This is a genomic window from Mycobacterium timonense, from assembly GCF_025821985.1.
GTDB classification, from domain to species: domain Bacteria; phylum Actinomycetota; class Actinomycetes; order Mycobacteriales; family Mycobacteriaceae; genus Mycobacterium; species Mycobacterium avium.
Genome location: NZ_JACKSY010000065.1, coordinates 108,765 through 163,190, shown reverse-complemented (window position 1 = coordinate 163,190; position 54,426 = coordinate 108,765). Strand labels below are relative to the sequence as shown.

Below are 54,426 nucleotides of genomic sequence, written 5' to 3'. Positions count from 1 at the left end.
CGATGCCGGCCACCAGGTCGGCGCCGGACGCGTGCCGGGCCAGCGCGCCGGTGACGGCGGTCATCGCCGTCGCGTCGGCGAACAGCGGGGTGAGGTCCTTGAACTGGATGCCGGGCTTGGGGAAATCGGGCACCTGCCGGGTCAGCGACGCGACGAGCTCCGCGACCGGCGTCGCTTCGCCGGCGTCCGTCATGCCGACCTCACTGCACCAGGGCCCATCGGTCCATGTTCCACCCCGCGCCCCACCGGGTGGGGTTCTTGCTCACCGCGTACATCTTCTTGGAGATCAGCAGGGTGCGCTGCTGCCGGTACAGCGGCAGCGTGGGCAGGTCGCCCCACAGCACCGGGGCGGTCTCGGCCAGCAGCCGGACCCGCTCGGCGGGGTCGGCCGACACCGCCAGCGCCCCGATCGCGTTGTCCACCTGCGGATTGGAGTAGCCGGACAGGTTGTTGCCGTTGCCGGTGTGCAGGGCGTAGGCGTCCATCGCCGACGACCCGCTCGACCCGCTGCCGGTCGCCCCGCCGGTGCTGGCCAGCAGCGCGTCGATCTTGCCGTCCCGCAGCGCCTGCGGGCCCGCGCTGTCCAGGGTGACCCCGGAGACGGTGATGCCGGCCGGGGCGCAGGCCTTGGTGATGACGCCGACGTTGACCGCGAGCCGGGCGTTGGGCCCCTGGTAGCCGATGCGCACCGCGAGCGGCGCGCCGCCCAGCGCCTCGCGGGCGGCGACCGGGTCGGCCTTGCCGAACGGGGCGGCCTCGGCGGCGCCGTCGCCCGCGGAGACGGCGTCGTCGACGGCCGGGTCCAGGCGGGAGTTGGCGATCGGCGTCCCGGCGTCCTTGGCCAGCACGTCGCGGGGGGTGCACAGCGCGAACGCGCGGCGGGCCTTGGGCGCCGACAGCGGCCCCTGCGGGGCGAAGATCAGCTGCTCGATGCCGTCGGAGGGGGCGTCGGAGCGGTCGTAGTTGTCCGGCGTGGCCAGCGTACCCGAGGAGCCGGCGGCCACGTCGACCACGTCGACGCTGCGGTTGTTGACCCGGTCCTGGATGTCGGGGCCCTGCGGCCACACGGTGATCCGCTTGGTGATGGCCTTGGGGCCCCACCACCGGTCGTTGGCGACCAGCACCACCGCGCCGCCGTCCAGGACGGCCTGCAGCTTGTAGGGCCCCGACGACGGGAAGTGCTTGACGATCTCCTCACCCTTCAGCCCGGGTTTGAGGTCCCAGATGGTGTTCCACAGCCTGGCGATCTGCGCCACCAGCGGCGCGTTGTGGCTGAGCAGGGCCGCGGTGACGTCGACGTTGAGCTGGTCGGCGATGACGTGCGACGGCATCAGCGTGGTCGCGGTGAACAGCTGGTTGTAGTCGACGATGCCGCGGTCGGGGACGAAGGACACCCGGGCCTTCTTCTGCCCGGGCATGCATTCGACGTTGGCGATGTCGAGGTAGCCGGCCTGGGTGGCGGCGTTGAACTCCGGGTACCGGCCGGACTGGGCGGCCCAGGCCAGCACGATGTCGTCGCAGGTCACCGGCTTGCCGTCGGAGTAGACGGCGTTGTCGGCGATCTGGTAGTCGAGCACCAGCGGGGTGCCGCCGACCACCGAGACGGTGCCGAAGTCGCGGTCGGGGACGGTTTGCCCGTCGGGGCCGTGATAGCTGAACCCGACGAGGGTGCGGGCGAACGCCTGCGCTCCGGCCGAGGCGGCGCCGACGACGGTGTTGGGGTTGTAGCTGCTCAGCGGCCCGTCGACGACGTAGTCGATCTCGGCCGCGGCGCTGCCCGCGCAGCCGGCCAGGGTGACGCCCGCGACGACCAGCACGGCCACACCGATGCCCACCCACCCCGTCAGGCCGCGACGGCCGATGCGGATGGCCACGTGTCTACCGCCGGCCGATGTTCCGCTTGCCGGTCGGACGCCGGGCGCCGGTGGGCCGCACCGGGCGGGCGCCCGGCGCCGGCTTGCTCGGCGCGGGCCGGGACGACCGCGACTCCCGCTCGGCCTCGGTGGCCTCGTCCCCGGACCCGGCGGGAGTCTCGGCGGCGTCGTCGGCGGTGCTCTCGGCGCTCGCCCGCGCGCCGCCGGCGCGCCGCTTGAGCACCCGGCGGGTGTGGGTGCGCACCAGCTCGGTGCGCTCGCGCAGCGTGACCAGCAGCGGGGTGGCGACGAAGATCGACGAGTAGGTGCCCACCAGGATGCCGACCAGCTGCACCAGCGCCAGGTCCTTCAGCGTGCCGACGCCCAGCAGCCAGACCGCCACCACCATCAGCGCCAGCACCGGCAGCACGCCGATCAGGCTGGTGTTGATGGAGCGCATGAACGTCTGGTTGATCGCCAGGTTGGCCTGCTCGGCGAAGGTGCGCCGGTTGGTGTGCTGGAAGTCGCGGGTGTTCTCCTCGACCTTGTCGAACACGATGACGGTGTCGTAGAGCGAGAAGCCCAGGATCGTCAGCAGGCCGATGACGGTGGCCGGGGTGACCTCGAAGCCCACCAGCGAGTACACGCCGGCCGTCACGGTCAGGTCGAAGAACATCGCCGCGATGGCGGCCAGCGTCATGTACCGCTCGTAGCGGACGGTGATGTAGAGCCCGACCAGCGCCAGGAACACCACCAGCGCGATCAGCGCCTTGTCGGTGATCTGGTCGCCCCAGGTCTCCGAGACCGCCGAGTCGCTGATGGCCTGCTTGCTGGGCTTGCCGTCGGCGCCCTTGGGTCCGAACGCGTCGAACAGCGCGTTGCGCAGCTTGGTGGTCTGGTCGTTGGTCAGCGTCTCGGAGCGGATCTGCACGGTGGCCGCGGCGCCGTTGCCGACCACGACCACCGACTCCGGGTCGGTGCCGAGGGTCTTGCGGAACACCTCCTGCACCTGCGCGGTGTGCACCGTGCCGTGCGTCCCGGCGGCGGGCATCGACACCGTGGTGCCGCCGTTGAAGTCGATGCCGAAGGTGAAGCCGCGCAGCGCGATGGACAGGATCGCGACCGCGACGATCGCGCCGCTGATGCCGAACCACAGCCGGCGCCGCCCGACCACCTCGAACGCGCCGGTGCCGGTGTAGAGGCGGGACAGGAAGCTGTGCCGCGGCAGCCCGGCCGCGGCGGCGTCGCTGTCGGTCAATTCCGAAGCGCCCGAAGAGGTTTCGGTGATCTCGGTCGCGCCCTTGGCGGCTTTGGAGGCCTTGGAGGAAGTCATCGCTATCCCTGTCCCGTGCTCACGTGCGCCGCCGCCCGGCGTTCGCGGGCGACCTGCTGAACAGCGCCCAGGCCGTTGTAGGCCGGCTTGGCCAGCGTCGGCGACTTGGACGCCAGGTATACCAGCGGCCAGGTCACCAGGAACACCACCACCAGGTCCAGGATCGTGGTGAGGCCCAGCGTGAACGCGAAGCCCTTCACCTGGCCGATGGCCAGGAAGTACAGCACGGCCGCGGCCAGGAAGGTGACCGCGTTGCCCGAGACGATCGTCTTACGCGCCCGCGTCCAACCGCGGGGCACCGCCGAGCGGAAGGTGCGGCCTTCGCGGATCTCGTCCTTGATGCGCTCGAAGAAGACCACGAAGGAGTCGGCGGTGGTGCCGATGCCGATGATCAGACCGGCGATGCCGGCCAGGTCCAGCGTGTAGTTGATGTACCTGCCCAGCAGGATCAGGATCGCGAAAACCATTGCGCCCGAAGCGGCCAACGACAGCGCGGTGAGCAGGCCCAGCACCCGGTAGTACAGCAGCGAATACAGCAACACCAGCAGCAGGCCGATGGCACCGGCGATCAGCCCGGCGCGCAGCGAGGTCAATCCCAGTGTGGCCGAGACGGTTTGGGCCTCCGATGACTGGAAGGACAGTGGCAACGACCCGTACTTGAGGACGTTGGCCAGCTGCTTGGCGGTGGCCGCGGTGAAGGGCGGGTCGCCGCCGCTGATCTGGGTGCGCCCGCCCGGGATCGCTTCCTGGATCATCGGGGCGCTGACGACCTGGGAGTCCAGGGTGAACGCGGTCTGGGTGCCGATGTGGGCGGCGGTGAAGTCCGCCCAGGTGTTGGCGGCGGCGGGTTTGAACTGCAGGTCGACGACGAAGCCGATGCCGCGCTGGTTCTGGCTCGCGCTGGCGTCCTTGATCTGGTCGCCGCTGATGATCGACGGGCCGAGCAGGTAGGCCACCTTGTGGTCGGTCGAGCAGGTGATCAACGGCTGGGCGGGGTCGTCGTTGCCGGCCAGGATGTCGTCCTTGTCGCAGCGAGTGGCCTGGAATTGCAGGGCCAGGAACTGGATGCCCTGACGGGTGCTCTGCCGCCACTTCTTCTCCTCGGCGATGCGCTCGGCGAGGTCCTTGCGCGGATCCGGCGGGGCGGGTTGCTCGCCGGGCGGCGCCTCCCCTGGAGCCGGGGCCGGAGCGGGCGCCGGGGCCGGGCCGGGCGCCGGGGCCGGAGCGGGCGCCGGGCTGGGCGACGGCGGCGGGTCCTGCGGGTAGGGCCGCGGCTGAGCGGGTGCGGCGCCCGGCTGGGCGGGCGCGGGCTGGGCGGGCGCGGGTACGGGCTGGCCGGGGGCCGGCTGCCCCGGCGCGGGCGCGGGCTGGCCCGGTGCGGGCTGGCCGGGCGCAGGTTGCCCGGGCTGGCGCGGCGCGGGCTTGGGCTCGCCGCTTTGCGCCGGCATCGAGTTGAGCACCGGGCGGATGTAGAGGCGGGCGGTCTGGCCCAGGTTGCGGGCCTCGTTGCCGTCGTTGCCGGGGACCGTGATGATCAGGTTGTCGCCGTCGACCACCACCTCCGAACCCGACACGCCCAGCCCGTTGACCCGGGCGCTGATGATCTGCTGCGCCTGGGCCAGCGCCTCACGGCTGGGCGCCGACCCGTCGGGCGTGCGCGCGGTCAGCGTGACGCGGGTGCCGCCCTGCAGATCGATGCCGAGCTTGGGCGCGGCCCGCTTGTCCCCGGTGAGGAACACCAGCAGGTAGACGCCCACGAGCAGCAGCAAGAAGACCGAGAGGTAGCGGGCGGGGTGCACCGGCACGGACGACGATGCCACGTTCCTTCAATCTCCTCGAGAATCGGTTCCTTGCCCCGGACAGAGCCTAGAAAAGACTACGTGGCCGCGGCCCGACGGTTGCGCGAGCGGTCCGCCGGCGCGGCATTCGGCGCGGGATGGCCGTCAGGAATCCTTGCTGACCGAGCCCTCGCCGGCGGAATCGTCGCCGTCGACCAGGTCGTCCTCGTCGTCGGGCAGGATCCGGTCGCGGATCGCCAGCTTCATCCAGGTGGTCACCACACCCGGCGCGATCTCCAGGTCGACGGTGTCGTCGGTGAGCCCGACGACGGTGGCCTGCAGCCCGGACGTGGTGTGCACCCGGTCCCCCGGCCGCAACGACTCGTGCAGCTCGATGGTGGCCTGCATGGCGCGCCGCTGCCGGCGTGACGCGAAGTACATGAACCCGCCCATGATGAGCAGGAACGGCAGGAACAGGATCAGACTCTCCATGGACACGCCTGTCTTTCGTCGGGATTCTCGGGGCAATCGGGGGTCGAGTGTGCCCGTTCAGTCTGGCAGGCCGCGGGTCGCGCGCGGCCGCGGTGCCCGCCGGCGCCAAGCTCGATAGGCTTTGGACGCGACGTGACACGCGCGCCGCGGGGAGGAGCAACTGGTGGCCAGGCTCGTGCAGACTCGCCGGCTGGTCACCGAGATCCCCGGCCCGGCGTCGCTGGAACTGAGCAAACGCCGCGCGGCCGCGGTGTCGCACGCGGTGAACGTGTCGGTGCCGGTGTTCGTCGCCCGCGCCGGCGGCGGCATCGTCGAGGACGTCGACGGCAACCGGCTCATCGACCTCGGCTCCGGGATCGCCGTGACCACCATCGGCAACTCGGCGCCCCGGGTGGTCGACGCGGTGCGCGCCCAGGTGGCCGAGTTCACCCACACCTGCTTCATGGTGACGCCGTACGAGTCCTACGTCGCCGTCGCCGAAACGCTGAACCGGATCACCCCCGGGGCCGGTGAAAAGCGCTCGGTGCTGTTCAACTCCGGCGCCGAGGCCGTCGAGAACGCCGTCAAGGTCGCCCGCGCCTACACCCGTAAGCCGGCCGTGGTGGCCTTCGACCACGCCTACCACGGCCGCACCAACCTGGCGATGGCGCTGACCGCGAAGTCGATGCCCTACAAGGGCGGCTTCGGCCCGTTCGCGCCGGAGATCTACCGGGCGCCGCTGTCCTACCCCTACCGGGACGGGCTGCTCGACAAGGAACTGGCCACCGACGGGGAGAAGGCCGCCGCGCGGGCCATCAACATCATCGACGGCCAGATCGGCGCCGACAGCCTGGCCGCGGTGATCATCGAACCGATCCAGGGCGAGGGCGGGTTCATCGTTCCCGCCGAGGGATTCCTGCCCACCCTGCTGGACTGGTGCCGCCGCAACGACGTGCTGTTCATCGCCGACGAGGTGCAGACCGGGTTCGCGCGGTCCGGCGCCATGTTCGCCTGCGAGCACGAGGGCATCGAGCCCGACCTGATCTGCACCGCCAAGGCCATCGCCGACGGGCTGCCGCTGTCGGCGGTCACCGGCCGCGCCCAGATCATGGACGCCCCGCACGTCGGGGGCCTGGGCGGCACCTTCGGCGGCAACCCGCTGGCGTGCGCGGCGGCGCTGGCCACCATCGAGACGATCGAGAGCGACGGCCTGATCGAACGGGCCCGGCAGCTGGAACGCCTGATCACCGAACCGCTGCTGCGCCTGCAGGCCCGCGACGACCGGATCGGCGACGTCCGCGGTCGGGGCGCCATGATCGCCATCGAACTGGTGAAGTCCGGCACCGCCGAGCCGGACAAGGACCTGACCCAGCGGCTGTCCGTCGCCGCGCACGCGGCCGGCGTCATCGTGCTCACCTGCGGCATGTTCGGCAACATCATCCGGCTGCTGCCGCCGCTGACCATCAGCGACGAGCTGCTCGCCGAGGGCATCGACATTCTCGGCGGGTTGTTGGCCGACCTGTAAACCCCGTCGGGTCTCCGGCTCGGGTGCGCAATCTCACAGACACCACGGCGGCCGGGTCATGGTGGAATACCGTTACTTTAGCTAACGTTCTATACATCAGCGCCATGTCAATGCCGACAGCGCTCATTTGACTCGTTATTTTTCATTCGCAAGGGATCTGTTATGTCGACTGCCACCCATGACGAACGACTCGACCGTCGCGTCCACGAACTCATCGCCACCGACCCGCAATTCGCCGCCGCCCAACCCGACCCGGCGATCACCGCCGCCCTCGAACAGCCCGGGCTGCGGCTGCCGCAGATCATCCGGACCGTGCTCGACGGCTACGCCGACCGGCCGGCGCTGGGACAGCGCGTGGTGGAGTTCGTCACGGACGCCAAGACCGGGCGCACGTCGGCGCAGCTGCTCCCCCGGTTCGAGACCATCACGTACGGCGAAGTGGCGCAGCGTGTTTCGGCGCTGGGCCGCGCCCTGTCCGACGACGCGGTGCACCCCGGCGACCGGGTGTGCGTGCTGGGCTTCAACAGCGTCGACTACGCCACCATCGACATGGCGCTGGGCGCCATCGGCGCCGTCTCGGTGCCGCTGCAGACCAGCGCGGCAATCAGCTCGCTGCAGCCGATCGTGGCCGAGACCGAGCCCACCCTGATCGCGTCCAGCGTGAACCAGCTGTCCGACGCGGTGCAGCTGATCACCGGCGCCGAGCAGGCGCCCACCCGGCTTGTGGTGTTCGACTACCACCCGCAGGTCGACGACCAGCGCGAGGCCGTCCAGGACGCCGCGGCGCGGCTGTCCGGCACCGGCGTGGCCGTCCAGACGCTGGCCGAGCTGCTGGAGCGCGGCAAGGACCTGCCCGCCGTCGCGGAGCCGCCCGCCGACGAGGACTCGCTGGCCCTGCTGATCTACACCTCCGGGTCAACCGGCGCCCCCAAGGGCGCGATGTACCCGCAGAGCAACGTCGGCAAGATGTGGCGCCGCGGCAGCAAGAACTGGTTCGGCGAGAGCGCCGCGTCGATCACCCTGAACTTCATGCCGATGAGCCACGTGATGGGCCGAAGCATCCTCTACGGCACGCTGGGCAACGGCGGCACCGCCTACTTCGCCGCCCGCAGCGACCTGTCCACCCTGCTCGAGGACCTCGAGCTGGTGCGGCCCACCGAGCTCAACTTCGTCCCGCGGATCTGGGAGACGCTGTACGGCGAATTCCAGCGTCAGGTCGAGCGGCGGCTCTCCGAGGCCGGGGACGCCGGCGAACGTCGCGGCGTCGAGGCCGAGGTGCTGGCCGAGCAGCGCCAGTACCTGCTCGGCGGGCGGTTCACCTTCGCGATGACGGGCTCGGCGCCCATCTCGCCGGAGCTGCGCAACTGGGTCGAGTCGCTGCTCGAAATGCACCTGATGGACGGCTACGGCTCCACCGAGGCCGGAATGGTGTTGTTCGACGGGGAGATTCAGCGCCCGCCGGTGATCGACTACAAGCTGGTCGACGTGCCGGACCTGGGCTACTTCAGCACCGACCGGCCGCATCCGCGCGGCGAGCTGCTGCTGCGCACCGAGAACATGTTCCCGGGCTACTACAAGCGGGCCGAAACCACCGCGGGCGTCTTCGACGAGGACGGCTACTACCGCACCGGCGACGTGTTCGCCGAGATCGCCCCCGACCGGCTGGTCTACGTCGACCGCCGCAACAACGTGCTCAAGCTGGCGCAGGGCGAATTCGTCACGCTGGCCAAGCTGGAGGCGGTGTTCGGCAACAGCCCGCTGATCCGCCAGATCTACGTCTACGGCAACAGCGCCCAGCCCTACCTGCTGGCGGTCGTGGTGCCCACCGAGGAGGCGCTGGCCTCGGATGACCCCGAGACGCTCAAGCCCAAGATCGCCGACTCGCTGCAGCAGGTCGCCAAGGAGGCCGGCCTGCAGTCCTACGAGGTGCCGCGCGACTTCATCATCGAGACCACCCCGTTCAACCTGGAAAACGGTCTGCTGACCGGGATCCGGAAGCTGGCGTGGCCGAAACTGAAGCAGCACTACGGGGAACGGCTGGAGCAGATGTACGCCGACCTGGCCGCCGGACAGGCCAACGAGCTGGCCGAGCTGCGCCGCAACGGTGCCCAGGCGCCGGTGCTGCAGACCGTGAGCCGCGCCGCGGGCGCCATGCTGGGTTCGGCCGCCTCCGACCTGTCCCCCGACGCCCACTTCACCGATCTGGGCGGAGACTCGTTGTCGGCGTTGACATTCGGCAACCTGCTGCGCGAGATCTTCGACGTCGACGTGCCGGTGGGCGTCATCGTCAGCCCGGCCAACGACCTGGCGGCCATCGCGAGCTACATCGAGGCCGAGCGGCAGGGCAGCAAGCGCCCGACGTTCGCCTCGGTGCACGGCCGGGACGCGACCGTGGTGCGCGCCGCCGACCTGACGCTGGACAAGTTCCTCGACGCCGAGACGCTGGCCGCCGCGCCGAACCTGCCCAAGCCGGCCACCGAGGTGCGCACCGTGCTGCTGACCGGCGCCACCGGCTTCCTGGGCCGCTACCTGGCCCTGGAATGGCTGGAGCGGATGGACATGGTGGACGGCAAGGTCATCGCCCTGGTCCGGGCCCGCTCCGACGAGGAGGCACGCGCCCGGCTGGACAAGACCTTCGACAGCGGCGACCCGAAGCTGCTCGCGCACTACCAGCAGCTGGCCGCCGATCACCTGGAGGTCATCGCCGGCGACAAGGGCGAGGCCAATCTGGGCCTGGGCCAAGACGTTTGGCAACGACTGGCCGACACGGTCGACGTGATCGTCGACCCCGCCGCGCTGGTCAACCACGTGTTGCCGTACAGCGAGCTGTTCGGGCCCAACGCGCTGGGCACCGCGGAGCTGATCCGGCTGGCGCTGACGTCCAAGCAAAAGCCGTACACCTACGTGTCCACCATCGGCGTGGGCGACCAGGTCGAGCCGGGCAAGTTCGTCGAGAACGCCGACATCCGGCAGATGAGCGCCACCCGGGCGATCAACGACGGCTACGCCAACGGCTACGGCAACAGCAAGTGGGCCGGCGAGGTGCTGCTGCGCGAGGCGCACGACCTGTGCGGGCTGCCCGTCGCGGTGTTCCGCTGCGACATGATCCTGGCCGACACCACGTATGCCGGGCAGCTCAACCTGCCGGACATGTTCACCCGGCTGATGCTGAGCCTGGTGGCCACCGGGATCGCGCCCGGCTCGTTCTACGAGCTCGATGCCGACGGCAACCGGCAGCGGGCGCACTACGACGGCCTGCCGGTCGAGTTCATCGCCGCGGCGATCTCGACGCTGGGTTCGCAGATCACCGACAGCGACACCGGCTTCCAGACCTACCACGTGATGAACCCCTACGACGACGGCATCGGTCTGGACGAGTACGTCGATTGGCTGGTGGACGCCGGCTATTCGATCGAGCGGATCGCCGACTACTCCGAATGGCTGCGGCGGTTCGAGACCTCGCTGCGGGCCCTGCCGGACCGGCAGCGCCAGTACTCGCTGCTGCCGCTGCTGCACAACTACCGCACGCCGGAGAAGCCGATCAACGGGTCGATAGCTCCCACCGACGTGTTCCGGGCAGCGGTGCAGGAGGCGAAAATCGGCCCCGACAAAGACATTCCGCACGTGTCGCCGCCGGTCATCGTCAAGTACATCACCGACCTGCAGCTGCTCGGGCTGCTCTGACGGTCAAGAACGCAATCGCCCAGTCCCGTTGCGGGACTGGGCGATTGGCGTTGATCGACGGATAACTACTGCTGCGGGTGCGGCCAGCGCAGGTACGCGGCGTTGCCGCCGGCGCGGTTCTTGCGCCATCCCCGCTTCGGCTCGGGGTCGGCCGAGGTCCGCGGTTTGGTCAGCGCCCCCGAGGAGACGTCGGCCGGGTCGTAGGCCGGATCCCGGTACGGCTCAACGGCCGGCGCCGCCGGGGCGTCGGACGCCAGTGGCTGCACGTCACGGGCCAGGCGCGCGCTGGCGCGGGCCAGCACGACGCCGCCCACGAAGATGATCAGCGCGCCCAGGCCCGAGAAATAGGTGACCTCGAGCAGCGCGCGCTTGCGCTCGGTCGCGGCGATCGGGTCACCGGCCGAGCCGATGCCCAGCAGCGGGGCGAGCTGACCGCCCACCACGAACCAAGCGCCGGCCAGCACGGCCAGCCAGCCGCCCAGCATCGCCGCGACCCGGTTGCCGGCGACGATCAGCAACAGCCCACCCAGCGCGGTGGCCGCGCCCGGCGCCACCTCCAGCCAGCCGCGGGCCGAGCTCCAGGCCCAGTCTCTGTCCGGCGTGTAGGCGAAATTGAAGTGTGGACCCACAAACGGTATTAACGCCCCCCAAGCTCCCAGGATCACCAGGAGCAGTCCGCTGACCGCGCCGCGCGAGCGCGGCATGCTCAGCCCGCGGGTGTGGCCGTCCTCTGCGTATTTCATGACATCCCCTCGTTGAATACCGGCGTATTTCCGGCTGGACATGGGTACCCGGCGGTTTCCACTAGTAACCCACGCGGCGGGGTCAAAGCCACCGCCCCCGGTGGCCATTGAGGCTGGTGAGGCTGCTGTTACTGGTGAAGTCCGGCGACCCGCGGCCCTCGTCGGGGCCGCCCGCAGCCGCCCGGGGACGGTACGGCCCGCGCCCCGCTCCGCGCAGACCCACCGGCGGCACCGCCGCCGCGGCCCTCGACCCGACACCGGCGCACACACCAATGGCCTTGTGCCCCAAGAGGATTGCGTCGGTTCCCGAGGCGCCGACGGCGGCAGGGGAACGGGTTGGTGGAAGCCGGGCGCCGCGGTGGTCTCGGTCCCCGCCGGCGGTGGCGCCGACGGCGGCCCGGGCGCGCGGCGAGGTCCAGGCCAACGATTCCATCACAAAGATGTGGAGGGGCAGTAACACCGCCGGGTGGTCGAGCCGGTTAGTCGAACAGACCGGGTTGACCCAGCCCGGCGGCCCCGGCCGGGGGGACCATGCCCAAGTGTGTCCAGGCCTGGGCGGTGGCCACCCGGCCGCGCGGCGTGCGGGCCACCATGCCGGCGCGGACCAGGAACGGTTCGCACACCTCCTCGACCGTGGCGGCCTCCTCGCCCACCGCCACCGCCAGCGTCGACACCCCGACCGGGCCGCCGCCGAAGCTGCGGGTCAGCGCGGTGAGCACGGCGCGGTCCAGCCGGTCCAGGCCGAGTTCGTCGACGTCGTAGACGGCCAGCGCGGCCTTGGCGACGTCACGGGTGATCACCCCGTCGGCGCGCACCTCGGCGAAGTCGCGGACCCGGCGCAGCAGCCGGTTGGCGATCCGCGGTGTGCCGCGCGAGCGCCGGGCGATCTCCTCGGCCGCCTCGGCGCCCAGCTCGATGCCCAGGATGCCGGCCGAGCGGGCCAGCACCTGCTGCAGCTCGGCCGGCTCGTAGAAGTCCATGTGCGCGGTGAAGCCGAACCGGTCCCGCAGCGGGCCGGTCAGCGCGCCGGACCGGGTGGTGGCGCCGACCAGGGTGAACGGCGCCACCTCCAGCGGGATCGACGTCGCCCCCGGGCCCTTGCCGACCACCACGTCGACCCGGAAGTCCTCCATCGCCAGGTAGAGCATCTCCTCGGCCGGCCGGGCGATGCGGTGGATCTCGTCGATGAACAGCACGTCGTGCTCGACCAGGTTGGACAGCATGGCCGCCAGGTCGCCCGCGCGTTCCAGCGCCGGGCCGGACGTCACCCGCAGCGACGAGCCCAGCTCGGCGGCGATGATCATGGCCAGCGACGTCTTGCCCAGCCCCGGCGGGCCGGACAGAAGGATGTGATCGGGGGTGCCGCCGCGGTTCTTGGCGCCCTCGATGACCAGCTGCAGCTGTTCGCGCACCCGCGGCTGGCCGATGAATTCGCGCAGCGAGCGGGGTCGCAGGCTGACGTCGATGTCGCCTTCGCCGGGTACCAGGGCGCCCGAGACGTCGCGGTCCGACCAGTCGGCGTCATGGGCGGTCATCTGCGCCGCTCCTCCTCATCGCTTCGCTCTGCATCGTCGTCGGCGGTGGCGGTCATCGGGACTTCCCCAGCAACGACAGGGCGGCGCGCAGCGCGCCGGAGGTGCCGGCCTCGGGCTCGGCGGCCAGCACCTTGTCGGTGGCCTCCTCGGCCTGCTTGGCGGCGAAGCCGAGGCCGACCAGCGCCTCGACCACCGGGCCGCGCACCGCGTGGCCGTTGCGGGCCGCGCCCGCCGGGGCGCCCGCGGCCCCGGCCGCGCCGATCTTGTCGCGCAGCTCCAGCACCATCCGCTCGGCGCCGCGCTTGCCGATCCCGGGCACCCGGGTCAGCGCGGCGACGTCGCCGTCGTGCAGGGCCTGGCGCAGCGCGCCGGCGTCGTGCACGGCCAGCGTCGCCATCGCCAGCCGCGGGCCGACGCCCGACACCGACAGCAGGGTCAGGAACAAATCGCGGGTCTCGGCGTCGGTGAAGCCGTACAACGTCATCGAATCCTCGCGGACGATCATCGCGGTGATCAGCCGGGCCTGCGTCCCGGTGCGCAGCGTGGACAGCGTCGAGGGCGTCGCGTTGACCCGGTAGCCGACACCGGCGGCCTCGATCACGGCATGGTCGAGCGCCACCTCGAGCACCTCGCCGCGCACCGAGGCGATCATCGCGCGGCCCTCAGCGTCGCGTCCACCTTGTCCTTGTATTTCTGCCGCTGCTGGGCCGCCAGCGCCTCGGCCCGCGCCATCCGGGCGATCATCGGCGCCCGCCAGCAGTGGCAGATGGCCAGCGCCAGCGCGTCGGCGGCGTCTGCGGGTGTCGGTTTGGCTTGCAGCGCAAGGATTCTGGTGACCATGGCGGTGACTTGGGCCTTGTTGGCGGCGCCGTTGCCGGTCACCGCGGCCTTGACCTCGCTGGGGGTGTGGAAGTGCACGCCGATGCCGCGTTTGGCCGCCGCCAGCGCCACCACGCCGCCGGCCTGGGCGGTGCCCATCACGGTCGTCACATTCAGCTGGGAGAACACCCGCTCGATGGCCACCACGTCCGGCTGATGGGTGGCCAGCCAATGCTCGACCGCGTCGCTGATGCTCAGCAGCCGCTCGGCCAGCGGCGCGTCCGACGGGGTGCGCACCACGTCGACGTCCAGCGCGACGACGGTGCGACCGCGCCCGCTTTCCACCACCGACAGCCCGCACCGGGTCAGGCCGGGGTCGACGCCCATCACCCGCATTACCCGCTCCCACCTAGTAGAACAGCTGTTCGATAGCCTAGCGGCCGGCGCCGACCGGCCCGGGTAGGACACGCGGCGCGGGCGCCGATTCCCGGTCGAGACGTTACGGCGCCGCGGCCACCGAAAAGCTGTTAGCTTTAGCCCACGTTCGCTCGAGCAAGGTGGCAACGGAGGGGTTGGCGTGGGATCTCTGCTGGTCATGCTCGCCATCGTGCTGTTCATCGCGTCGATCGTGGTGCTCGTGGTGGCTTTGCGACGGCCCAAGCAACCCGCGCGCCCGGCCGGGCGGCCCGATCCGCTCGCCGCGGACGCGCTGCCGCAGTTCGGTCCGCGCCAACTCGGGCCTGGCGCCGTCGTCAGCTACGGCGGCACCGACTACATCGTGCGCGGCTCGGTCACCTACCGCGAGGGCCCGTTCGTGTGGTGGGAGCACCTGTTGGAAGGCGGCGACCAGCCGCTGTGGTTCAGCGTCGAAGAAGACGACGGGCGGCTGCAATTGGCCCTGTGGGTGACCCGCAAGGACCTGTCGCTGCGGCCCGGCGACAACTACGTGGTCGACGGCGTGACGTTCCACGAGTCCGAGCGCGGCCGCGCCTCCTACACCACCGAGGGCACCACCGGGCTGCCGGCCGGCGGCGAGATGGAATTCGTCGACTGCACCAACGCCGACGAGACGGCGCTGCTGTCGTTCGAGCGCTGGGCCCCGGACATGCCGTGGGAGGTGTCGACGGGCAAGCCGGTGTCGCCCGGCGAGATCACCGTGTATGCCGCGCCGCCACCGAGTTCGGCCTGACGCGCAGAAGGTCAACCCGGTGCCCCTTCATCAGCTCGCCGTGACCCCCGCGGACGTGTCCGGGGAGAAGCTGGGCCTGGCGCTCAACGCGCCGGTGCCGGCGCCGCTGGTCAGCCACCGGCTGGACCATCCCGGCGGCGGCGCGCTGTTGCTCGGGGTGCTGGGCGCGTCGCACGTCGTCGCGGTCGAGCATGCGTTCTCCGAGGAAATCTCTTGCACCGCACGCAGTTTCGGCGCCGACCTGCCCGCGCGCGCCGAGGCGCCCGGCTACCGCCTGCGCTCCCGCACCGACGCCCGTGACGCGGCGAGCTTTCGCCGGCTCGCCGACGACCTTCGCGACCGGTGCGCGCGCCGGCCCGGCTGGCTGGGCGGCAGCTTCCCCGGCGACGGCGCCGCGCTGACCGTGCTGGCCGCCCGGCCCGACGGCGCCGGCTGGCGCTGGCGGACCTGGCACCTGTATCCCGACCGCCCCGCCGGCCGCGGCGGGACCGTCGTTCGCACCGCCAGCCGGTGGCATCCGTGAGCCGCAACCGCCTGTTCGTCATCGCCGGCGCCCTGGCCGTCGCCGCGGTGGTGTGCCTGGTGACCGGAATCATCTTGCTGCAGAAGAACATTGCGTCCTATGTGGCCGGCCACTACCACGAGTACGCCCGCGACGTGAACGGCACCCGCTACCAGTGCACCGGCTCGCCCGAGCAGGTGGCCGACACGCTGTCCGAGTACGCCGAGCCCGCGGCGCGGGCCGACGACAACAAGACCGAATACCTGCGCTACAGCAACGACATCGTGATCGTCGGCCCGGACGGCAACTACCCGTGCAGCATTCGCGTCGAGCCGCTGAGCGCCGGATACAGCCACGGCGCCTTCGTCTTCCTCGGCCCGGGCTTCTTCCCCGGGTCGCCGTCCGGCGGCGCCGGAGGCACCCCCGGCGGGCCGGGCGGCACCAAGTGACGGCCCGGCCGTAGCAGCGGATCCACAACGCAAAGGAGACAACCATGTACCTCGCCGTCGAGATCGGCACCGTCGACCTCAATCCCGTCCTCAAGGGCGCGGTCGCGACCATCCTGTACTTCGCAGTCGGCATGGCCGTGCTGCTGGTCGGGTTCTACGCGGTCGACCTGCTGACCCCGGGCAAGCTGCGCCAACTGGTGTTCATCGACCGCCGGCCCAACGCCGTCGTCGTGGCGGGCGCGATGTACATCGCGCTGACCGCGGTGATCATCACCGCCATCGCCAACAGCTACAGCCAGCTGGGCCAGGGCCTGGTCGGGGTGGCGGTGTACGGGCTGATGGGCGTCATCCTGCTCGGGGTGGCGCTGCTGGCGATGCACCTGCTGATCCCGGGCAGCTTCCACGAGCACGTCGAGGAGCCGCAGCTGCACCCGGGATCGTTCGCGGTGGCGCTGATCCTGCTCGCGGTGGGAGGAGTGACCGCCGCGGCGGTGTCATGAGCACCGTCGAGGTCAGCGCGCCCGAGGCCGCGCCGCCGTCGCCGGGGCGGTGGCGGGCGCTGCTGCTGGCCGCCGTCGCGGCGTGCGCGGCCTGCGGCATCATCTACGAACTCGCGCTGCTGACGCTGTCGGCCAGCCTGGACGGCGGCGGCATCGTCGCCACCTCGCTGATCGTGGCCGGCTACATCGCCGCGCTGGGGGTGGGCGCGCTGCTGGCCAAACCGCTGCTGGCGCACGCCGCGCTCGGCTTCATCACGGTCGAGGCGCTGCTGGGCGTGGTGGGCGGGCTGTCGGCGGCCGCGCTGTACGTGGTGTTCGCGTTCCTGGACGGCTCGGTCGGGTCGACCTGGGTGCTGGCGGTCAGCACGGCGCTGATCGGTGGCCTGGTCGGCGCCGAGGTGCCGCTGCTGATGACGCTGCTGCAGCGCGGACGGACGGCCGGGCCCGCCGACGCCGGCCGCACGCTGGCCAACCTCAACGCCGCCGACTACCTCGGCGCGTTGCTCGGCGGGCTGGTGTGGCCGTTCCTGCTGCTGCCGCAGCTGGGCATGATCCGGGGCGCGGCCGCCACCGGCATGATCAACCTGGCGGCGGCCGCCGTGGTGGCGATTTTCCTGCTGCGGCAAGTGGTTTCGGCGCAGCAACTGGCGCTGGCGCTGTGCGCGCTGGCCGCCACGCTGGCGCTGCTGGCCACCCTGCTGCTGCGCTCGGCGGACGTCGAAACCACCAGCAGGCAAAGGCTTTACGCCGACCCGATCATCGCCTACCGGCACACGCCCTACCAGGAGATCGTGGTGACCCGCCGCGGTGACGACACCCGGCTGTACCTGGACGGCGGGCTGCAGTTCTCCACCCGCGACGAGTACCGCTACACCGAGAGCCTGGTCTACCCCGCACTCGGCAACGGCGCCCGGTCGGTGCTGGTGCTCGGCGGCGGCGACGGCCTGGCCGCGCGCGAATTACTGCGCCAGCCCGGCATTTCCAGGATCGTGCAGGTCGAACTCGACCCCGCCGTCATCGAGATCGCCCGCACCACGCTGCGCGCCGCCAACGGCGGTTCGCTGGACAACCCGCGGGTGCGGGTGCTGACCGGGGACGCGATGGCCTGGCTGCGCGGGCCGAACCCGGATCGGTTCGACGCGGTCATCGTCGACCTGCCCGACCCCGACACCCCGGTGCTGGGGCGGCTGTACTCCACCGAGTTCTACGCGCTGGCCGCCCACGCGCTGGCGCCCGGCGGGCTGCTGGTGGTGCAGGCGGGCAGCCCGTTCTCCACCCCGACGGCGTACTGGCGCACGGTGTCGACCATCCGGGCGGCCGGCTACGCCGTCACGCCCTATCACGTGCATGTGCCCACGTTCGGCGACTGGGGCTTCGTGCTGGCCCAGCGCGGCGACACCCCGCCCGCGCCCAAGGTGCCGCCCGACGCGCCGCCGCTGCGCTTCCTCGATCAGCGGGTGCTGCAGGCCGCGGTGGTGTTCTCCGGCGACGTCGGGCCGCGCCCGCTGGAACCCTCGACGCTGGACAATCCGCGCATCGTCGGCGACATGCGGCACGGCTACGACTGATCGGCCTGCGTCACTCCTCGATCTGGGCCAGGATCTCGTCGGGAATGTCGGCGTTGGTCCACACGTCCTGGACGTCGTCGCTGTCCTCGAGCGCGTCGACCAGCCGCATCACCTTCTGCGCGCCGTCGGCGTCCAGCGGCACCGTCACCGAAGGCTGGAATCCCGCCTCGGCGGAGTCGTAGTCGATGCCCGCGTCCTGCAGCGCCGTCCGCACCGCGACGAGATCGGTTGGCTCGCAGATGATTTCGAAGCTATCGCCGAGGTCCTCGACCTCTTCGGCGCCGGCATCCAGCACGGCCGCCAGGATGTCGTCCTCGGTCAGGCCGTTCTTCTCACAGGTGACGACGCCCTTGCGGGAGAACAGGTAGGACACCGAGCCGGGGTCGGCCATGGTGCCGCCGTTGCGGGTCATCGCCACCCGCACCTCGCTGGCGGCGCGGTTGCGGTTGTCGGTCAGGCACTCGATCAGCACCGCCACGCCGTTGGGCGCATACCCCTCGTAGGTGATGGTCTGCCAGTCGGCGCCGCCGGCCTCCTCGCCGGCGCCGCGCTTGCGGGCCCGCTCGATGTTCTCGTTGGGCACCGAGCTCTTCTTCGCCTTCTGGATCGCGTCGTAGAGCGTCGGGTTGCCCGCCGGATCACCGCCACCGACGCGGGCCGCGACCTCGATGTTCTTGATCAGCCGGGCGAACATCTTGCCGCGGCGGGCGTCGATGACGGCCTTCTTGTGCTTGGTGGTGGCCCACTTGGAATGGCCGCTCATCGGTGTGTCGTACCTCTTCTATCTCGTCGAAAGTCGCCAGACGAGTCTACGTGGGCGCCGAAAGCGCCGAGCGTCACGCCAGCGTGACCGTCGTCGCCGAGCGTCACGCCAGCGTGACGGCCGGCGCTCAGACCACCCCGGTGACCAGGTCGACGAACAGCCGGTGGATGCGCCGGTCGCCGGTCATCTCGGGGTGAAACGCCGTGGCCAGCCTGGCGCCCTGGCGCACCGCGACGACGTGACCGGCGGCGCGGGCCAGCACCTCGACGCCGTCGCCGGCGCGCTCCACCCAGGGCGCGCGGATGAACACCGCCCGCACCGGCCCGTCCAGTCCCGCGAACGCGATGTCACCCTCGAACGAGTCGACCTGGCGTCCAAAAGCATTGCGGCGCACCGTCATATCGATCGCCCGCAGCGGCAGCGCCTCCCGCCCGCCGGCGCCGGCGTCCAGGATCTCGCTGGCCAGCAGGATCATCCCGGCGCAGGCGCCGTAGGCGGGCAGCCCGTCGGCCAGCAGCCCCCGCAGCGGCTCCAGCAGGTCGAGGTCTTTGAGCAGGTGGCTCATGGTGGTCGATTCCCCGCCGGGGATGACCAGCCCGTCGACCGCCTCGAGCTCGCCGCGCCGGCGCACCGGCATCGACTCGGCCCCGGCCTCGCGCAGCGCGGCCAGATGCTCGCGGGTGTCGCCCTGCAGCGCCAGCACCCCGATCCGCGGGGCGCTCACTGCCGATATCCCCGCTGGAAGCGGGTCAGCCCCTCCTGCATGACCGCGGCCACCATCTCGCCGGACTGGGTGAAGATCTTGCCCTGGCACAGCGAGCGGCCGCCGTTGGCCGACGGCGAGGACTGGTCGTAGAGCAGCCACTCGTCGGCGCGGAACGCCCGCATGAACCACATGGCGTGGTCCAGCGACGCCACCTGCAGGTGCTCGCGCACATCGAGGTGGGTCACCTGCGCCGAGCCCAGCAGCGTCAGGTCGCTCATGTAGGCCAGCGCGCAAATGTGCAGCACCGGGTCGTCGGGCAACGGGTCGCGGTGGCGGAACCACACCTGCTGCTGGGACGCCTTGCCCGGGGTCAGCTGCAGCTTCTCCCGCGGCACGATGCAGACGTCCCACTCCTCGAACTGCTTGAACCCGGCGTCGTCGAACACCTTGATCGAGTCCAGGCCGGGCAGGCCGTCCGGGGGCGGCGCGGCCGGCATGGCGTCCTGGTGGTGGATGCCCTCCTGGTCGGTCTGGAACGACGCGCCCATGGAGAAGATGATCTCGCCATGCTGAATGGCGTTGACCCGCCGGGTGGCAAACGAGCCGCCGTCGCGGGTGCGCTCCACGATGAACACCGTGCGCTCCTTGGCGTCCCCGGGCCGCAGGAAGTACCCGTGCAGCGAGTGCACCTGGTAGCGCGGGTCGACCGTGCGCACCGCCGACACCAGCGACTGGCCGGCCACATGGCCGCCGAAGGTGCGCTGGAAATATCCGGAATCCGGGCTGAAGACGCCCCCGCGGTAGATGTTGACCTCGAGTTGCTCGAGATCAAGGATCTGCTCGATCGACACGGATTGTTCTTACCAGCCGCGTTCCGCCAGCCGTTCGGGCTGCGCGATCTGCTCGACGTTGATGCCGACCATCGCCTCGCCCAGCCCGCGTGACACCTTGGCCAGCACGTCGGGGTCGTCGTAGAAGGTGGTGGCCTTGACGATCGCGGCGGCGCGCTGGGCGGGGTCGCCGGACTTGAAGATGCCGGAGCCGACGAACACGCCCTCGGCGCCGAGCTGCATCATCATCGCCGCGTCGGCCGGGGTGGCGATGCCGCCGGCGGTGAACAGGGTGACCGGCAGCTTGCCGGCCCGGGCCACCTCGACGACGAGTTCGTAGGGGGCCTGCAATTCCTTTGCGGCGACGTACAACTCGTCTTCCGACAGCGACATCAGGCGGCGGATCTCGCCGCCGATGGCCCGCATGTGGGTGGTGGCGTTGGAGACGTCGCCGGTGCCGGCCTCACCCTTGGAGCGGATCATCGCCGCGCCCTCGTTGATGCGTCGTAACGCCTCGCCCAGGTTGGTCGCCCCGCACACGAACGGCACGGTGAACTTCCACTTGTCGATGTGGTGGGTGTAGTCGGCGGGGGTGAGCACCTCGGACTCGTCGATGTAGTCCACGCCCAGGCTCTGCAGGATCTGCGCCTCGACGAAATGCCCGATGCGGGCCTTGGCCATCACCGGGATGGTGACCGCGGAGATGATGCCCTCGATCATGTCCGGGTCGCTCATCCGCGACACCCCGCCCTGGGCGCGGATGTCGGCGGGCACCCGCTCGAGGGCCATCACGGCGACGGCGCCGGCGCCCTCGGCGATCTTGGCCTGCTCGGGGGTGACGACGTCCATGATGACGCCGCCCTTGAGCATTTCGGCCATGCCGCGCTTGACCCGCGCGGTCCCGGTTCGCCCGCTGCCGTCCGGTGAATGGGCGGTGTTCACTGCTCGATCTCCTTCAACGTTGTCGACCCAGTCTAGTGAGGCGACCCGGCCCCGCGTTGACCGGCGGAGTCAGCGGATCGACAGCAGCGGGCCGGGGGTGCGGCCGCTGGCCAGCGCGGCCGCGTCGGTGAGCAGCCCGGACAGCTGCAGCGGGTACACCGTCTCCCCCGCCGCGACGAGCTGGGCGATGTCGGCAGCGTCACACCAGCGGTGGCCGTGGATGTAGCTGTGTTCCAGTTCGGTTCGGCCCGTCCGGGACGGCTCGAAGCGCTGCGTGCGGTAGACGAAGTAGAACTCCTCGCTGTCAATCAGCGAGCCGTTGAACTCGAAGACCTCGTCGCGCCGCCACACCGGTCCGACCAGCTCGGACGGCGCGACCCGCAGGCCGGTCTCCTCGGCCAGCTCCCGCGCGGCGGCCTCGGCCAGCCGTTCGCCCGGCTGCACCTCGCCGCCCACGGTGAACCACCACTTGGGTGCCGGCTGGCCGGCCAGGGCCGGGTCCGACCCGCGCAGCAGCAGCACGGCGCCGCGGTCGTCGAGCAGCACCACCCGGGCCGAGGTGCGGTGGTTGAGCACGCCGTGATCGCCGTGCGCCAGCGCGTGCGGCCGCTCCACGATCTCGAAATAGCTGGGCAGCGCGGCGGTTCCACCGAGATGCAGCAGCCGCACCAGGCGCCGTTCGGCCAGGGCCAGGGTGTCGCGGACCGCGTCGTTGTGGAAGCGGCGGGCCAGCAGCACCCGGGCCTCGGCGTCGGCCAGCTCGGCGATCAGCCCGGCCGGCAGCGACGCCGGGTCGACGGCGGCCAGCGCGGCCGACAGCTCGTTCTCGCGCGCCTCGCGGGCGGCCCGGGGCGCGGCCTCGGCGGCGTCGGCCAGCGCCGCCAGCCGGCGCCCCTCGGAGGCACCGCCGTAGGCGTCGATCGCCACGGCGCGCGCCACCACCGCGCGCCGGGCCAGCGCGCCATCGAGCGCCTGCCAGGACAGGTCGTAGCGGACGTGCAGCCGGTCCAGTCGGTTGGCGGTCCGGTACGCCCAGACGCCGACCACCGCCAGCACCGCGACCAGGATCGCGATGCCGACCATCACCCACGTCATCAACTGGCCACCTCAACCTTGGCGCCCGTCGCGGCGACCGTCTCGTACACCCGCATGATCTGGCTGGCCACCACCGACCAGTCGTAGCTCTGGACGGCCGCCTGCCCGGCGGCCACGTAGCCGTCCCGCAGCACATCATCCTCCAGCACCGCGATCAGCGCATCGGCGAGCGCGTCGCCGTCGCCGACGGGCACCAGAGCGCCCACCTCGCCGTCGCGCAGCACCCGCCGGAAGGCGTCCAGGTCGCTGGCCACCACCGGGGTGCCGGCGGCCATCGCCTCGACCAGCACGATGCCGAAGCTCTCCCCGCCCAGGTTGGGTGCGCAGTACACGTCGGCGCTGCGCATGGCCGACGCCTTGCCGGCGTCGTCGACCTGGCCGAGGAAGCGGATGTGCTTCACCAATTCGCCTGCCTGCGTGCGCAATTGGTCCTCGTCGCCGCGACCGACCACCAGCAGCTGCACGTCGGCGAACCGCTCGACCAGCCGCGGCAGCGCGTCGAGCAGCACCGCCATGCCCTTGCGCGGCTCGTCGTAGCGCCCCAAAAACAGCACCGTCTTGCCGGCCCGCGGGAAACCGTCCAGCCGCGGCGCCGAGGCGAACGAGGCGACGTCGACGCCGTTGGGGATCTCCACCGCGTCGGTGCCCAGCGCCTCCATCTGCCAGCGCCGGGCCAGGTCGGAGACCGCGATCCGGCCGACGATCTTCTCGTGCATCGGGCGCAGGATCCCCTGGAACACGGTCAGGGTCAGCGATTTGGTGGTCGAGGTGTGAAACGTCGCCACGATCGGCCCCTCGGCGATGTTCAGCGCCAGCATCGACAGGCTCGGCGCGTTGGGCTCGTGCAGGTGCAGCACGTCGAAATCGCCGTCCACGAGCCACTTTTTCACCTTGCGGTGGGTGGCCGGGCCGAACCGCAGCCGGGCCACCGAGCCGTTGTAGGGAATCGGGACGGCCTTGCCCGCCGAGACGACGTAGCCGGGCAGCACGGCGTGCGGCGAGGCCGGCGCCAGCACGCTGACGTCGTGCCCGCGGCACCGCATCACCTCGGCCAGCTGCAGGACGTGCGACTGCACCCCGCCCGGAACGTCGAACGAGTAGGGGCAGACCATCCCGATCCGCATCAGCTGTCCCTCAACCGGGCCCGCGTGGAGTCGGGGAGGTCGGCCAGCCACTGCGGCTGCATCATGTGCCAGTCCTCGGGGTGGGCGGCGATGTTCTTCTCGAAGTGATCGGCCAGCACCTGGGTGATGGCGCCGACGTCGCCGCTGCTGCAGTCCAGCGCCGGGTAGATCAAAAACCGCCAGCCCTCGCCCTCGAAATGCACGTGCACCGGCAGCAGCGCCGCGCCGGTCGCGATGGCCAGCTTCGCCGGCCCGGCCGGCATCCGGGTGGCCTCGCCGAAGAAGTCGACCTGCACACCGGTGCGGGTCAGGTCGCGGTCGGCCATCAGGCACACCACCCGGTTGGCCCGCAGCCGGTCGCACAGCACCTCGAAGGGCGGCCGCTCGCCCCCGGACAGCGGCAGCACCTCGAACCCGAGCCGTTCGCGGTAGGCGATGAACCGCCGATACAGCGACTCGGGTTTGAGACGTTCGGCGACGGTGGTGAAGGTGCCGTGCGATTGGGCCAGCCAGACGCCGGCCATGTCCCAGTTTCCGCTGTGCGGCAACGCGATCACCGCGCCGCGTCCCGCGCGCAGCGCGGCGTCCAGGTTGTCCTCGCCGCGCACCGAGTCCTGTAGCCGGCGGCCCAGCTCGGTCAGGTCCATGCTGGGCAGCCGGAAGGCCTCGCGCCAGTAGCGGGCGTAGGAGGCCAGCGAGGCCCGCATCAGCGCGTCGGGGACGTCGGCGGGCGGCACCCGCAGCACCCGGGCCAGGTTCTTGCGCAGCTGGTCGGGGCCGCCGCCGCGGGCCGCGTAGCGCGCGGCGGCGTCAAAGGCGTTGCGGGCGGCGAACTCCGGCATCGCCCGCACCGCCATCCAGCCCGTCGCGTACGCCCAGTCGGCGCCGACGCCGCCCACCAGCCGGCCGGCCAGCCGGCCCGGCGCGGTGATCGCCCTCATCCCCGGCGGGGTGGGCATCACGGCGCGTCCGATCCTCGGTCGGTGGCGCCCGGCGAGGTCCGCACGGTGTGCAGCCGCTGCGCGCAGGTGACCAGGCTGGCCGCCGCCAGCGCCCACATCGCCACCGGCAGCGCCCACGGCAGCGGGTAGCCGGGAAGGTCGGACAGCCCGGCGCCGACCAGCACGATGATCAGCCGCTCGGGCCGCTCGATGATGCCGCCGTCGCCGCGCAGCCCGCTGGCCTCGGCCCGGGCCTTGATGTAGGAGATCACCTGGGAGGTGACCAGGCAGATCAGCGTGGCCGCCGCCAACGGTTCGTCGTGCAGGCCGAAGGCCACCCACCACAGCAGCCCGCCGAACACCGCGCCGTCGCTGAGCCGGTCACAGGTGGCGTCCAGCACCGCGCCGAACCGGGTGCCCCCGCCGCGCTCCCGCGCCATCGCCCCGTCGAGCATGTCGAACAGCACGAAGAACCAGACCACCAGCGTGCCGACGAACAGCTCGCCGATCGGGAACAGGATCAGCGCCCCGGCCACCGCCACGATGGTGCCCGCGACGGTGACGACGTCGGGGGTCAGGCCCAGCCGCAGGCAGGCCCGGGCGGTGGGAGTCGTCAGCCGCGCGAACGCCGCGCGGGATAAAAACGGCACCTTACTCATGGCGGTGTGGGCTCACGACTGCTTGGCCCACTCGGTGGCCAGCAGCTGGCGGGTTTCGCGCAGCAACTGCGGGATCACCTTCGACCCGCCGATGATGGTGATGAAGTTCGCGTCCCCACCCCAGCGCGGCACGACGTGCACGTGCAGATGCTCGGCCAGCGACCCGCCGGCCGAGGTGCCCAGGTTCAGGCCGACGTTGAACCCGTGCGGGCGTGACACGTTTTTGATGACGCGAATCGCCTTCTGTATGAACGACATCAGCTCCGCGCTCTCCGCGTCGGTCAGGTCCTCGAGCTCGGAGACCCGCCGGTAGGGCACCACCATCAGATGCCCCGGGTTGTAGGGGTAGAGGTTGAGCACGGCGTAGACCAGTTCGCCGCGCGCGACCACCAGGCCGTCCTCGTCGGTCAGCTGCGGAATGTCGGTGAACGGCTGCTCGCTCTTGCCCGACGAGTTGGGGCCGCGCTTCATCGGCGCCTCGGCCAGATAGGTCATCCGGTACGGCGTCCACAACCGCTGCAGGTGGTCCTGCTCGCCGACACCGCGGTCCAGGATGGTGCGCTCGGCGTCCTGCTCGGCCTGTTCGGGATCACTCACCACTGGACACTTTCACGAGTTCGGCGCTGGGGACGGAATTCTCGCGGTCGGCGATCCACTTGACGATCGCGTCGACCGCGCTGTCGCGGGGCACGCCGTTGATCTGGGTGCGGTCGCCGAACCGGAAGCTGACCGCCCCCGCGGCCACGTCCCGGTCGCCGGCCAGCAGCATGAACGGCACCTTCTGCGCGGTGTGGTGCACGATCTTCTTGGCCATCCGGTCGTCGCTGGCGTCCACCTCCACCCGCACCCCGTGCGACTTCAGCTGTGCGGCAACGCTTTCCAGGTAGGGCACGTGCTCGTCGGCGACCGGGATGCCCACCGCCTGCACCGGCGCCAGCCAGGCCGGGAACGCGCCCGCGTAGTGCTCGGTCAGGATGCCGAAGAACCGCTCGATCGACCCGAACAGCGCGCGGTGGATCATCACCGGCCGCTGCCGGGTGCCGTCGGACGCGGTGTATTCCAGCTCGAATCGCTCCGGGAAGTTGAAGTCCACCTGGATCGTCGACATCTGCCAGCTGCGGCCCAGCGCGTCGCGGGCCTGCACCGAGATCTTCGGGCCGTAGAACGCCGCCCCGCCCGGATCGGGCACCAGCTCCAGGCCGGACTCGGCGGCCACGTCGGCCAGCGAAGTGGTGGCCTGCTCCCACATTTCGTCGGAGCCGACGAACTTGTCCGGGTCCTTGGTGGACAGCTCCAGGTAGAAGTCGGTCAACCCGTAGTCGCCCAGCAGCTCGAGCACGAACCGCAGCAGCGAAGCCAGCTCGCCGTGCAGCTGCTCGCGGGTGCAGAAGATGTGTGAGTCGTCCATGGTGAACCCGCGCGCCCGGGTCAGCCCGTGCACCACGCCGGACTTCTCGTAGCGGTACACGGTGCCGAATTCGAAGAGCCGCAACGGCAATTCGCGGTAGGACCGCCCGCGGGACCGGTAGATCAGCGTGTGCATCGGGCAGTTCATCGGCTTGAGGTAGTAGTCCTGCCCGGGCTTGCGCACCGTCCCATCGTCGTCGTATTCGGCGTCGAGGTGCATGGGCGGGAACATCCCGTCGGCGTACCAGTCCAGGTGCCCGGAGGTGTGGAACAGCTGCGCCTTGGTGATGTGCGGGGTGTTGACGAACTCGTAGCCGGCCTCGATGTGCTTGCGCCGCGAATACTCCTCCAGCTCCCGGCGCACCACCCCGCCCCTGGGGTGGAAAACCGCCAAGCCCGAACCGATTTCGTCGGGGAAGCTGAACAGGTCCAGCTCGCTGCCCAGCTTGCGGTGGTCGCGCCGCTGGGCTTCCTCGATCAGCCGCAGGTGGTCGTCCAGCGCCTCCTGCGACTCCCACGCGGTGCCGTAGATGCGTTGCAGGCTGGCGTTGTTCTGATCGCCCCGCCAGTAGGCCGCCGAGCTGCGGGTCAGCTTGAAGGCCGGGATGTGGCGGGTGGTCGGGATGTGCGGCCCGCGGCACAAATCACCCCAAACCCGTTCCCGGGTACGGGGATTGAGGTTGTCGTAGGCGGTGAGCTCGTCGCCGCCGACCTCCATGATGTCGGGGTCACCGGACTTGTCGTCGACCAGTTCCAGCTTGTAGGGCTCGCCGGCCAGCTCGGCGCGCGCCTGCTCCTTGGACTCGTACACCCGCCGGGAGAACAGCTGGCCCTCCTTGACGATCTGGCGCATCCGCTTTTCCAGCTTGTCCAGATCCTCCGGCGTGAACGGCTCGGGCACGTCGAAGTCGTAGTAGAAGCCGTCGGTGATGGGCGGGCCGATGCCCAGCTTGGCCTGCGGGAACAACTCCTGCACGGCCTGGGCCAGCACGTGTGCCGCCGAGTGCCGGATGACGCTGCGGCCCTCGTCGGTGTTGGCCGCGACGGGGACGACCTCGGCGTCGGTGTCGGGCACCCAGCTCAGGTCGCGCAGCGTGCCCGAGGCGTCGCGCACCACCACGACGGCGTCGGGCGCTCCCCGGCCCGGCAGCCCCGCGTCGCGCACCGCGGCGGCGGCGGTGGTCCCGGCCGGCACCCGGATCGGGGCTGGCCAGGAATCGGTTGCGGGGACGGTCATTGTGGCGGTCTCCAAGGCTCGCAGGGTCGACGACCATGCTATCGGGGCGGCCGAAGGGCGAGCAGGGCCGTCGAGTAGCCACCGTCCGGTCCGGCACAATGAGGTCGATGGGCGCGCAGACGGCTTTGACCTTGCTGCTCGCCGCCATCGCGGTCATCGTGCTGGTCGACTGGATCAGCGAGCGCACCCGCCTGCCCAGCGCGACGCTGCTGGTCCTGGTCGGCATCGGGCAGGCGCTGCTGCCGGGGCCGACCATCGGCCTCGAGCCCGACGTGGTGATGACCTGCATCCTGCCGCCCCTGCTCTACCACGCGGCGCTGGAATCGTCACTGGTCGGCATCCGCCGCAATCTGCGCACGGTGGTCAGCCTGTCGGTCGTCCTCGTGCTGCTGACCGCTGCGTCGGTCGGTGTCGCGTTCAGCCTGCTCGTGGGCGGCGCGACGCTCGCGGTGGGCATGGTGCTGGGCGCGGCGGTGGCGCCGACCGATCCGGTGGCCGCGCTCGCCGTCGCCCGCAAGGAGGGCCTGCCGCTCAACATCGTCACGCTGATCGAGGGCGAGGGGCTGCTCAACGACGCGACCGCGCTGACCACGCTCGCGGTCGCCGTCACCGTGGCGCGCGGGGCCGCGTTCTCGGCGCCGTCGGCGATCCGGGAGTTCGTGCTGGCGGCAGTCGGCGGCCTGGTGGTGGGCCAGGTGTTCGCCTACGCCCGGCGCCTGCTGCGCCGGTGGCGGCACGACGTGCTGACCGCCAACGCCATCTCGCTGGCCACGCCGTTTCTCACCTATCTGGTCGCCGAGAAGCTGTCCGCCTCCGGCGTGCTGGCCGTCGTGGTGTGCGGGCTGATCGTCGGCCACGACTCGCCGCGGGTGGAATCCGGGGCGAGCCGCCTGCAGACCCGCGCCGTCTGGCGGCTGGTCAACTTCCTGCTCGAGGGCGTGGTGTTCCTGCTGATCGGCCATCAGGTGCCGGTGATCCTGGACGAGCTGGGCGGCTACGCGTTGTCGACGATCCTGGTGGCGGTCGGGGTGACCGTCGCGGTGGTTCTGCTGGTCCGGCCGCTGTGGCTGCTGCTCACCCAGTCGCTGCCCCGGTCGCTGCACACCCGGCTGGGCAACGTTGACGATTCGGCGACCGATGACGCCGAGCCGCGGCCCGAGCGCACCCGCGAGCGGCTCAGCGGCCGCGAGATCGTCGTGCTGAGCTGGGCCGGCACCCGCGGCGTGGTCAGCCTCGCCGCGATCTTCGCGGTGCCGGTGCTGACCGAGGGCAACGCGCCGTTTCCCGACCGCGACCTGCTGCTGTTCTGCACCCTGGTGGTGGTGCTGGTGACGCTGATCGGACAGGGTGTCACCTTCGGTCCGCTGGTGCGCGCCCTGGGCCTGCGCGCCAAGACCACCGACGAGCTGCGGCTGCGCAACCGGGCCCGGGCGGCCGCGCTGCGGGCCGCCCTGGACCGGCTCGACTCGCTGGACCCCGAGGACGGCGCCGACGTCGATCCCCGGGTGATCGACGGTGTGCGCCAACAGTTGTCGGCGCAGCTGGAGCGCTACGAACACCGGCTCACCCTGTTGTCGGACGTCGACGAGTTGCCCGCCGCCCCCGCCTACGAGGCCGCCGTGGGGCTGCGCCGGGTGGCCATCGACGCCCAGCGCGACGAACTCGTGCGCTGGCGCGACGCGGGCATGCTGCCCGACCAGAGCCTGCGCGCGATCGAACGCGAACTTGACCACGAGGAGAGCATGCTGCCGATGGGGTTGCCGCGATCCCCCCGACGCAGTCAAAAGCGTTGAGCCCCAGTTGATTTCAGGACGCGCTAGGGGCCAGCCAGGCCAGCGCGGCGACGGTCAGCGCCTCGGTGCCGGTGTCGAGGGTGGGCTGGATGACGGGGGCGAACCTCCCGGAGTGGTTGACGGGGATGTCCTCGGCCAGCCGGCCCGCCGCCTCGGCGCGCCGATACGCGCCGGGGTCGGCTCCCCCGAAACCCCAATAGCTGTACGGCGCGTCGAGCCCGGTGGCGATGTTGCTGAAGTCTTCGCTTCCGGTCTGCGCGGGAATCTCCGTCGCCCGGTCGCCGAAATGCTCGGCGAACACCGCCCGCACCCGCGCGGTGACCGCGGGGTCGTTGTCGGTGGCCGGGAAGTGGTTCATCATCTCGAACTCGGGGTCCCGCGGAGACCCGGACGCCTGGCATTCGGCGGTGACGATGCGCCGGACCGCGTCGAGCATCCGGTCGCGGGTCCGGCCGCTGAAGGTGCGCAGGTTCAGCTCCAGCACCGCGTGGTCGCCGATCACGTTGCTCTTGGCGCCCGACTCGATCCTGCCGATCGTCAGCACCGCGGTCTCGGTGGGCGCCACCTCGCGCGAGACGACGGTCTGCAACCGGATCACGATCATGGCGGCGAGCACGACGGGATCGACGGTCGTCTGCGGCATCGACCCGTGGCCGCCCCGGCCGTACACCGTGACCCGCATGCTGTCGGCGGTGGCCATGAAGGGCCCCGATCGGGTGACGATCTGGCCGGCCGGAAACGGCAGCACGTGCTGGGCCAGGGCGACGTCGACGTGACCGACCAGCCTCGCCAGCCCGTCGTCGACCATGCGGCGCGCGCCGTCGCCGAGCTCCTCGGCGGGCTGGAAGACCGCGACCAGGCTGCCGCGCCAGTGTTCGCGCGCCCCGGCGAGCAGCGACGCGGCGCCCAGCAGGCAGGTGACGTGGATGTCGTGCCCGCAGGCGTGCATGACGGGCCGTTCGTCGCCGCGCGGGTCGGTGGCGGTGACGGCGCTGGCGTACGGCAGGCCGGTGTCTTCGCGCACCGGCAGCGCGTCCATGTCGGCGCGCAGCAGGACGGCCGGGCCGGTGCCGTTGCGCAGCACCCCGACCACGCCGGTGCCTCCGACGCCCTCGTGCACGTCGTAACCGAAGCCGCGCAGCCGCTCGGCCACCACCGCCGCGGTGCGGTGTTCCTGGTGTGACAGTTCCGGATGCCGGTGCAGGTCGCGGTACAGGTCCTCCTGCCAGCCACGGATCCCGGGCAAACCCGCGAGCACCGGGCCGCGGGGCGACACGAACAGCGCGTCGGCCTCGGTCAGCAACCGCTCGCCGTGGGTCAGCCGGCCGGACACGAAGATCTTGCGCCCGTCCACCCGGTCGACGCCGGCGTCGAACTGCAGCTCGGTCTCGATCGGGACGATGCTGCGGTAGTCGATCTTGAGGTAGGCGGTGCGCTGGCGCCGGCTGCCGGTGAGCACCGAGGCGGTCAGGCCCAGCACGGTGTCGAACAGCATCCCCAGCGACCCGCCGTGCACGGCGCCGTTGCGGCCCAAGTGAAAGCGGGCGAAGCGGGCCCGGCCGTGCATGCGGCCGTCCGCACCCTTCTGGGCCGACATCGGGATGGTCAGGATGTTGCCGCGCATCGGCAGATCCATCCGCCGGCCCGACGGCGACGCCCACTCGTCGGCGTCGAACGGCGCCAGCAGCGCCGACACCTTCTCCAGCTGGTCGGCGGCCTGGGTGATCACCTCGTCGGGGGCGTCGACGGCGCGAGCGTGATCCTGCAGCGCGCGCACGGCGTCGATGAACCGGCCGTAGTCGGGCCCGCCCTTGGTGGTCGGTTCGGGCGGATTGAACCCACCGCCGGGGTGTCGTTGATGTTCGGCCACCACCACACCGTATTGCCCGGCGGGCGCGGTTTCGCGCGCCGGCTACACCGTCTGCTGGGTCCCGGCCGTCGACAGCGCCTCGAATTCCTCGTCGGACAGCGTGATCCGGGCGGCGGCCACGTTCTCCTCCAGGTGCGCCACCTTGGAGGTCCCCGGAATGGGCAGCATCACCGGCGAGCGTTTCAGCAACCAGGCCAACGCCAGCTGCGACGGCGTCGCGTCGTGCTCGGCGGCGATGCGCTGCAGCGGGCCGTCGGGCGCGGCCAGCGGCCCGGCCGCCAACGGGAACCACGGGATGAAGGCGATGCCCTGCCGGGTCGCGGCGTCCAGCAGCGGCTCGGCGCGCCGGGCCGTCACGTTGTACATGTTCTGCACCGACACGATCTCGGTGATCTGCTGGGCCGCGGCGAGCTGATCGGGCGTGATCTCCGACAGCCCGATGTGGCGGATCTTGCCCTCGTTTTTCAGGGTGAGCAGCTCGCCCACCTGATCCTGCAGCGGGAAGTTGGGGTCGATGCGGTGCAGCTGGAACAGGTCGATGGTGTCGGTGCCCAGCCGGCGCAGGCTCATCTCGCATTCCTGGCGCAGATAACTGGGGTTGCCCAACGGGATCCAGATGTCGGGGCCGGTGCGCAGCAGCCCCGCCTTGGTCGCGATCACCAGGCCGTCGTACGGGTGCAGCGCCTCGCGGATGATCTCCTCGGACACGTACGGGCCGTAGGAGTCGGCGGTGTCGATGAAGTTCACCCCGAGTTCGACGGCCCGCCGCAACACCCGGACGCACTCGTCGCGGTCCGCGGGCGGGCCCCACACCCCCGCGCCGGTCAACCGCATCGCCCCAAAGCCGAGGCGGTTGACGGTCAGGTCGCCGCCGAGGGTCAACGTTCCGGATGCCTGGGCAATAGTCTGTGGCGCGCTCACCCCTCCGACCGTACCCGCCGAACCTCGCCGCGCGCCCCGGCGTGGCAAGCTGGCCGGGTGGACCTACGAGCGCTCGAGGAACTGCCGCTGACCTACTCCGAGGTGGGGGCGACGGCCTCCGGCGACCTGCCCGCCGGATATCACCATCAACACGTCGAGCGCCAAATCGGTACGGGCGCAGCGCGTTTCGAGCAGGCCGCCGGGGCGGTGCTGCGCTGGGGCATGCAGCGCGGCTCGGGGCTGCGGGTGCAGGCCAGCTCCGAGGTGGCCGTCGTCGACGCCGTGGTGGTGGTGCGGCTGGGGTTTGTGCCCGCCCCCTGCCGCGTCGTCTACGTCGTCGACGAACCCGACATCCGCGGCTTCGGCTACGGCACGCTGCCGGGCCATCCGGAGTCCGGCGAGGAACGCTTCGTGGTCCGCCACAACCCGGCCACGTCCGCGGTGTACGCGGAGGTGACGGCGTTCTCCCGGCCCGCGACCTGGTGGGCCAGGGCCGGCGGGCCGGTGCTGCGGGTCGGTCAGCGCGTCATCGCCCGGCGCTACCTGCGCGCGGTGTAGCCACCGCGGTTTCGTCGCCGAGCGTCACACCAGCGTGGCGACCGCCGCCGAGCGTCACGCCAGCGTAACGACGGAGGGTGACAACAGGGCTACGAGGGTCACGAGCCCCAGCGGGACAGCAATTGCTCTGCGCCACTGCACATTTCGTCGATGACCTCCGCGACCGTCGCGTCATTGCGGATCATCCCCACCCCCTGGCCGGCATCCACCGGCGCGACCCGGCAGTCCCCGGCGGCGATCGCGGCGGCCAACTCCTCGCAGGCCCCGGCGTCCAGCGTTTCCTCCCGGCCGGTCCACCGCTCGACGAAGTCGTTGGCCAGCACCCGGGACGGGAACCGGGCCGGCCAGGGCAACCCCTTGGCGACGTCGAAGGCCCGGGTGACGGCGGTGTCGGTCTCGGCGGCCTCGACCAGGGCCCGCCGGTTGCCGTCGGCGGTCAGCGCCTCCGGGCAGGCCGACAGCCGGGTGCCCACCCACGCCCCGCTGGCGCCGGCGGCCAGCACCGCGGCCAGGCTGCGCGCCGAGGCGACGCCGCCGCCGGCCAGCACCGGCACCGAGACGGCGTCCAGCACGGCGTCGAGCAGCGGCAGCAGCCCCAGCTTGACCTCGCCGTGCCCGCCGCCCTCCGAGCCGCGCGCCACCAGGATGTCGACGCCGGCGTCGACCGCCTGCCGCGCGCCGAGGCTGTCGTAAACCTGTGTGACGGTGGGGATTCCGGCGTCGTGCGCCTTGGCGACCCAGGACCAGTCGGTGCCGAAACTGACCGACAGCAGGGCGGGCCGGGCGGCCAGGGCGTCCTCGAGCAGTCCCGCCTCGTTGCGCATCACCCAGTCGACCAGCCCGATCCCGAACCGGCCGTCGACGTATTGCAACTGCTCGGCCAGCAGCCGCCGGGTGGCCACGCTGCCCATCCCGACCATGCCCAGGCCACCGGCGGCGGTGACCGCCGCGGCCAGCCGGCCGCCGGCGACCCCGCCCATCGGGGCGTTGACGATGGGTACCCGCAGGCCGAAACCCGCGGACCAGGGTGTGGACAACATGGCCGGCTAGTGCGCCGACGGGATGGTTTTCAGCACGGTCAGCAGGACCACCGAGTCCTCCACCGCGTGCAGGGCGTGCCGTTCGGCCGGGATGGCGACATACTCGCCGGCCCTGCCCTCCCAAGCGTCGCCGCCGGTGGTCAGCCGCACATGACCCTGCAGCACCTGCAGCGTGGCCTCGCCCGGGCTGTCGTGTTCGGACAGGTCGTGGTCGGCCAGCAGCGCGAGCACGGTTTGCCGCAGCTCGTGGGTGTGCCCGCCGTGGATGGTGTGCGCGGCACGCCCGCTGTGCGATTGTTTTGCCTCGGCGAGCTTTTCGGCCGCAAGGTCGGTCAACGAGACGGAATCCATAATCGGGTCCTTCGAAGTCGCAAGGCCTTCGCCTTGAGGGTTGGCCGTCAACCGCTCAGTAGCAGTATCCCCGCCGCGATCAGCGCGACCACCTTGACCGCCTCCAGCGCGACGTAGCCGTAGTGGGCCCGGGAGCGAGGTCCGTCGTCCCCGGCCAGCACCCGGTCGGACCGGCGGGTCAGGGCGGGCCGGACCGCCACCAGCTGGACGGCCAGGGCGGCGACGGCCACGCCGATGGCCACCGCGACGCCCGCCCGGGTGGGGCCGGCCACCACGATCGCGCCGATGACGAGGGCGAAGACCACCTCGACGGTGTTGAGCGCGCGAAAGACCAAGCGCCCGATGCCCAGCCCGATCTGCAGGGTCACGTTGGGCGCCCGGAACTTCAGCGGCGCCTCCAGGAACGATATGGCCAGCACCATGCCGAGCCAGACGAAGGTGAGCGCGACGGCGATCGCGGTTCCGGTGCTCATCTGTCCGCCCCTTGCAGCGTCAGGTGAGCCAGACACAGGTCCGGCTCGACGAACGGGTCGAGCCGGTCCACCGAGACCGGCGCGCCCCAGCTTTCCATGGCCCCCTGCATCAGGCCCAGATGCACCGGGCACACCACATTCGAGGAGTTCTCGGCCAATTCCAGGAACGGGCAGTGCCGCAGGCCGACCTGCTGCTCTCCGTCGATCACCCGGCGCTCGGGTGCGAAGCCGAGCTCGTCGAGCACGTCGACCAGCTGGGCGATGGCCTGCTCGGCGCCGGCCGCGTCCCGCGGCAGCCGACGCCGTTCGGCGTCCAGCTGCTGCCCCCAGGCCCGGCCGGCGGCCAGCGCCTTGGGCGCGGGATCGGTTTCGGCGGCGAAGGCCTTCGCCAGGATCTCGGCCAGCAGCCGGTAGTGCCGCGTCCCGCCGCGGTCCATCTGCCGCACCGCCCGGAACATCAGCGGTGGGCGGCCGGGCCCCTTGCGGTCCAGCTCGACGTGCTCGACCTGGCCGTCGGCGACGAGGCTGTCCAGATGGAAGCGCACCGTGTTGGGGTGCACGCCCAGCACGTCGGCGATCCCGGCGATGCTCATCGGCTCGGGCGAGGCGCGCAGCAACCGCAGCACCGCGCGCCGGCGGCCGGCCGATTCCCCGGCCGAGGGGGCCAGCAACTTCCGTGACTTGGTCAACGGGTCCCCCACGCTCCTCGTCGGTCAGGAGCCGTCCGAATGGGCGGCACTGGGCTGGCTTGCCACCAGCGGGGTGTCGACGCCGAGCGGGCCCAGCTTGGCCGCCCCGCCCGGGGATCCCAGGGGCGCGTCGCGGCCCGGCAGCGTTTCGGCGAAGAACGCTTCATTGTCGGCCAGGTGCGGTTTGAGGTCCTCGGGCAGGTCATCTTCGTAGTAAATCGCCTCCACCGGACACACCGGCTCGCACGCGCCGCAGTCGACGCACTCGTCGGGATGAATGTAGAGCGCCCGGCCGCCCTCGTAAATGCAATCCACCGGACACTCGTCGACGCAAGCGCGGTCCATCACATCGATGCATGGCTTCCCGATCACGTAGGTCATGCGCTAGAGTTTACACAATCAATCTTGTAAAAACTAGCCTCAGCGTCGGAGAATCCATGGCCGCCAACGAACTTCGCACAGGTTCCGAACCTCCGCTCCCCGGGTCGCACCGCGCCGACGAGGCGGTGGCCGGGCATTGGCTGCTGGCGCGGCTCGGCAAACGGGTACTGCGGCCCGGCGGTGTCGAGCTGACCCGCACCCTGCTGTCCCACGCGCAACTGACCGGCGCCGACGTCGTCGAGCTGGCGCCGGGCCTGGGCCGCACCGCCACCGAGATCGTGGCCCGGGCGCCGCGCTCCTACGTGGGCGCCGAGGCCGACCCCGATGCGGCCAACGTGGTGCGCGGCGTGCTCTGCGATCTCGGTGCGCACAACGCCACCGTGCGGGTCGCCGACGCGGCCGACACCGGATTGCCCGACGCCAGCGGCGATGTCGTCATCGGCGAGGCGATGCTGACCATGCAGGGCGATGCGGCCAAGCGGGCGATCGTCGCCGAGGCGGCGCGCGTGCTGCGCCCGGGCGGCCGCTACGCCATCCACGAACTCGCGCTGACGCCGGACACCGTCTCCGAGGAGGTCAGCACCGACATCCGCCGGGCGCTGGCCCGGGCCATCAAGGTGAACGCCCGTCCGTTGACCGTTGCGGAATGGTCGGCGCTGCTGGCCGAGCACGGATTGGTGGTCGATCACGTCGCGACCGCGCCGATGGCGCTGCTGCAGCCGCGCCGGCTGGTCTCCGACGAGGGGTTGTTCGGGGCGCTGCGGTTCGCCCGCAACGTGCTGGTGCACCGCGACGCCCGCAAGCGGGTGCTGACCATGCGCCGCACGTTCCGCAAACATCGCAGGCAACTGGCCGCCGTCGCGATCGTCGCCCACAAGCCGACGGCATCGCAGACCGGCTGACCGCGGCCGACTTTGGGCCCTTTCCGCAATCGCGGCGTGACGGATTAGTGACGCCCCCTGACGTAACTTGGCTGCGGCGGTCGCGGAGAACAAAGGAGCATGCCGGTTATGGGGGCCAGTCCAATGACGGAGTCCGACCTCGATGCGTTGGCGTCGGATTTCCTGCAGTCGCACTACCTCGGCTCGACGTACGCGGATTGGTCGCCCGATCGCCGGCTCGACATGTTCTTGCGGCGGCGGGGCCTGGCGCGGGTGGCCAACGACGGCGACCTGTCGCACAACGTGTTGCAACGCATCATGGCCCGAGCGGGCCGTGCCTCGTTGGCGCGGCACTGATCGGCCCGCTCGTCGCGACGGGAGAACCAGGTGGGCGATCACGATGACCGAAGAGCGGAAAAAATCGGGATATTTCACGGCCAAAACAACGACCGGCGCAATGGTACACACGTACTATTGTGCTCGAGAGTTGGACGTGCCGCCGGAGTCGAATGAGTCGTTGAGGCTAGCGGGGAGGGGACGATGAATTCACCGAAATGGATGGTTCATTGGCCGCAGCGCAGGCCGACGGCCACCATCTACCAGCTGACCGACCGACTGCACCGCGGGCATGTCGCCCGGGTGCCCGCCCACCAGATCACGGCGACGGTGTCGGCGTGGCTGGCCGATCTGGGCGCCGACAGCCCGCTGGTCGACGAACTCGAACGCGCGGTGCGCGGCGGCGACTGGGCGGCCGCGCACGCCCTGGGCGAGTGCCTGTCCATCGAGATCGCGGTGGCCGACTGAGACGCTGGATCGCTCACCGCTCGGGACGCACCCGCGCGGCGCGGCGCAGCGTCTCGTCGATCACCCGGTCGACGGCGCCGAAGTAGGTCGGTGACGGTGCGCCGCCGGCCAGCTCGGCGATCGCCCGCTGTTCACCCAAAACGTCTGCGGCTGCGAGGTTTTCGGCCATCCGCGCGGCGTGCACGCTCAGCCCGGCCAGCAGTTCCGTGCACTGGGATGCGGCCACGGCGGTGCGCCGGCCCAGGGTGCGCAGCGTGTCCCACTCGGCATGCCAGGCGCCGTCCGGGCGTTCGTCGCCGGCCAGCGCGGCGGCGGTGTGCAGCGTCGCGGCCAGCGGCGGGCCCGCGATGGCCGCCCGGCGAATCAGGATGGACAACACCGGGTTTCGCTTGTGCGGCATCGACGACGAGCCGCCGCGGGTGGCGGCCGCCGGCTCACCGAGTTCGCCGATCTCCGGACGGGCCAGGGTGACGACGTCCGCGGCGATACGGCCCCAGCTGTCGGTGCAGCCGACGAGAGCGTCGGCGGCCGCGGTGATCGGTGCGCGGGCGGTGTGCCAGGGGGGCCGCGGCGCCAGGCCCAGCGCGGCCGCCGTGCCGCGAGCGAGCTCGACGGAGACCGCCGCCGGGTCGGCGGTACCGGTGCGCAGCGCCGCGAGTTCGGTGCTGGCGGCCAATGTTCCTGCCGCGCCGCCGATTTGGACCGGGGTGACCAGGGCTATCACATTGTCGAAGGCGTCGATGACCCCGTTCAGCCAGCCGGCGGCCTTGGCGCCGAAGGTGGTGGGGGCGGCGTGCTGGGTGAGGGTGCGGGCCACCATGGGGGTGGCCCGGTGCCGGTCGGTCAGCGCGGACAGCACCCGGATCTGCTCTCGCAGTTGGGCGATCAGGTCGTCGGCGAGCGCGCGCACGCCCAGCATCAGGGCGGTGTCCAGCACGTCCTGGCTGGTGAGCCCGCGGTGAATCCACGGCGCGACGGCCGGGTCGGCGCGCTCCCGCAGCAGGCGCACCAGCCCGATGACGGGGTTGCCGCCGTCCTCGGCGCCGACCGCTAGCGTCTCGGAGTCGTTGCCCGCCACCAGGTTCCGCAGGCCGGCCGCCGCGCAGTCGGCCGGTGCCAGTCCGGCGCCCGTCAGCGCGGCCAGCCACGCCGATTCCACCGCCACCATCGCATCCAGCAGCGCGGCGTCGGTCATGTGCTCACCGGCGCGGTGGTCCCCCGGCCACAACAGGTTGGTCATCGCTCGTCCGTCCGGTAGGCCAGGAACACCGTCTCGCCAGGTCCCTGCAGGCGGATATCGAATCGGTAAGCGCGGCCGCCGTTTTCGGCGACGCACAGCAGCGTGGTGCGGCGCTCGGGGGCGACACGGGCCAGCAGCGGGTCGGTGTCCGGTCCGGCGCCGGGCAGGTAGGCGCGGGTGAACAGCCGGTTCAGCAGCCCGCGGGCGAACACGGTGAGCGCGAAGAACGGCGTGCGGCCGTCGATCACCGATCCCGGCGCGAGCGTGGTGAACCCGTATCCCCCGTCCTCGCCGGTCGCGCACCGGCCCCATCCGGTGAACACCGCGGGATCGCGGCGCAGCGAACCGGCTTGGCGCACAATGCGTCCCGCGCCGTCGGGCTGCCACAGCTCCACCAGCGCGTCGGGAACGGCCGCGCCGACGCCGTCGTACACCGTGCCGTGCAGCCGGACGGCCCGCGGATCGCCGACGTCGACCAACCGGGCGTCGCCGGGATACGGCAATCCCAGGTCCAGGAAGGGGCCGACGGTTTGCCCTGGCGTGCAGGCTGTTTCAGTCATTCCCGGCCCCGGTCGGGGTTCGCCCGCCGCCGGCCAGCACGATGTCCCACCGGTATCCGGTGGCGTATTCCGGCTGGGTGAGGTCGTGGTCGTAGTGGGCGATCAGCCGCCGGCGCGCCGCGGGGTCCAGGATGGACTGAAAGATCGGATCCAGTTCGAACATCGGGTCGCCGGGAAAATACATCTGGGTGATCAGCCGCTGGGTGAAGGCGGTTCCGAAGACCGAGAAATGGATGTGGGCGGGCCGCCAGGCGTTGTGGTGGTTGCGCCACGGGTAGGGGCCGGGCTTGATGGTCAGGAAGCGATACCAGCCGTCCGGCCCGGTCAAACAGCGCCCGGCGCCGGTGAAGTTGGGGTCCAGCGGGGCGGGGTGGCGGTCGCGCTGGTGGCGGTAGCGGCCGGCGGCGTTGGCCTGCCAGATCTCGACCAGCTGACCGGCCACCGGCCGGCCGGCCTCGTCGACGACCCGCCCGGCGACGACGACCCGCTCCCCGATCGGCTCGCCGCGATGGCCGGCGGTCAGGTCGGCGTCCAGCGGGTCGACGTCGTCGCGGCCGAAGCACGGCGCCCACAGCTCGGCCGCCTCGGGATCGACCGCGACGAGCGGTTGCTTGGGGTGGCGCAGGATGGTGGCCCGGTACGGCGGATAGTCCAGCAGCGGCTGGCCGGCGCCCCCGTCGTCGGCGCGGTATTGCGCTGCGATGGCGGCGATCTCCGCGGTGATGTCGCCCTGAGAAGCGACACACTCGGGGTCCATGAGCCGTGAGGCTACTCCCGATCGGTCGCCGAACCCGGCAGGCGGGCGGTGTGGTCGACCGTCGGCCTCAGAGCGAACGCACCAGCGCCGCGCGTCCCTTGGTGCGCATCTTGTACAGCGCCGAGCCGCGGTACTGCTCCATCTTGGCGGCCATCTTGTTGCCCAGCTCCTCGAGCTCCGCGTCGGTGATGTGCACCTGCGGCGGGGCCGGGATCATGTCGCGTTCCTCCTCGTCCGCGTGCGCCTCGAGCACCGTCTTGAAGGAGTTCCATTCGTCCTCGTAGTTCGGCGCGCTCTGCGGGGTGCGCAGCAGCACCGAAAGCTGGTCGACGACCTGGCGATGCTCGGCATGGGCGACGGCGATCAGCTTGCTGGCCTCCTTGAGGGCCGGGTAGTACAGGTCGTCCTCGATGCGGAAGTGGATGTCGAGCTCGATCAGCAGGTCGTCGAAAAGGGCATGGCGCTCTTCGGAATTCACCGGCGCCTCGCTGATCTTGCGGCCGAGGCCCTTGATCACGATGTGGTGTTCCTTCAAGACGTCGTAGGCGTTCAACTGGCTCCTCCTTTTGCGATTCCGACCGCGCCGCCGGGAGCGGGCTGCTGCTCGCCGCGGACCTCGACCACTCCGTCGACCACTCGGGCCTGGTAGCACGGCAGCGGCGCCGCCGCCGGCCCGCGCACCACCTCGCCGGACTCGGCGGCGAACCACGAGCCGTGCCAGGGGCAGACCAACCGGCCCCGGTCCAGCCAGCCGTCGGCCATCGGGGCGGCCAGGTGCGGACAGAACTCCCCGTACGCGGCGACCTCGCCCGGCTTGGTCTGGCAGACGACCAGGCCGACGCCGTCGACCTCGACGCGCACCGGTTTGCCGTTGAGCGAACTGGCCGGCAGCACCGGCGTCCAGGCCGAGGTGCGCAGCCGCGGGCCGGACTGGTCGATGCCGATGCCGGACTCGAAGACCAGCGCCCCGCCCAGATAGCTGCCGGCCACCGTGATGCCGTAGCCCAGCGCAGTGAGCAGGATGCCGCGTCCGTGCCGGCCCCGGCGCCGGTCGAACCACGACTGCACGTACAGCGCGGTGGCGGCCACGTTGAGCAGGCCGTGCACGGCGCCGACCCGGCGGTCCTCCTCGTGGGTGTGCTGCCAGTCGGTGACGCCGGTGACGGCCGAACCCAGGCTGGCCAGGATGCCCACCCCGAGCGCGCGGCTGGCGAACCGGGAGGCGTCGACGACCTCGGAGGCGGGTTGCCCGGGCAGCACGCTCAGCGCGTCCAGCGCCACCGTGGTGCCGAGCGCGCCGCTGGTCAGTGACGCCAGCGGCGGGTGCACCGGGTGACCGAGCCAGACCCCGTTGAGCGCGTTGGTGACGGTGTTGCGGGCGCTGCCCAGCCCGTTGTAGGCGAAGCTGAGCAGGTGTTCGAACCGGTAGCTCGGCCGGTCCATCCACTCCTGGCGGCCGATCGCCGCCACCACCTTCGATCCGACCTTCTGCAATCGACCCGCTCGTGGTCGACCCACCATGACACCAGTCCTTTCTCACGCCGGCAGGCAGACGGCGATCATCACGCCGAACCGAACGGATACCCCTTAACGCGCCGCGCTCACATGCGCGGGATGGCTGACGTGAACAACCGTAACTGCGGCGTTGCGGCTTTCGATGCGTGCAACCTGTGAATTAGCACCAAGCATTCTGGCGGAAAGCTGGTGGCGCGCGGGCCCGGAGATTGACCAGCGCTACCGACTGCGGGATTCTACTGAGCGGAAAGTATTTCTGTAGAACAGAGGCAGCGATGGCTGGGCCGGACGGCGGGTTGCTCGGGGTGCTCGAGAACGTGCGCCGCGGGATGATCCCCGCGCACATCTACAACGACCCCGAACTGTTCGCGCTGGAGAAGCGGCGGCTGTTCGCCCGGGCGTGGACGTTCGTGGGGCACGAGTCCGAGATTCCGCACGACGGCGACTACATGGTGCGCCGGGTGCTCGACGATTCGTTCATCATCACCCGCGGATCCGACGGCCGGGTGCGGGCCCTGTTCAACATGTGCCTGCACCGCGGGATGCAGGTGTGCCGCGCGGAGCTGGGCAACGCCTCCAATTTCCGCTGCCCGTATCACGGCTGGACCTACCGCAACGACGGCCGGCTCACCGGATTGCCGTTCCACCGGGAGGCCTACGGCGGCGACGACGGGTTCGTCAAGGACCAAACCCTTTTGCCCGCACCGAATTTCGCCGGCTACAACGGGCTGCTGTTCATCAGCCTGGATCCGGCCGCACCACCGCTGCAGGATTTTCTCGGCGACTTCCGGTTCTACCTGGACTACTACACCCGCCAAAGCGCGGGCGGCGTGGAGCTGCGCGGGCCGCAGCGCTGGCGGATCCGGGCGAACTGGAAGATCGGGGCGGAGAATTTCGCCGGCGACATGTACCACACCCCGCACACCCACGCCTCGATCGTCGATATCGGGCTGTTCCGCGAGCCGAAGGCCCAGAAGCGCAAGGACGGCGCTACCTATTGGGCGCACCGCGGCGGCGGCACCACCTACAAGCTTCCGCCGGGCGGCTTCGAGGAGCGGATGCGCTACGTCGGCTACCCCGACGAGATGATCGGGCGGATCAAACAGGTGTGGACGCCGCGGCAGCAGCGGGTGGTCGGCGAGGACGGGTTCATGGTTTCGGCGGCGACCTGCTTTCCCAATCTGAGTTTCGTGCACAACTGGCCCAAGGTGCGCGACGGGCGCGACGACGAGACGCTGCCGTTCATCTCGATCCGGTTGTGGCAGCCGATCAGCGAGAACGAGACCGAGGTGTGTTCGTGGTTCGCGGTGGACTCCGCGGCTCCCGCGCACTACAAACAGGATTCGTACAAGGCGTATCTGATGTGCTTCGGGTCCACCGGCATGTTCGAGCAGGACGATGTGGAGAACTGGGTGTCGCTGACCACCACCGCGGGCGGGTCGATGGCGCGGCGGCTGCTGCTGAACAGCCGGATGGGCCTGTACGACGACGGCCGCCCGGTCGTCGAGGCGCTGGCGCCCAGCGCTTTCCACGGCCCCGGACGCGCGCAGGTCGGCTACAACGAGCACAACCAGCGGGCGCTGCTGGCCATGTGGGCCGACTATCTGCAGGAAGGCGACGCATGCGAAAACCGTTGACCTGCCTGCCCTTTGACGATGCCCGGCACCTGCAGGCGCACCAGTTCCTGGTGGACGAGGCCTACCTGCTCGACGCCCAGCACTACCAGGCGTGGCTGGACACGCTGACCGACGACGTCCGCTACGTCATGCCGGTGCGGGTGACCACCGCGCGCGGCGCGGGGTTCGACACCAGCCCGGGGATGGCGCATTTCGACGAGGACAAGTACTCGCTGAGCCAGCGGGTCGCGCGGTTCGCCACCGAGCACGCCTGGACCGAGGATCCGCCGTCGCGGCTGCGGCATTTCGTCACCAACGTGCGCACCTTCGTCGAGGACGACCGGCACCTGCTGGTCGAGTCCGCCGAGCTGCTGTTCCGCAGCCGCGGCGACGTCAACGAGAGCGCCCTGGTGTCCTGCGGCCGCGAGGACGTGCTGCGCTGGTCTGAGGATCGCTGGAAGTTGGCCCGCCGCAGCATCTTCGTCGACGAGTCGGTGCTGCGGATGCAGAACCTGGCGGTGTTTTTGTGAATCCCGTCGGCGAACCCATCACCCTCGGCAACGAATTCACCGAGGTGCGGGTGCAGCGGGTCGAGACCCGCAACGGGTCGCGGCTGCTGATCAGCGCCCCCAAGACCGGGCGCTCGATCACCCTGGACCCGCTGGAGGTCGAGGCGCTGACCTGGCAGAACCCCCGCACGCTGGCCGCCATGGTGGGCAACGGCCAGGCGCCGCTGCTGCCCGACGAACCGGAGGACGGCGATGACCGGCTGGCTTGACGGCAAGCGCGCCCTCGTCGTCGGCGCGGGGTCGGGAATCGGGCGCGCCGTCGTCGACGCCTTCGCCGCCGAGGGCGCGAAAGTCGCTGCGCTGGAACGCGATAGCGACAAGTGCGACCGGCTGCGCCGGCAGCTGCCCGAGGTGGCCGTCGCCGAGGGCGACGCCACCACCCGCGAGGCCAACGAACGGGCCGTGGCGCTCGCGGTGGACACCTTCGGCGGGCTGGACACCCTGGTCAACTGCGTCGGGGTGTTCGACTTCTACCGCGGGGTGGCCGACATCGACGCGGGCGCGCTCGCCGACGCGTTCGACGAGATGTTTCGCACCAACGTGCTGAGCCACCTGCAGTCGGTCAAGGCGGCGCTGCCCGCGCTGCGGGCCGCCGGTGCCTCCTCGATCGTGCTGACCGAGTCCGCGTCGTCGTTCTATCCGGGCCGCGGCGGGGTGCTCTACGTGTCGTCCAAATTCGCGGTGCGCGGGCTGGTTTCGGCGTTGGCGCACGAACTGGCGCCGGGAATCCGGGTCAACGGCGTGGCCCCGGGCGGCACGCTGGGCACCGACCTGCGCGGCCTGGCCAGCCTGGGGCTGCAGGGCACCCGCCTGGACGACGCCCCGGACCGGGCGGCCGAGGTGGCCGCCCGCACTCCCCTGCGGGTCGCGCTGTCCGGCGCCGACCATGCCTGGAGTTTCGTGTTCCTGGCCTCCGACCGGTCCCGCGGCATCACCGGCGAAACCGTAAGGCCCGACGGCGGATTCGGGCTGGGGACGCCGCGGTGAGCGGCCGGCTGGACGAGCAGCGCGCCCTGGTGGCGCAGGGCTGCCGGGTGGCGGCGGCCCGCGGCCTGGTCGACGGCATCCTCGGGCATGTGAGCCTGCGGATCGACGACGAGCGCCTGCTGGTGCGCTGCCGCAGCGACACGGACGACGGGGTGGCGTTCACCCGGCCCGGCGACATCCGGCTGGTCCGGTTCGACGGAACCGCCGGCGCCCCAGGCGAACTCGACGGCTACCGGGTGCCGAACGAACTGCCGATCCACGTCGAGACCATGCTGGCCGACCCGCGGCACACCGCCGTCGCACACCTGCACCCACCGGCCGTGGTCGCCGCCGACCTGGCCGGCATCACCCTGCGGCCGATCTACGGCGCCCACGACATTCCCGGCGCCCGGCTGGCCCGCGGCGGCGTGCCGGTGTACGAACGCGCCGTGCTGATCCGCGATTCGCGGCTGGCCCGGGACATGGTGGCAGCGATGCGCGGCCGGCCGGTGGTGATCTGCCGCGGGCACGGCATCACCAGCGCCGCCGCCACCGTGCCCCAGGCGGTGCTGCAGGCGATCAGCGTCGACGCGCTGGCCCGGATGTCGTTGCGGGTGCGCGCGGCCGGCGGCACGCTGCGCGACATCGCCGACGCCGACTGGGACGACCTGCCGGACCTGGGGCCGGCGTTCACCGCCGAGGCGGCCTGGCGGCACGAGGTGGCGCGGATCGGAGGCTAGCCGAGCTGATCGCCGATCTCCTTGGCGGCGGCCACAAGTGCGGCGGCCACCGCGGGGTAGCGGGCGGCGTCCAGCCGGTTCTGCGGGGCGGCGGCGTTCAGGGCCAGCCGCAGCCCGGGCGCGCGGGTGGGGATCGGCACGGCGACCGACGCGACACCCTCCTCGCTCTCCTCCCGGTTGGTGGCGTAGCCGCGCTCGCGGATCGCGGCCAGCTCGGCCTCCAGCGCGGCGCGGCTGCCGAGGGAATGCGCGGTGATGCGCTTGAGCCGCTCGCGCGGCAGCAGCGCCCGCAGTTCGGCCGCGGACAACTGGGCCAGCATCACCTTGCCCGTCGAGGTGCAATGCGCCGGCATGGCGCGGCCCAGCCGGGAGGCCACCCGCACCGCGGCCGGGCCCTCGACGGCGGCGACGAACCGCACGCTGGCCCCGTCGAGCATGCCGACGTGCACCGTCTCGCGCAGCTGCTCGCTGAGCGCGCGCATGATGGGCGCGGCCGATCGCGCGATGTCGAGGCGGCCGAAGATGGCGAACGCCACCCCGGTCAGCGACGGGCCGGGCAGATACGCCTTGGACACCGGGTCCTGCCGGACGAATCCGCGGTAGGCCAGCATCGCCAGCAGCCGGTGCGCCGTCGAGGACGCCACACCCAGATAGCGGGTGGCCTCGCTCAACCGGATCTCGGGTTGCTCGCCCAGCAGCAGCAACAGCTTGAGCGCGTTGTCGACCGATTCGATCGGATACTGCGGCGCAAGCGAATCGACGGCCGGCGCGGCCGCGGCTGGCCCGGCGACTCGCGCACGCTTGGCTGGCATGGCTCCACGGTAACCAGTCGCCGGCCCTGCTTCGCGTTATTCTCGGCTTCGTGAGCGGGGCCATTCACCCTGGATACCGCCGTTACGTCGCCATCGGCGACAGCCAGACCGAGGGCCTGTGGGACGGCGACGACAGCACCGGCCTGCTCGGATTCGCCGACCGCCTCGCCGCGATGCTGGATTCGGCGTATCCCGGGCTGCAATACGCCAACCTCGCGATCCGCGGCAAACGGATCGGCCACGTGCTGGCCGAGCAGGTCCCGGCGGCCCTGGGTATGCGGCCGGACCTGATCACGGTGTGCGCCGGCATGAACGACGTCATCCAGCCCGGGCGCTCGTTCGGCCCGGCCCTGACCGACCTGGACCACATCTACGCCGCGCTGGCCGGATCGGGCGCGACGGTGGTGACGACGACCTTTCCGAACGTCGCGCAGTTCCTGCCGCTGGGCCGGCTGGTGGCCGGGCGGCTGACCCGGATCAACGCGGTCATTCGGGCGGCCGCGAACCGGCACGGGTTCCGGCTGGTCGACCTGTACAGCGCACCGTCGATGCGGGAGTTGGACACCTGGGCCGTCGACCGGGTGCACGCCTCGACCAAGGGGCACATCTTGTTCGCGGCCGCGGCCGCCGAGGCGCTGAATCTGCCTGACAGCAGCCATGATTGGGCCCTGGGCGGGCAGCAGCGGGCCCGGCGTTCGGTCGCGGCCGGCGCCTACGAGCAGTGGCGCTGGACGCAGGACAGCTTCGTCCCGTGGGTCTGGCGGCGGCTGCGCGGCCTCTCGTCGTACGACGGGCGCGAGCCCAAACGTCCGCGGCTGCAGGGCGTGGGCAGCGCATCAGGCATCCTTGACGCATGAACGTGGAGCCCTTGCTGCACTCGATCCCGCCGCTCGCGGTTTATCTGGTGGTCGGCGGTGTGGTCGGGATCGAGAGCCTGGGCATTCCGCTGCCCGGCGAGATCGTGCTGGTCACCGCGGCGCTGATGTCGTCGCATCACGACCTGGCCGTCAATCCGCTCGGTGTCGGCGTCGCCGCGGTGATCGGGGCGGTGATCGGCGATTCGATCGGCTACGCGGTGGGGCGGCGGTTCGGCATGCCGCTGTTCGAGCGGCTCGGCCGGCGGTTTCCCAAACACTTCGGTCCCGGACACGTCGCGCTGGCCGAGAAGTTGTTCAACCGGTGGGGCGCGCGGGCCGTCTTCCTGGGCCGCTTCATCGCGCTGCTGCGGATCCTGGCCGGGCCGCTGGCCGGCGCGTTGAAGATGCACTACCCGCGGTTCCTGGCGGCCAACGTCTCCGGCGCCATCTGCTGGGCGGGCGGCACCACCGCGCTGGTCTATTTCGCCGGGGTGGCCGCCGAGCGCTGGCTGGAGCGGTTCTCCTGGATCGGGCTGGTGGTCGCCGTGGTGGCCGGGCTGACGGCGGCAATCCTGTTGCGGGAGCGCACCTCCCGGGCGATCGCCGAGCTGGAGGCCGAGCATTACCGCAAGACCGGCAACACCGCGACCGACCCGGTCTGACTACACCGCCTCGCCGGTGTCGGACACCAGCGGCGGCCGGTGTTCCTCGATCAGGGTGCGGGCCATCCGGCGGGCGCGCCGCGCGGCGTCGAGGTCGCCGACGGCGGCCAGCACGATGGCGCCCTTCATCAGGATGTGCCAGGACGACGCGAAGTCCTCGACGTCGGTCAACCCCGCCGCCACCGCGCGGCGGCGCACGATGTCGCGGACGCGGTCGATGTGGGCGATGCAGGCCTTCCCGGCCGGATGCTCCGGACCCAGCTCGAGCAGCACGTTGATGAACGAGCAGCCCTCGTACCGGTCGCCCTGCCGGAACCACTCGTCCATCACGTCGAAGATCGCCAGCAGCTGCTCCTCCGGCGTGGCGCCGCGCAGCCGGGACTGCTCCTCGATCAGCCCGTACGTCCACAGCTCCTCGCGACGCTGCAGCACGGCCAGCACCAGGTCGTTCTTCGTCGCGAAATGGCGGTACAGCGTCGCCCGGGCGACACCGGCCCGGGCGATCACTTCGTCGGTGCCCACCGCGCGGATCCCACGCCGGCTGAACAGCTCATATGCCGCGGTCAGGACGCGTTCACGTGCCGAGGCGCCGGACGATCCGGCATCCGGAGTTGTCATACGAGCCTTACCGTACTCTTAGGTCAGGACCCGTAGACAGACCGCCCTGTCTCGTTATACAAAAGAAATTCGCCTAGGCGAACAGTCTGTCTTCAGACAGAAGGACGGGCATCCATTCGAGGCGCTCCCGCGCCTGTCGATTAGGGGGTCCATCATGAATTCAGTCATTGTGGAACCGATGTCCGCCACGCACCTGACGCTGAGCACCAAACTCGTCTACGAACTGGGCGACCCCAACAGCACACTGCGGGCGACGACCGCGCGCAGCGGCTCCGCGGTGCTGATCTATGCGGGCGGCGAGATCGACGCGTGCAACGAGGACACCTGGCGCCACCTGGTCAGCGAGGCCGCCGGCGTCGTCACCACGCCTGGGCCGTTCGTGGTCGACGTCACCGGCCTGGAGTTCATGGGGTGCTGCGCGTTCGCCGTGCTCACCGACGAGGCGAAACGCTGCCGACAGCGCGGCATCGACCTGCGGCTGGTGAGCTGCGAACCGATCGTCGGCCGCATCATCGACGCGTGCGGGCTGTCGGACATCCTGCCGATCTACCCCACGGTCGACTCCGCGCTGTCCGGCGCCGACCGCTGGTGAGCACCGGGTAGCACCAAAACCGTTGCTGCAGCGGCTGTTTCGTCATGCCACCGCGAGCAGGCGGTAGAGCCCGATCAGCCCCACCACCACGATGATGGCCCGCAGCGCGCCGCCGGACAGCCGGCGCCCGTACCGGGCGCCGAGCAGCCCGCCGACCAGCGAGCCCACCGCGATCAGCCCGGCCGCCGCCCAGCTGATCCGGCCGAACGCCACCGACGTATAGGCAACCGCCGCAACCACATTCACCACCAGGGCCAGCAGATTCTTGGCGGCGTTCATCCGCTGCACCGATTCGGGCAGCAGTGCCCCCATCAGGCCGACCAGCAAAATGCCCTGGGCGGCAGTGAAATAGCCGCCGTAGACGCCGACGGCGAAGGTGCCGAACACCAGCGTCGCCATCCGCCCGGGTGGCACGTGTTCGGGTGAGCGGCCAGCCAGCTCGGCGCGCCGGGCCGTCCACGCCTGGATCCGCGGCCCGGTCACCACCAGGACCAGCGCCGCCACCAGCAGCACCGGCACGATCTCGGCGAACACCTTCTCCGGCAGATGCAGCAGCAGATAGGCGCCCAGCCCGGCGCCGGCCAGCGAGGCCGGCAGCTGCCAGCGCAGCCGGTCCCACTGACCGCGCAGCTCGGCGCGATAGCCCCAGGTGCCCGAGACGCTGCCGGCGACCAGGCCGGTGGCGTTGGACATGGTGGCCGTCACCGGCGGATAGCCGAGCGCCACCAGCGTCGGGAAGGTGATCAGGGTGCCGGACCCGACCAGCGCGTTGATCGCACCGGCGGCCAGCCCGGCCAGGCATATGACGAACATCTGAAATGGCGACACCGGAGAAAAACCTTAGCCTGCCGCCGATTTCGGCGCAGACCAAGGGGCCGGGGTCACACCGGCGGGGCTTGCGCGCCGCGATCCACCCCGGTCCGCAACTTGACCGACGCCGAGTACACCAGGGTCCGGAACCGCAGCACCGGATCGTCGGAGGGCTCGATGCCGTCGGTGACGCGCATCGGGTCGAAGACGACGATGTCGCCGCCGTGCTCGCGTTCGGTGTCGGGGCCGGTGATCGTCACGGTGCCGACGGTGACGATCTGCGTGCTCTGCCAGGCCGACGAGGGGTCCACCGTCGAGTCCGTGGGCCCGGCGATCTGCACCCGGAAGTCGAACCGCACCGGCCCGTCCTGCAGTCGCGCCGCCAGCTCGTCGGTGAGAAAGTCCGGGTCCTTGCCGCGGGCGTCGGAGGCCGACAGGTATTCCTCGGCCGCGGTCGGAACCAGGTGGTAGCGAACGAATCTCGCGCTGCCGTCGGCGGCGATCCAGCGGAAGGCGTGCAGGCCGTGGTACTCGGTGGTGGCGTAGCTGGCCGGGATCCGGTTGGCCTCCCGCAGCAAGGGCAGCGCCCCGAGCAGCCGCGGATGGGTGAGCAGGTGGGTGGCCAACCGCAGCGGCGTGGTCAGGCCGGGCCGCATCGCCTTGAGCAGATCGATGAACCCCTCCGGGGTGCTGGAGACGAACAGCCGCGCGGTCTGCGCCGAGACGTCGGTGGTGGAGCCGTCCGGCAGGCTGAACTTGACCGCCATCCCGCGCACCCCGGGCGCACCGTCGCGTTGCTTCGGGTTGCCCGATCCGTTGGAGAAGCGGATCAGCGCCGGGACCGTCGAGCCGTCGAGATGCGGTGCGGCCGAAAGCATCACCGCATCCCGGGTGGCGGTGAACGTGCCGCGGTACAGCGTGCCCTTGGCGTGCAGTGCGCGGCAGCCGGGCTGGGCTCCCCCGGTCCCCCGGATCGCGTCGATCGCCTGGTCGGGAGTTAATCCACCGCTCATGGACGGATCTTAGTGGTAATTGAATCCAATTGGTATCAGCTGGGAAAGCCGAACAGTTCCACCACGCCGTGATCGCGGCCGGCGGTGTAGCCGCCGTCGACGGCGATGGCCTGGCCGCTGACGAACGAGGCGTCGGTGGACAGCAGGAAGGCGGCCATCGCGGCGATCTCTTCGGGCCGCCCCAGCCGCTGCAGGGCGTGCTCCCTGGTGATCGAGGCCAGCGGCGCCTCCATGCCGGGAATGCTGAACACGTTGTGCGCCATGGGCGTTTCGATGAAGCCGGGGCAGATGACGTTGGCGCGGATGCCGCTGGGCCCGTAGTCGAGCGCGATGTTCTTGGTCAGCAGCACGACACCGCCCTTGGCCGCGTTGTAGGAGCTGCCGCCGGCGGTGCCCTCCAGGCCCTCGACGCTGGCGACCGTGACGAGCGAGCCGCGCTCGCCGTCGACGCGGGGCTGGTCGATCATCCGCGCCAGGGCCGCCTTGGCCACCAGGAAGGTGCCGGTGAGGTTGACCCGATCACCCGGTCCCATTCGGCGCGGTCCAGCAGGTGCACCGGGCCTCCCCCGGCGACACCGGCGGCGTGAAAGACGCCGTCGAGGCGGCCCGGCACGGCGGCCAGCACGGCGGCGACGGCGGATTCGTCGGTCACGTCGGCGGGCACGAAGGTGAACCGGGGGCCCAGGTCGCCGGGCGGGTCGGCCAGGTCGGCGCCGACCACGGTGCCGCCCTCGGCCAGCAGCCGCCGCGCGGTGGCCAGGCCGATGCCGGAGGCGGCGCCGGTCACGACGAAGGTGCGGGAACGGGCACGGTCGGGGTTCACCATGCCCGTCATGGTGGCACACCGCGCCGATCCCGGGGTCGCCGATGGCCGATTTCTGCTGAAATACGTTGGTGCACTGAGCTTTACCCTACCGGCGGCGGCGCCCTATCGAGCGTCCTTGGACATCGAGGCCCGGGCCGGGCACGATGAGGCCATCGGTGAAACCCGCACCGCCCGAGCGAGTTAGGAACAACGATGTCATCGACTCGACCTCCCCGCGCCCCGTCGCGCCCCGGCGGACGGCGGCTCGCTACCGCCGGCCTCGCCGCCCTGGCCGCGGCCGTCGTCTGGGCCGGCGCCGCGCCTCCCGGCGCGCCCAGGGTGGCGCTGGTTTCCGGCGAGGCGATCGCCATCGCCCAGGGCGTCTCGGTCACCCCCGCGCCCGGCTGGACGCTGGGCAACCGCGGCCCGAACTGGGTGGCGCTGAACAACTCCGACACCACCGCGCAGCTGCGGATCACGGTCAAACCCGGGGCCGGCACCGACGCCGCCGCGCTGCTGCAGGCCGACGTCGACCAGTACACCGGCGGCGCCTCGGCCATCCTGACCGATGTGAACCGGCTGGGCCCGCCGGAGACCACGCCGCTGCAAGGCCCCAACTTTCAGCAGCAGGCCTCGCTCAATTACACGGCCACGGTGGTGTATCCGCAGGGCTCGATCCCGGTGATCGGCACCTTCACCGAGCTGCTCAACACCTCGACCGGCCGCTCGGCGTTCGTCGACTTCCGGCAGGACAGCAGCGCGACCACCCAGGCCGCCGGCGAGGGTGCGGCGATGATCGCGTCTTTGCAATAGCGGCCGGCGCTCGCCGGGGCCGCCGTCGCGGGCCCGGGCCCGACCGCGTAGGAAGAACGGGGACAAACCGAACGCGGAGGGGTTCATGCCAGCAGCCGAGACCAGGGAGACGCTCGCCGGAATCGTGGAACGGCACGCGCAGCGCCGGCCCGACGCGATCGCCATCCGCTACGGCGAACGGCAGTGGTCCTGGGCGGAGTGGAGCTCGCGGATCCGGCGCGCGGCGGGGGCGCTGCGCGGCGCCGGCATCCAGCGCGGCCAGTGCGTGGCGTTCCTGGACAAGAATCACCCCGCCTGCCTAGAGGTGCTCATCGGCGGCGCGTCCGTCGGCGCGGTGACCACGGTGGTCAATTGGCGGGTGATCGGCGACGAGCTGGTGCACGTGCTGGCCGACAGCGGCGCCCGCGTGCTGGTGGTCGGCGCCGAGCTGCGTCCGGCGGCCGAGGCGGCCGCCCGTCGGGTGCCGAGCCTGGAACGCATCATCGAGGTCGGTGACGAGTACGAATCCCTGCTCGCCGCAGCCGAACCGGCGCCGAGCGATGCGGGCGTAGACACCGACGAGACGGCGTTGGTGATCTACAGCTCCGGCACCACCGGGCGGCCCAAGGGCGTGCTGCTGAGCCAGCGCGCGCTGGTCAATCACGCGGCGAACCTGGCGCCTGCGTTCCCGTTCGGCGACGGGGACGCGAATCTTGTTGCGATGCCGCTGTTTCACGTCGGCGGAATCGGCTACGCGCTGTTCGGGATCCGGGCCGGGGCGCCGACCATCATGACCCGCGAGCCCGACGCGGCGGCGCTGATCGGGGCGGTGCGCGCCGGCGCCACCCACGCGTTCTTCGTCCCGCCGGTGATCGCCCGGTTCCTGGACGCGGGCGAGGCGGCGCGCGCCAGCATCGCCGGTCTGCGCTACATCGTGTACGGGGCGGCGCCGATGCCGCTGCCGCTGCTGCACCGGGCGCTGTCGACGTGGCCGGGCACCAAATTCGTCCAGGTGTACGGGCAGACCGAGTTGTGCGGTGCGGTCACCGCGCTGTCCGACGACGATCACCGCGATGCGGCGCGCCCCCAGCTGCAGCTCTCGGCCGGAAAAGCGGTGCAGGGCTGCGAGATTCGCATCGTCGACCCGGGCAGCGGCGCCGAGTTGCCGGCCGGGCGGTCCGGCGAGGTGTGGGTGCGCAGCAACCAGAACATGAGCGGATACCTCAACCGTGCCGAAGCGACGGCCGAGACGATCACCGCCGATGGCTGGGTGCGCACCGGGGATGTGGGACGTCTGGACGCCGACGGCTACGTGTACATCGAAGACCGGTTGAAGGACATGATCATCACCGGCGGCGAGAACGTGTACGGCCCCGAGGTGGAGAGCGTGCTCATCGAGCACCCCGCCGTCGTCGACGCCGCGGTGATCGGGGTGCCCGACGACTTCTGGGGCGAATCGGTCAAGGCGATCGTGGTGGCCGACGGTGACGTCGATGCCGCCGACGTCATCGAGTTCTGTCGCCGGCACCTGGCCGGGTTCAAATGCCCGCGCACGGTGGATTTCGTGGCGGAGCTGCCCCGCAACGCCAGCGGCAAGATTCTGAAAACCCAGCTGCGGGAACCGTTTTGGCGCGACCGGGACAGGCGGGTGTGAGCCTGCTACAGCCGTCCGTCGACCCGCAGATCCGGGTGCACCCAGTCGGGTGAGCGGCGTTGTTTGAACGCGCGGAAGCCCTCGATGGCCTCGGCGTCGGACAGGCTGGCGGTCATGCCGATGCGGTCGTACAGGCCCAGGTAGTTGTCCAGGCTGGACTTGATGACGCCGCGGGCGCGCGGCGCGGTCCGGCAGCATTGCGCCAGTAGGTCTTTGGCCGCGTCCAGCAGGTTCTCGTGCGGCACCACCCGGGCGACCAGGCCCCAGTCGAGCGCTTCGACGGCGGTGAGCACCCGGCCGGTGAACATCAGGTCGCGGGTGCGCACCGGCCCGATGACCCGGGCCAGCATCTGGCTGTAGTAGGTGTCGGCGTAGCCGCGGAACAACTCGGGCACCCGGAAGGTCGCGCGATCGCTGACCACCGACAGGTCGCT

58 protein-coding genes and 2 pseudogenes (2 of these 60 running past the window's edge) are annotated in these 54,426 nt (G+C 71.1%); 22 read left to right on the top strand and 38 right to left on the bottom strand.

The features are described 5' to 3' along the window. From H7I87_RS16545 to yajC, 5 genes are all read right to left on the bottom strand, one after another. Window positions 1–193: the start of an adenine phosphoribosyltransferase gene (locus H7I87_RS16545; RefSeq protein ID WP_019733885.1), read on the bottom strand. It extends 350 nt beyond the left edge of the window; only the first 193 of its 543 coding nucleotides appear in the window; it begins with the start codon at window positions 191–193; its stop codon lies off the left edge, out of view. Window positions 194–200: 7 nt separating this feature from the next. Continuing rightward, the gene (locus H7I87_RS16540) at window positions 201–1,868 is read right to left on the bottom strand and encodes an ABC transporter substrate-binding protein (protein WP_050483946.1); all 1,668 of its coding nucleotides are present in this window, start codon (window positions 1,866–1,868) and stop codon (window positions 201–203) included. Window positions 1,869–1,878: 10 nt separating this feature from the next. Then, complete coding sequence (gene secF / locus H7I87_RS16535; RefSeq protein WP_023861193.1) at window positions 1,879–3,186, bottom strand: protein translocase subunit SecF; 1,308 nt, start codon at window positions 3,184–3,186, stop codon at window positions 1,879–1,881. 2 nt (window positions 3,187–3,188) lie between these two features. Continuing rightward, window positions 3,189–5,006 carry a protein translocase subunit SecD gene (gene secD, locus H7I87_RS16530; RefSeq protein WP_083071341.1) on the bottom strand — a complete coding sequence of 606 codons (1,818 nt, stop codon included), beginning with the start codon at window positions 5,004–5,006 and terminating at the stop codon, window positions 3,189–3,191. Between the two features lie 123 nt (window positions 5,007–5,129). Beyond that, the gene (gene yajC / locus H7I87_RS16525) at window positions 5,130–5,456 is read right to left on the bottom strand and encodes a preprotein translocase subunit YajC (RefSeq protein WP_031344283.1); all 327 of its coding nucleotides are present in this window, start codon (window positions 5,454–5,456) and stop codon (window positions 5,130–5,132) included. Between the two features lie 163 nt (window positions 5,457–5,619). Between yajC and gabT the strand changes: the two genes are divergently transcribed. Both gabT and car read left to right on the top strand, forming a co-directional pair. Further along, window positions 5,620–6,960, top strand: a complete 1,341-nt coding sequence (gene gabT, locus H7I87_RS16520) for a 4-aminobutyrate--2-oxoglutarate transaminase (RefSeq protein ID WP_019732998.1) — start codon at window positions 5,620–5,622, stop codon at window positions 6,958–6,960. A gap of 162 nt (window positions 6,961–7,122) precedes the next feature. Beyond that, on the top strand, window positions 7,123–10,644 hold the full coding sequence (gene car / locus H7I87_RS16515) for a carboxylic acid reductase (RefSeq protein ID WP_019732999.1): 3,522 nt from the start codon (window positions 7,123–7,125) through the stop codon (window positions 10,642–10,644). Window positions 10,645–10,709: 65 nt separating this feature from the next. Here the strand turns inward: car and H7I87_RS16510 are convergent, their stop codons facing one another. The 4 genes from H7I87_RS16510 to ruvC form a co-directional block, all read right to left on the bottom strand. Continuing rightward, window positions 10,710–11,387, bottom strand: a complete 678-nt coding sequence (locus H7I87_RS16510) for a hypothetical protein (RefSeq protein WP_019733000.1) — start codon at window positions 11,385–11,387, stop codon at window positions 10,710–10,712. A gap of 479 nt (window positions 11,388–11,866) precedes the next feature. Continuing rightward, window positions 11,867–12,922: a Holliday junction branch migration DNA helicase RuvB gene (gene ruvB, locus H7I87_RS16505; protein WP_003872684.1), complete on the bottom strand. Its 1,056-nt coding sequence runs from the start codon at window positions 12,920–12,922 to the stop codon at window positions 11,867–11,869. A gap of 52 nt (window positions 12,923–12,974) precedes the next feature. Continuing rightward, the gene (gene ruvA / locus H7I87_RS16500) at window positions 12,975–13,574 is read right to left on the bottom strand and encodes a Holliday junction branch migration protein RuvA (protein WP_003872685.1); all 600 of its coding nucleotides are present in this window, start codon (window positions 13,572–13,574) and stop codon (window positions 12,975–12,977) included. Next, window positions 13,571–14,137, bottom strand: coding sequence for a crossover junction endodeoxyribonuclease RuvC (gene ruvC, locus H7I87_RS16495; RefSeq protein ID WP_003877574.1), 567 nt, complete (start codon window positions 14,135–14,137; stop codon window positions 13,571–13,573). The genes ruvA and ruvC overlap by 4 nt, the downstream gene beginning before the upstream one ends. A 181-nt stretch (window positions 14,138–14,318) precedes the next feature. Between ruvC and H7I87_RS16490 the strand changes: the two genes are divergently transcribed. The 5 genes from H7I87_RS16490 to H7I87_RS16470 are packed head-to-tail and all read left to right on the top strand — an operon-like array spanning window position 14,319 to window position 17,949. Continuing rightward, window positions 14,319–14,930, top strand: coding sequence for a DUF4178 domain-containing protein (locus tag H7I87_RS16490; RefSeq protein WP_011725491.1), 612 nt, complete (start codon window positions 14,319–14,321; stop codon window positions 14,928–14,930). Between the two features lie 19 nt (window positions 14,931–14,949). Next, window positions 14,950–15,453 carry a DUF2617 family protein gene (locus tag H7I87_RS16485; RefSeq protein WP_033712763.1) on the top strand — a complete coding sequence of 168 codons (504 nt, stop codon included), beginning with the start codon at window positions 14,950–14,952 and terminating at the stop codon, window positions 15,451–15,453. Beyond that, window positions 15,450–15,881, top strand: coding sequence for a DUF4247 domain-containing protein (locus tag H7I87_RS16480; RefSeq protein WP_003872689.1), 432 nt, complete (start codon window positions 15,450–15,452; stop codon window positions 15,879–15,881). Before H7I87_RS16485 ends, H7I87_RS16480 begins: the two co-directional genes overlap by 4 nt. Before the next feature lie 44 nt (window positions 15,882–15,925). After that, on the top strand, window positions 15,926–16,381 hold the full coding sequence (locus H7I87_RS16475; RefSeq protein ID WP_023871238.1) for a DUF350 domain-containing protein: 456 nt from the start codon (window positions 15,926–15,928) through the stop codon (window positions 16,379–16,381). After that, entirely contained in the window at window positions 16,378–17,949 is a 1,572-nt protein-coding gene (locus H7I87_RS16470) for a polyamine aminopropyltransferase (RefSeq protein ID WP_063967142.1), read from the top strand. Before H7I87_RS16475 ends, H7I87_RS16470 begins: the two co-directional genes overlap by 4 nt. 10 nt (window positions 17,950–17,959) lie before the next feature. On the opposite strand, the gene H7I87_RS16465 is transcribed toward H7I87_RS16470, so the two are convergent. The 10 genes from H7I87_RS16465 to thrS form a co-directional block, all read right to left on the bottom strand. Further along, window positions 17,960–18,712 (bottom strand): YebC/PmpR family DNA-binding transcriptional regulator, encoded by a 753-nt coding sequence (locus H7I87_RS16465; RefSeq protein WP_009977789.1) that lies wholly within the window; start codon window positions 18,710–18,712, stop codon window positions 17,960–17,962. Between the two features lie 127 nt (window positions 18,713–18,839). After that, window positions 18,840–19,436: a pyridoxal 5'-phosphate synthase glutaminase subunit PdxT gene (gene pdxT / locus H7I87_RS16460; RefSeq protein ID WP_009977791.1), complete on the bottom strand. Its 597-nt coding sequence runs from the start codon at window positions 19,434–19,436 to the stop codon at window positions 18,840–18,842. Next, on the bottom strand, window positions 19,433–20,269 hold the full coding sequence (gene tesB, locus H7I87_RS16455; protein WP_003875361.1) for an acyl-CoA thioesterase II: 837 nt from the start codon (window positions 20,267–20,269) through the stop codon (window positions 19,433–19,435). Before tesB ends, pdxT begins: the two co-directional genes overlap by 4 nt. Window positions 20,270–20,278: 9 nt before the next feature. Beyond that, window positions 20,279–21,190 (bottom strand): pyridoxal 5'-phosphate synthase lyase subunit PdxS, encoded by a 912-nt coding sequence (pdxS, locus tag H7I87_RS16450; RefSeq protein ID WP_003878553.1) that lies wholly within the window; start codon window positions 21,188–21,190, stop codon window positions 20,279–20,281. A gap of 69 nt (window positions 21,191–21,259) precedes the next feature. After that, window positions 21,260–22,285, bottom strand: coding sequence for an NUDIX hydrolase (locus H7I87_RS16445; RefSeq protein WP_033712749.1), 1,026 nt, complete (start codon window positions 22,283–22,285; stop codon window positions 21,260–21,262). Then, the gene (locus H7I87_RS16440) at window positions 22,285–23,409 is read right to left on the bottom strand and encodes a glycosyltransferase family 4 protein (protein ID WP_019734308.1); all 1,125 of its coding nucleotides are present in this window, start codon (window positions 23,407–23,409) and stop codon (window positions 22,285–22,287) included. The genes H7I87_RS16445 and H7I87_RS16440 overlap by 1 nt, the downstream gene beginning before the upstream one ends. Continuing rightward, on the bottom strand, window positions 23,409–24,350 hold the full coding sequence (locus H7I87_RS16435; protein ID WP_031347715.1) for a phosphatidylinositol mannoside acyltransferase: 942 nt from the start codon (window positions 24,348–24,350) through the stop codon (window positions 23,409–23,411). The genes H7I87_RS16440 and H7I87_RS16435 overlap by 1 nt, the downstream gene beginning before the upstream one ends. A 17-nt stretch (window positions 24,351–24,367) precedes the next feature. Continuing rightward, complete coding sequence (pgsA, locus tag H7I87_RS16430) at window positions 24,368–25,009, bottom strand: phosphatidylinositol phosphate synthase (protein WP_019733998.1); 642 nt, start codon at window positions 25,007–25,009, stop codon at window positions 24,368–24,370. Window positions 25,010–25,021: 12 nt separating this feature from the next. Beyond that, window positions 25,022–25,606 (bottom strand): ATP adenylyltransferase, encoded by a 585-nt coding sequence (locus H7I87_RS16425; protein ID WP_003878557.1) that lies wholly within the window; start codon window positions 25,604–25,606, stop codon window positions 25,022–25,024. Then, window positions 25,599–27,653, bottom strand: coding sequence for a threonine--tRNA ligase (gene thrS / locus H7I87_RS16420; RefSeq protein WP_009977800.1), 2,055 nt, complete (start codon window positions 27,651–27,653; stop codon window positions 25,599–25,601). The genes H7I87_RS16425 and thrS overlap by 8 nt, the downstream gene beginning before the upstream one ends. 98 nt (window positions 27,654–27,751) lie before the next feature. Here thrS and H7I87_RS16415 point away from each other — a divergent pair, with 98 nt between their 5' ends. Beyond that, window positions 27,752–29,446: a Na+/H+ antiporter gene (locus H7I87_RS16415; protein ID WP_019732295.1), complete on the top strand. Its 1,695-nt coding sequence runs from the start codon at window positions 27,752–27,754 to the stop codon at window positions 29,444–29,446. A gap of 13 nt (window positions 29,447–29,459) precedes the next feature. Here H7I87_RS16415 and H7I87_RS16410 read toward each other — a convergent pair whose 3' ends face one another. From H7I87_RS16410 to H7I87_RS16400, 3 genes and pseudogenes are all read right to left on the bottom strand, one after another. Then, entirely contained in the window at window positions 29,460–30,704 is a 1,245-nt protein-coding gene (locus H7I87_RS16410; protein WP_019732297.1) for an amidohydrolase, read from the bottom strand. A 15-nt stretch (window positions 30,705–30,719) separates the two neighbouring features. After that, window positions 30,720–31,322, bottom strand: a pseudogene (locus tag H7I87_RS16405) (PaaI family thioesterase); the annotation flags it as partial. A 36-nt stretch (window positions 31,323–31,358) separates the two neighbouring features. Continuing rightward, window positions 31,359–32,237, bottom strand: coding sequence for an aldo/keto reductase (locus H7I87_RS16400; protein WP_011725501.1), 879 nt, complete (start codon window positions 32,235–32,237; stop codon window positions 31,359–31,361). A gap of 57 nt (window positions 32,238–32,294) precedes the next feature. Here H7I87_RS16400 and H7I87_RS16395 point away from each other — a divergent pair, with 57 nt between their 5' ends. After that, entirely contained in the window at window positions 32,295–32,795 is a 501-nt protein-coding gene (locus H7I87_RS16395; RefSeq protein WP_019732296.1) for a DUF1990 domain-containing protein, read from the top strand. Window positions 32,796–32,893: 98 nt separating this feature from the next. On the opposite strand, the gene H7I87_RS16390 is transcribed toward H7I87_RS16395, so the two are convergent. The 5 genes from H7I87_RS16390 to fdxA are packed head-to-tail and all read right to left on the bottom strand — an operon-like array spanning window position 32,894 to window position 35,729. Next, window positions 32,894–33,835 carry an NAD(P)H-dependent flavin oxidoreductase gene (locus H7I87_RS16390; protein WP_009977806.1) on the bottom strand — a complete coding sequence of 314 codons (942 nt, stop codon included), beginning with the start codon at window positions 33,833–33,835 and terminating at the stop codon, window positions 32,894–32,896. Between the two features lie 6 nt (window positions 33,836–33,841). Continuing rightward, the gene (locus H7I87_RS16385; protein ID WP_003875345.1) at window positions 33,842–34,186 is read right to left on the bottom strand and encodes a cupin domain-containing protein; all 345 of its coding nucleotides are present in this window, start codon (window positions 34,184–34,186) and stop codon (window positions 33,842–33,844) included. 47 nt (window positions 34,187–34,233) lie between these two features. Beyond that, window positions 34,234–34,659, bottom strand: coding sequence for a hypothetical protein (locus tag H7I87_RS16380; protein ID WP_003875344.1), 426 nt, complete (start codon window positions 34,657–34,659; stop codon window positions 34,234–34,236). After that, window positions 34,656–35,360 carry a helix-turn-helix transcriptional regulator gene (locus H7I87_RS16375; RefSeq protein ID WP_009977808.1) on the bottom strand — a complete coding sequence of 235 codons (705 nt, stop codon included), beginning with the start codon at window positions 35,358–35,360 and terminating at the stop codon, window positions 34,656–34,658. The genes H7I87_RS16380 and H7I87_RS16375 overlap by 4 nt, the downstream gene beginning before the upstream one ends. A gap of 12 nt (window positions 35,361–35,372) precedes the next feature. Beyond that, on the bottom strand, window positions 35,373–35,729 hold the full coding sequence (gene fdxA / locus H7I87_RS16370; protein ID WP_019734212.1) for a ferredoxin: 357 nt from the start codon (window positions 35,727–35,729) through the stop codon (window positions 35,373–35,375). A gap of 56 nt (window positions 35,730–35,785) precedes the next feature. Between fdxA and H7I87_RS16365 the strand changes: the two genes are divergently transcribed. From H7I87_RS16365 to H7I87_RS16355, 3 genes are all read left to right on the top strand, one after another. Beyond that, window positions 35,786–36,631: a class I SAM-dependent methyltransferase gene (locus H7I87_RS16365; protein ID WP_019734213.1), complete on the top strand. Its 846-nt coding sequence runs from the start codon at window positions 35,786–35,788 to the stop codon at window positions 36,629–36,631. A gap of 123 nt (window positions 36,632–36,754) precedes the next feature. Further along, window positions 36,755–36,967 (top strand): hypothetical protein, encoded by a 213-nt coding sequence (locus H7I87_RS16360; protein ID WP_003878561.1) that lies wholly within the window; start codon window positions 36,755–36,757, stop codon window positions 36,965–36,967. A 183-nt stretch (window positions 36,968–37,150) separates the two neighbouring features. Next, on the top strand, window positions 37,151–37,414 hold the full coding sequence (locus H7I87_RS16355; RefSeq protein ID WP_010949706.1) for an Rv2628 protein family: 264 nt from the start codon (window positions 37,151–37,153) through the stop codon (window positions 37,412–37,414). A 13-nt stretch (window positions 37,415–37,427) separates the two neighbouring features. Here H7I87_RS16355 and H7I87_RS16350 read toward each other — a convergent pair whose 3' ends face one another. From H7I87_RS16350 to H7I87_RS16330, 5 genes are all read right to left on the bottom strand, one after another. After that, window positions 37,428–38,654, bottom strand: coding sequence for a lyase family protein (locus tag H7I87_RS16350; RefSeq protein ID WP_033727122.1), 1,227 nt, complete (start codon window positions 38,652–38,654; stop codon window positions 37,428–37,430). Further along, window positions 38,651–39,214: a protocatechuate 3,4-dioxygenase subunit alpha gene (pcaG, locus tag H7I87_RS16345; RefSeq protein WP_023881111.1), complete on the bottom strand. Its 564-nt coding sequence runs from the start codon at window positions 39,212–39,214 to the stop codon at window positions 38,651–38,653. The genes H7I87_RS16350 and pcaG overlap by 4 nt, the downstream gene beginning before the upstream one ends. Beyond that, a complete protein-coding gene (gene pcaH, locus H7I87_RS16340; protein WP_019732489.1) occupies window positions 39,207–39,971 on the bottom strand; it encodes a protocatechuate 3,4-dioxygenase subunit beta in 765 nt (254 codons plus the stop codon). Before pcaH ends, pcaG begins: the two co-directional genes overlap by 8 nt. 67 nt (window positions 39,972–40,038) lie before the next feature. Next, entirely contained in the window at window positions 40,039–40,524 is a 486-nt protein-coding gene (locus H7I87_RS16335) for a hemerythrin domain-containing protein (protein ID WP_003875335.1), read from the bottom strand. Beyond that, complete coding sequence (locus H7I87_RS16330) at window positions 40,521–41,492, bottom strand: Rieske (2Fe-2S) protein (RefSeq protein ID WP_019732490.1); 972 nt, start codon at window positions 41,490–41,492, stop codon at window positions 40,521–40,523. Before H7I87_RS16330 ends, H7I87_RS16335 begins: the two co-directional genes overlap by 4 nt. Window positions 41,493–41,761: 269 nt before the next feature. On the opposite strand from H7I87_RS16330, the gene H7I87_RS16325 reads away from it, so the two are divergent. Genes H7I87_RS16325 through phtC form a run of 5 tightly spaced genes read left to right on the top strand, consistent with a single transcriptional unit; the run spans window position 41,762 to window position 45,377 of the window. After that, window positions 41,762–43,123, top strand: coding sequence for an aromatic-ring-hydroxylating dioxygenase subunit alpha (locus tag H7I87_RS16325; protein ID WP_011725508.1), 1,362 nt, complete (start codon window positions 41,762–41,764; stop codon window positions 43,121–43,123). Next, window positions 43,108–43,632 (top strand): 3-phenylpropionate/cinnamic acid dioxygenase subunit beta, encoded by a 525-nt coding sequence (locus tag H7I87_RS16320; RefSeq protein ID WP_003875332.1) that lies wholly within the window; start codon window positions 43,108–43,110, stop codon window positions 43,630–43,632. The genes H7I87_RS16325 and H7I87_RS16320 overlap by 16 nt, the downstream gene beginning before the upstream one ends. Beyond that, window positions 43,629–43,880, top strand: coding sequence for a hypothetical protein (locus tag H7I87_RS16315; RefSeq protein ID WP_019732491.1), 252 nt, complete (start codon window positions 43,629–43,631; stop codon window positions 43,878–43,880). Before H7I87_RS16320 ends, H7I87_RS16315 begins: the two co-directional genes overlap by 4 nt. Next, complete coding sequence (gene hcaB, locus H7I87_RS16310; protein ID WP_009977820.1) at window positions 43,864–44,658, top strand: 3-(cis-5,6-dihydroxycyclohexa-1,3-dien-1-yl)propanoate dehydrogenase; 795 nt, start codon at window positions 43,864–43,866, stop codon at window positions 44,656–44,658. The genes H7I87_RS16315 and hcaB overlap by 17 nt, the downstream gene beginning before the upstream one ends. Further along, a complete protein-coding gene (gene phtC, locus H7I87_RS16305) occupies window positions 44,655–45,377 on the top strand; it encodes a 3,4-dihydroxyphthalate decarboxylase (protein ID WP_019732492.1) in 723 nt (240 codons plus the stop codon). Before hcaB ends, phtC begins: the two co-directional genes overlap by 4 nt. Here the strand turns inward: phtC and H7I87_RS16300 are convergent. Beyond that, window positions 45,374–46,189 carry an IclR family transcriptional regulator gene (locus tag H7I87_RS16300; RefSeq protein ID WP_033727123.1) on the bottom strand — a complete coding sequence of 272 codons (816 nt, stop codon included), beginning with the start codon at window positions 46,187–46,189 and terminating at the stop codon, window positions 45,374–45,376. The genes phtC and H7I87_RS16300 overlap by 4 nt on opposite strands. A gap of 50 nt (window positions 46,190–46,239) precedes the next feature. Here H7I87_RS16300 and H7I87_RS16295 point away from each other — a divergent pair, with 50 nt between their 5' ends. Beyond that, complete coding sequence (locus H7I87_RS16295; RefSeq protein ID WP_019733881.1) at window positions 46,240–47,046, top strand: SGNH/GDSL hydrolase family protein; 807 nt, start codon at window positions 46,240–46,242, stop codon at window positions 47,044–47,046. Further along, window positions 47,043–47,708: a DedA family protein gene (locus H7I87_RS16290; RefSeq protein ID WP_023869571.1), complete on the top strand. Its 666-nt coding sequence runs from the start codon at window positions 47,043–47,045 to the stop codon at window positions 47,706–47,708. The genes H7I87_RS16295 and H7I87_RS16290 overlap by 4 nt, the downstream gene beginning before the upstream one ends. Here H7I87_RS16290 and H7I87_RS16285 read toward each other — a convergent pair whose 3' ends face one another. Further along, window positions 47,709–48,326, bottom strand: coding sequence for a TetR/AcrR family transcriptional regulator (locus tag H7I87_RS16285; protein ID WP_003875325.1), 618 nt, complete (start codon window positions 48,324–48,326; stop codon window positions 47,709–47,711). A 154-nt stretch (window positions 48,327–48,480) separates the two neighbouring features. On the opposite strand from H7I87_RS16285, the gene H7I87_RS16280 reads away from it, so the two are divergent. After that, window positions 48,481–48,918, top strand: a complete 438-nt coding sequence (locus tag H7I87_RS16280) for an anti-sigma factor antagonist (RefSeq protein ID WP_003875324.1) — start codon at window positions 48,481–48,483, stop codon at window positions 48,916–48,918. Between the two features lie 42 nt (window positions 48,919–48,960). On the opposite strand, the gene H7I87_RS16275 is transcribed toward H7I87_RS16280, so the two are convergent. The 3 genes and pseudogenes from H7I87_RS16275 to H7I87_RS16265 form a co-directional block, all read right to left on the bottom strand. Further along, window positions 48,961–49,731 (bottom strand): sulfite exporter TauE/SafE family protein, encoded by a 771-nt coding sequence (locus tag H7I87_RS16275; protein ID WP_033727143.1) that lies wholly within the window; start codon window positions 49,729–49,731, stop codon window positions 48,961–48,963. Between the two features lie 68 nt (window positions 49,732–49,799). Continuing rightward, complete coding sequence (locus tag H7I87_RS16270) at window positions 49,800–50,741, bottom strand: catalase family peroxidase (protein WP_033727126.1); 942 nt, start codon at window positions 50,739–50,741, stop codon at window positions 49,800–49,802. A gap of 35 nt (window positions 50,742–50,776) precedes the next feature. Next, window positions 50,777–51,576: pseudogene (locus tag H7I87_RS16265) on the bottom strand (SDR family NAD(P)-dependent oxidoreductase). A gap of 183 nt (window positions 51,577–51,759) precedes the next feature. On the opposite strand from H7I87_RS16265, the gene H7I87_RS16260 reads away from it, so the two are divergent. Next, on the top strand, window positions 51,760–52,359 hold the full coding sequence (locus tag H7I87_RS16260; RefSeq protein WP_033727127.1) for a hypothetical protein: 600 nt from the start codon (window positions 51,760–51,762) through the stop codon (window positions 52,357–52,359). 85 nt (window positions 52,360–52,444) lie between these two features. After that, window positions 52,445–53,992 carry a long-chain-fatty-acid--CoA ligase gene (locus H7I87_RS16255; RefSeq protein WP_033727130.1) on the top strand — a complete coding sequence of 516 codons (1,548 nt, stop codon included), beginning with the start codon at window positions 52,445–52,447 and terminating at the stop codon, window positions 53,990–53,992. A gap of 5 nt (window positions 53,993–53,997) precedes the next feature. Here H7I87_RS16255 and H7I87_RS16250 read toward each other — a convergent pair whose 3' ends face one another. Beyond that, a protein-coding gene (locus H7I87_RS16250; protein ID WP_033727132.1) for an enoyl-CoA hydratase/isomerase family protein crosses the window boundary here: on the bottom strand, window positions 53,998–54,426 show its 3' portion. The gene runs 408 nt beyond the window's last position; 429 of the gene's 837 nt are visible here — the last part of the coding sequence; its start codon lies beyond the right edge, outside the window; the stop codon is at window positions 53,998–54,000.

Excerpts from the sequence above, each read along its gene's own strand:
- secF (WP_023861193.1), bottom strand. The coding sequence starts at position 3,186 with ATGACTTCCTCCAAGGCCTCCAAAGCCGCCAAGGGCGCGACCGAGATC.
- yajC (WP_031344283.1), bottom strand. The coding sequence starts at position 5,456 with ATGGAGAGTCTGATCCTGTTCCTGCCGTTCCTGCTCATCATGGGCGGG.
- car (WP_019732999.1), top strand. The coding sequence starts at position 7,123 with ATGTCGACTGCCACCCATGACGAACGACTCGACCGTCGCGTCCACGAA.
- H7I87_RS16510 (WP_019733000.1), bottom strand. The coding sequence starts at position 11,387 with ATGAAATACGCAGAGGACGGCCACACCCGCGGGCTGAGCATGCCGCGC.
- ruvB (WP_003872684.1), bottom strand. The coding sequence starts at position 12,922 with ATGACCGCCCATGACGCCGACTGGTCGGACCGCGACGTCTCGGGCGCC.
- ruvA (WP_003872685.1), bottom strand. The coding sequence starts at position 13,574 with ATGATCGCCTCGGTGCGCGGCGAGGTGCTCGAGGTGGCGCTCGACCAT.
- ruvC (WP_003877574.1), bottom strand. The coding sequence starts at position 14,137 with ATGCGGGTGATGGGCGTCGACCCCGGCCTGACCCGGTGCGGGCTGTCG.
- H7I87_RS16475 (WP_023871238.1), top strand. The coding sequence starts at position 15,926 with ATGTACCTCGCCGTCGAGATCGGCACCGTCGACCTCAATCCCGTCCTC.
- H7I87_RS16470 (WP_063967142.1), top strand. The coding sequence starts at position 16,378 with ATGAGCACCGTCGAGGTCAGCGCGCCCGAGGCCGCGCCGCCGTCGCCG.
- H7I87_RS16465 (WP_009977789.1), bottom strand. The coding sequence starts at position 18,712 with ATGAGCGGCCATTCCAAGTGGGCCACCACCAAGCACAAGAAGGCCGTC.
- H7I87_RS16445 (WP_033712749.1), bottom strand. The coding sequence starts at position 22,285 with ATGACGTGGGTGATGGTCGGCATCGCGATCCTGGTCGCGGTGCTGGCG.
- H7I87_RS16440 (WP_019734308.1), bottom strand. The coding sequence starts at position 23,409 with ATGCGGATCGGGATGGTCTGCCCCTACTCGTTCGACGTTCCGGGCGGG.
- H7I87_RS16435 (WP_031347715.1), bottom strand. The coding sequence starts at position 24,350 with ATGAGGGCGATCACCGCGCCGGGCCGGCTGGCCGGCCGGCTGGTGGGC.
- pgsA (WP_019733998.1), bottom strand. The coding sequence starts at position 25,009 with ATGAGTAAGGTGCCGTTTTTATCCCGCGCGGCGTTCGCGCGGCTGACG.
- thrS (WP_009977800.1), bottom strand. The coding sequence starts at position 27,653 with ATGACCGTCCCCGCAACCGATTCCTGGCCAGCCCCGATCCGGGTGCCG.
- H7I87_RS16415 (WP_019732295.1), top strand. The coding sequence starts at position 27,752 with ATGAGGTCGATGGGCGCGCAGACGGCTTTGACCTTGCTGCTCGCCGCC.
- H7I87_RS16390 (WP_009977806.1), bottom strand. The coding sequence starts at position 33,835 with ATGTTGTCCACACCCTGGTCCGCGGGTTTCGGCCTGCGGGTACCCATC.
- H7I87_RS16385 (WP_003875345.1), bottom strand. The coding sequence starts at position 34,186 with ATGGATTCCGTCTCGTTGACCGACCTTGCGGCCGAAAAGCTCGCCGAG.
- H7I87_RS16380 (WP_003875344.1), bottom strand. The coding sequence starts at position 34,659 with ATGAGCACCGGAACCGCGATCGCCGTCGCGCTCACCTTCGTCTGGCTC.
- fdxA (WP_019734212.1), bottom strand. The coding sequence starts at position 35,729 with ATGACCTACGTGATCGGGAAGCCATGCATCGATGTGATGGACCGCGCT.
- H7I87_RS16365 (WP_019734213.1), top strand. The coding sequence starts at position 35,786 with ATGGCCGCCAACGAACTTCGCACAGGTTCCGAACCTCCGCTCCCCGGG.
- H7I87_RS16360 (WP_003878561.1), top strand. The coding sequence starts at position 36,755 with ATGACGGAGTCCGACCTCGATGCGTTGGCGTCGGATTTCCTGCAGTCG.
- H7I87_RS16355 (WP_010949706.1), top strand. The coding sequence starts at position 37,151 with ATGAATTCACCGAAATGGATGGTTCATTGGCCGCAGCGCAGGCCGACG.
- H7I87_RS16350 (WP_033727122.1), bottom strand. The coding sequence starts at position 38,654 with ATGACCAACCTGTTGTGGCCGGGGGACCACCGCGCCGGTGAGCACATG.
- pcaG (WP_023881111.1), bottom strand. The coding sequence starts at position 39,214 with ATGACTGAAACAGCCTGCACGCCAGGGCAAACCGTCGGCCCCTTCCTG.
- pcaH (WP_019732489.1), bottom strand. The coding sequence starts at position 39,971 with ATGGACCCCGAGTGTGTCGCTTCTCAGGGCGACATCACCGCGGAGATC.
- H7I87_RS16330 (WP_019732490.1), bottom strand. The coding sequence starts at position 41,492 with ATGGTGGGTCGACCACGAGCGGGTCGATTGCAGAAGGTCGGATCGAAG.
- H7I87_RS16325 (WP_011725508.1), top strand. The coding sequence starts at position 41,762 with ATGGCTGGGCCGGACGGCGGGTTGCTCGGGGTGCTCGAGAACGTGCGC.
- H7I87_RS16320 (WP_003875332.1), top strand. The coding sequence starts at position 43,108 with ATGCGAAAACCGTTGACCTGCCTGCCCTTTGACGATGCCCGGCACCTG.
- hcaB (WP_009977820.1), top strand. The coding sequence starts at position 43,864 with ATGACCGGCTGGCTTGACGGCAAGCGCGCCCTCGTCGTCGGCGCGGGG.
- H7I87_RS16300 (WP_033727123.1), bottom strand. The coding sequence starts at position 46,189 with ATGCCAGCCAAGCGTGCGCGAGTCGCCGGGCCAGCCGCGGCCGCGCCG.
- H7I87_RS16290 (WP_023869571.1), top strand. The coding sequence starts at position 47,043 with ATGAACGTGGAGCCCTTGCTGCACTCGATCCCGCCGCTCGCGGTTTAT.
- H7I87_RS16285 (WP_003875325.1), bottom strand. The coding sequence starts at position 48,326 with ATGACAACTCCGGATGCCGGATCGTCCGGCGCCTCGGCACGTGAACGC.
- H7I87_RS16280 (WP_003875324.1), top strand. The coding sequence starts at position 48,481 with ATGAATTCAGTCATTGTGGAACCGATGTCCGCCACGCACCTGACGCTG.
- H7I87_RS16275 (WP_033727143.1), bottom strand. The coding sequence starts at position 49,731 with ATGTTCGTCATATGCCTGGCCGGGCTGGCCGCCGGTGCGATCAACGCG.
- H7I87_RS16270 (WP_033727126.1), bottom strand. The coding sequence starts at position 50,741 with ATGAGCGGTGGATTAACTCCCGACCAGGCGATCGACGCGATCCGGGGG.
- H7I87_RS16260 (WP_033727127.1), top strand. The coding sequence starts at position 51,760 with ATGTCATCGACTCGACCTCCCCGCGCCCCGTCGCGCCCCGGCGGACGG.
- H7I87_RS16255 (WP_033727130.1), top strand. The coding sequence starts at position 52,445 with ATGCCAGCAGCCGAGACCAGGGAGACGCTCGCCGGAATCGTGGAACGG.